Raw genomic sequence first — 54,814 nt, 5'->3', positions numbered from 1 at the left:
GGTGACCATATCCCCTTCGCTCAACCGGGGTACCCGCCGCCCTCATTTCGATCCTATCCCCTTCGATCAACCGAAGTACCTTCCGCTTCATTTTGATCCTATCCCCTTTGATCAGCGGCATCGGCCGGCGGAAGTCGGATTCGGTTGGAAGTGCGCCGCTTGTTCGACCGGATCGGTCCCGGAGTCCGGTGACCCGGCATCCGGCACAGGAAGCGGGGGTTGCTGAGCGAAGGGGATAGGATCCGAAAGGGACGGGAAGAGCCGTCCTGCTGAGCGAGGGGGATAGGATCAAAAAGCGAGGGAAAGGGCAGCACGATGGAGCGTCTGTTGTGACATGTCGGCTGTGATCTGGTCTTTTGACCGGAGAGCGGCGCCGGTGGTAAACTGCTGTATTGGAATCAAGCCCGGGAGGATCATGAAGCATGCCGAAGTTCAAACTGTTCAAGGAACGCAAAGGCAAAGCTGACCAGGCGCGCAGCAACAAATACATCAAGCTGGCGCGGGAAATCTATATGCATGCCCGCAAGGGCGGTCCGAATCCCGAAGCGAACCTCGCGCTCAAAAACGCGATCGCAAACGCCCGCGCGGAGCAGATGCCGATCGAGAACATCGAGCGGGCGATCCGGCGCGCGACGCAGACCACGGGCGGGGAAGATTACGAGGAAATCATCTATGAAGGATACGGTCCGGGCGGCGTCGCGATCATGGTCAAATGCCTGACCGACAACCGGAACCGGACGGCGGCCGACGTGCGGGCCATCTTCAACAAGCGCGGCGGCAACATGGGCGAGTCGGGCTGCGTCTCGTACCTGTTCGACGAGAAGGGATTGATCGTCGTGAGCAGGGAAAAGCACGACATCGGGGAGGACGCGATGCTCGAAGCGGCGCTCGAGGCCGGGGCGGAGGATGTGATCGTGAACGAGGACGTGTACGAGATCCTGACGGCTCCCGCCGACTTCCACAAGGTGAAGCAGGCGCTCGAAGACCGGGGCCTCACGTTCGAAAGCGCCGGTGTCCGCTGGCTGCCCAAGACGACGGTCAAGGTCGAAGGCGAGAACGCCGAGAAACTGATGAAAATGCTCGACGCCTTCGAGGAAAACGACGACGTGCAGGACGTGTACGCCAACTACGAAATCGACGACGAGGAGCTGGCCAGGCTGGGCGGATGACCGGGCGGCAGGCCCGAGGCAGGACGTGGAGTCCGGGGGAATCGCCATGACCATGGAGGCGGAAGAGGACCGTCATATCGGCGCATGACCATGGAGGCGGCAGGGATCAAGGCGAATCGGCGCATGACCGAAAATTGCCGGAGTTCGGGTGGATCGGCGCATGGCCCGCGGAAGCGGCGGAGGCCCGAAACACGACAGGCTGCCCACCCGTCCTCCGGGGGACAGCCTGTGCGGTTCCGGGCGGCCGGAACGCGATGCGCGGCGCGCCCGGATCGCCGGTCAGGAGATGATCGTCAGAATCTCGTCAATCTCCTTGCGCGGCAGCCGGCCCGGCGATTCGGCCGGGTGGCCGAGGGCGATGACCATGTTGATCTGCCGCGAGTCGTCGATGTTCAGGAATGCCTTGAGCTGCGGTTCCGCGAGCAGCACCGGCCCGGTCATCGGGCAGGTGGCGAGCCCCATGGCGTGGGCGGCGAGCATCAGGTTCATCGCGGCGAGGCAGCTGCTCTTGATGCCCTCTTCGCGCCACACCTCATCCGGCACCAGTCCGATGGGATCGAAAATGCGCTCGCGAAACTTCGATTGATACGGCGTGGCGAGCACGACGACGAGCGCCGGCGCATCCGCGAAGGCGGTCGCGTACGGGCCGAACGATTTCACGAGCAGCCGGGCTTCCCTCGCGAGACCCCGCGCCTCGGCTTCCCGCGCCCGCGCGTGAAGCTGCTCCCAGGTCATCTCCTCGATGGCGCGGATTTTCTCGCGGTTTGTGATGACGATAAATTCCCACGTCTGCGAGTTCGTGTCGCTTGGCGCGTGGCGGGCGCAGTCGATCAACTCGCGGATCTGCTCCGTCTCCAGGGGACGGTCCTCGAACTTGCGCACGCTGCGCCGGCTCAGCAGGATTTCCTTGAAGGTCGCGTAGTCCATTGGGCTGATCCATCCTTTCTTTATCCGTTTACCTATTATAGGCGATACGGTCCTCTGCGCCAACGGTCTCCATTCGCACGCTGGAATTATGCCTGTCGGCATGGTACATTATTGGATGGAGGTTCACCATGGGGGATCACTGGTTCGTCTACGATGAACGTCTCGGAATCGAGGTTCCCGAGCTGGAGCGGGACTGGGAATCGTATCCCGTCGAAGTGAGAAGCGCAATTCTCGACAAGTGGGAGACGATCCGCGGCCGCATCCCCGACCGGATCCGGGAACTGGAGCAGCAAATCCTCGAATTGCAGCGGAAGCTGGACGAGGAAGAGGATTTCGAGACATCCTGCCGCCTCAACGCGGACATCGCCGAGCAGGCGAGCCGGATCAACGATTTGAACATCTGGTACCGCATCAATCAGACGATTGATCGCGGCGCCTGAGCTGAGGGATGGAGGCGCCGCCGTTGAACGGGATCGGATGGAAGCGCAGCAGCATGCCGGCCGGGCCGCTCAGGCTCATGTACCGGATGTACCGGCATGTGCTGCCTGCGGTATACGAGGAACTGGGTCGCTGGCGCGCGCGGGCGGAGGCGATTCCGGACCCCGAACTCCGCTTGCAGGCGCTCGCCAGCATATCGAGCAAGCAGTTTCATTGCGAGGGAGGGGCGGTCTTCGCGGCGGCGGCCGGAGACCGCCGCGGCGATCTCGTGGCGCTGATCGTCGCGCTGCAGACGATCAGCGACTATCTGGACAACCTGTGCGACCGCAGCACTTCGCTCGACCCGGACGATTTCCGGCTGTTGCATCGCGCGATGCTTGACGCGGTCGATCCGGAAGCGGAGACGACCGATTATTACGCGCATCGCGCCGAACGGGAGGACGGTGGCTATCTCGCGGCGCTTGTCGCCGCTTGCCAGTCGGTCGTCCGCCGGCTGCCCGGATATGCCGTCGTGCGGCCGCATGTCGCCCGGCTCGCCGGGCTGTACGCCGATCTTCAGGTGTACAAGCATATCCGGCGGGAAGAGCGGCTGGAGAGTCTTCAGCGATGGTGGGCCCACCATCGTGCGGACCACCCCGAACTCATGTGGAACGAGTTCGCCGCCGCGACCGGTTCGACGCTCGGCCTATTCGCGCTGTTCGTCGTGGCGTGCCGGCCGGACGCGACGGAGCGGGATGCGGAGCGCACGGTGAAGGCCTATTTTCCGTATCTGTGCGGCCTGCACATCCTGCTCGACTATCTGATCGACCAGGAAGAGGACCGGATCGGCGGCGACCTGAATTTCTGCAGCTATTACGCAAGCGACGCGGAAATGCTCGGGCGGATCCGTTGGATCGCGGACGAGGCGCGCCGGGCGGCGAACCGGCTTCCGTGCGCGAAGTTCCACCGGATGGTCATCGAGGGGCTGCTGGCGGTCTATTTGTCCGACCCGAAGACAGCGCGGCAGCCCGTCGTGCACCGCGTCGCGCGCGAGCTGATGCGGGACAGCCCGATGACGCGGCTCTTCTTCTGGCTGAACGCGCTGTGGATCCGGCGGCGCGGGGCGCCGAAGCGCTGAAGCGGCCGCCCGCGGGCGGGAAGTCACACCAATCGAACGACGGGAGGAATACGATGTCGGCAGTCAAACGCATTGCGGTATTGACGAGCGGGGGAGACTCGCAGGGGATGAACGCAGCGGTCCGCGCGGTGGTCCGCAGCGCGCTGTACCACGGGATCGAGGTTTACGGCGTGCAGCGCGGCTTTCAGGGCCTGCTGAAGGACGATCTGTTCCCGATGGATCTGCGCAGCGTGGGCGACATCATCCAGCGCGGGGGCACGATCCTGCAGACCGCGAGATGCAAGGAATTCATGACGCCCGAAGGGCAGCAGCGCGGCGCGGAGGTGCTGCGCAATCGCGGTATTGACGGCCTCGTCGTCATCGGCGGCGACGGTTCCTATCAGGGCGCGTACAAGCTGAGCAAGCTCGGCATCCGGACGATGGGACTTCCGGGCACGATCGACAACGACATTCCGTTCACCGACTTTACGATCGGCTTTGATACCGCGGTCAGCATCGTCGTCGATGCCGTGAACAAGCTGCGCGACACGATGACGTCGCACGAGCGGGCATCGGTCGTCGAGGTGATGGGCCGCCATTGCGGCTATATCGCGCTCTATGCGGGCCTCGCGAGCGGCGCGGAGACGATCATCGTTCCCGAAGTACCGCACGACATCGACGCGATCGCCCAGCGGATGTCCGACAACTTCAAGGCCGGAAAGCGGCACAGCATCGTCATCGTGGCGGAGGGCGCGGCGAGCGGCAACGAGATAGCGGAGCAGATTACCAGCCGCACCGGCATCGAGCCGCGGGTTACGGTGCTCGGCCATATCCAGCGCGGCGGCTCGCCGACGCACAATGACCGCATCCTCGCCAGCCGGCTCGGCGACTTCGCGGTCCGCAGACTGATGGAAGGCGACTCGGGCAAAGGCTGCGGCATCATCAACGGCGAACTGGTCGCGACCGATATCGAGACCATCGTCAACACGAAGAAACCGTTCGACCTGGAACTGTACAACCTGGCGCTGCGTCTGTCGCAATGACGGTTCCCTACGGGACGAAGTCAAAGAAATACGGGCCGTGACCGCACGCGGCCCCTGGAACGAAGAACGGGCTGCGTCCCCACCCGGGACGCAGCCCGTTGCCCGTTCAATCCAGCAGATCGTAACGCACGCCCGCGGTATACTTGTTGCCCGCGTTCCAGATCATGAACTCCTTGATGCCGGTATCGGCGAGCGCCTGAATTTGCGCCTCGACTTCGGCCTTGCCGTAGGGGATGTAGTGCCCCTTGCCGAGCCAGGTCGCCGTGAAATCCTGGATCCACGGACGGATGATCGGCTTGAGGTCGCCGAGCTGTTCCAGCTTTTCGTGCGTGTCCTCCATGGCTCCCCGAATCGTGGCGTACGGCTCCTTGTCCGGATCCTTCAGTCCGAACCAGCCGGTGCTGTAGTGGCTCGGATAGACCATCGGGCTGATGACGTCCACGTGCTCCGATATCCGGACGAAATCCTGCCCGATGCCCTCCGCCGCGGGAACCGACGCGGCGTAGCCGAAAATGTCCACCGACACCCGGACGCCCAGCGGCTCGAGCTCCTTCTTCGCGTATTCCACAAAGCCGCTCACGACGTCGATCCGGCTCTCTTCGGTCCGGTCATACAGCAGCTCGTCGGCCCGCTTCTCGAACCCTTCGGGGAAGCGCACGTAGTCGAACTGGATTTCCTTGAATCCGAGCTTCGCCGCCTCTCTGGCGACCGCGACGTTGTATTCCCACACTTCGCGGCGGTACGGGTTGACGAAGCTTTCGCCGCGACCGTTCTTCCATACGGTGCCGTCGGCTTTCCGGAACGACAGGTCGGGGCGCTTGCCGGCGAGGACGGAGTCCTTGAACACGACGATCCGCGCGATCGGATAGACGTTTTCTTCCCTGAGCCGGTTCAGCAACGCTTCCATGTCCCGGATGATCTTCTTCGTCGTGCCGAGTTCGGCGAGTTCCGGGTTGTCCGCCGGCCAGGTGATGTATCCCCAGTCGTCCTTCACGTCGATGACCATCGCGTTCAGATCGGTGCTGCGGACGAGCTCGAGCAGTTCCTCCATGCGCGAGCCGCCGGCGCTGTGGGCGGTGACATAGATGCCCTTGACCTTCGGCGCGTCGGGCTGCGGATCGATCTTGACGCGGGTCGTGCCGCCGCGCGGATCCGCAGCGGGGTCTGACGAGCCCGCTCCGGCTTCCGGGGCCTCCGGGCCGGAACCCGGCGCAGACGTGCCGGGAGCATCCGCGACCGCATTCCCGCCGCCTCCCCGCGGCGACGCGTCCGTCAAGCCGTCGTATGGGTCCGCACCGGACAGCATCCCGTGCAGAAGCAGCAGGATCACAAGTAGGATGTCCATGGTTTCTCCGCTCCCCGCAAGCTCTCTCAACGAATCAATACATATTATACTTGAGGCCATGATTCGCAGACAGAGGAATTTTGCAGGATTTTGCGGAATGCCGCCGTATCCCGTCGAAACAAAAAAACGGGAACGGCGCGCCGTTCCCGCCTCCGGGTCCGCCCGGACGTTTCCATCCCCTCCGCTTCAGGCACGTCCGCGCGGCGTCACACCTTGCGGAAATCGCCCATGACGCTGACGGTTTCCACGATGTTGACGAACGCCTTCGGATCCGTCTCGCGGATCAACGCGCGCAGGGCTGACAGCTCGTAACGGGTCGTGACGGTCATGAGCATCACCTTGTCTTCGCCGGTGTATCCGCCCCGGATCGGCACGACCGAAACGCCGCGCGGCAGGCGGCGGAGCCTGGCCAGCAGTTCCTGCGGCTTGCTGCTGATGATGAACGCGGTCACCTTGAGCTGCCGAATGTGGACCGTGTCGATTACCTTGCCGCTCACATACATCGACAGCATCGAGTACATGGCGCCTTGCCAGTTCCCGGACCCGATCGCCTGGAGCAGGACGATCGCCATGTTCATCGCCAGGATCAGCATGCCGATCGGCACTTCCCGGCGCCTCGTCACGATCGAGGCGACGATGTCGAGGCCGCCCGAAGAGCCGCCCCAGCGAAGGGCGAGACCGGTGCCGAGTCCGACGGCGACGCCGCCGAAGACGGCCGCCAGGATCGGATCGGCCGCCAGGGAGTGGACCGGGGCGAACCGGAGCAGCAGCGAGGTGGCCGCGACGTTGTAGATGCTCCGGTAAATGAAGGCGTGGCCGAGCGCGTACCAGCCCCATATGAGGATCGGCAAATTCAGCGCAAAATACAGGATGCCGGCGTCGAGCCCCGTCGCGTAGCTGAGCAGCATCGACACGCCGGACACGCCGCCGCTGAGCAGCCGGTGCGGGATGAGGAGAAAATTGAAGCCGAAGGCGATCAGGGCTGCGGCGCAGGTCATGACGAAAGCCGTCCGGACCCCAAGGCGATCGCTCCTTTCCCGTTCCGGTGAAGGGAAGTGAACACCGCCTAGTATCGCCGGCTTCCGTTCGCTGGTATTCGCATGGCGGGCTGTGCTATAATGAACAGGATATTCTTTCAAAAAGGCAAAGAGAACAAAGGAGATTGAGCACGTTTGAAAACTTTCGCAGAATTCGGCCTGGAGCCCGAAGTGCTGAAGGCCGTTACCGAGATGGGTTTCGAGGAAGCAACGCCGATTCAGGAAAAGGCCATTCCGGTCGCGATGAACGGGTCCGATCTGATCGGGCAGGCGCAGACGGGCACCGGGAAGACGGCCGCCTTCGGGATTCCGCTCATCCAGAAGATTCCGGCGAGCGAAGAGCGGATCGTCGCCCTCGTCCTGACGCCGACCCGCGAGCTCGCGATTCAGGTGGCCGACGAGCTCGGCAAGCTCGCCCGTTACAAAGGCATCCGCACGCTGCCGATCTACGGGGGACAGGACATCGGCCGGCAGATCCGGGCGCTCAGGCAGAAGCCCCAGATCATCATCGGCACGCCCGGCCGACTGCTCGATCATATCAACCGGAAGACGATCCGGCTGGACGACGTCCGGACGGTCGTGCTCGATGAAGCCGACGAGATGCTGGACATGGGCTTCATGGACGATATTGTGACGATCCTCGGCCTCGTGCCGAAAGATCGCCAGACGATGCTGTTCTCGGCGACGATGCCGCCCAACATCCGGAAGCTCGCGGAGCGGTTCCTGCGCGATCCCGTGCACGTGTCGGTCGTTCCGAAGAACATTACGGCACCGCGCATCGAGCAGACGTACATCGAAGTGAACGAGCGCGAAAAGTTCGAGGCGCTCAGCCGGCTGCTCGACATGGAATCGCCGGAGCTCGCGATCGTATTCGGCCGCACGAAGCGGCGCGTCGACGAGCTGAGCGATGCGCTGCAGAAGCGCGGCTATTCGGCGGACGGCCTGCACGGCGACCTGTCGCAGGCCCAGCGCGACGCCGTCATGCGCAAGTTCCGTGAAGGCAGCATCGACGTCCTCGTCGCGACGGACGTCGCGGCGCGCGGCCTGGACGTCTCCGGCGTCACGCACGTCATCAACTTCGACCTGCCGCAGGATCCGGAAAGCTATGTGCACCGGATCGGCCGCACCGGCCGCGCAGGCAAGGCAGGCGTTGCCTGCACGTTCGTCACGCCGCGCGAGATCGACCATCTGCATTTCATCGAGCGGGTGACGCGCCAGCGCATCGTGCGCCGGCCGCTGCCGAGCCTCGCCGAAGCGATCGAAGGCAAGCAGCGGGTGACGGCCGAGAAGCTGATCGAGATCATCCAGCGGGAAGATTTCCAGGAATTCAAGGGAATCGCGATCCAACTGCTCGAGCAATACGACTCCGTGCATCTCGTCGCGGCGGCGATGAAGCTGCTGGCCGGCGAGAAGAAGGACGTCGAGATCGTGCTGACGCCCGAGGATCCGATCCGCGTGAAGAAGCGCAGGACGGATGTCCGTTCGGGCGGCCGACGGAACGGCGGAGCGCCGGGAGTCTACGGCGGCCGGAACTCCCGCGGAGGCTACGGCGCCAGGAGCGGCTACGGCGACGCGGACGGCGGCCGGCAGGAAGGCGGCCGGGTGCGCGCCGGCCGGGGCGGCTACGCCGGAGTCCGCGGGTCGCGCGGCTGGTCGAAGGAATAGCGGGTCAGCGCATGCACCGGAGCACCGGAAGGGCGCGATTGCTGCGCCTTCTTCGGGCTCCGGCCGTGCACCGGCGCGGCGAAGACAATCCGCGCGCCCGCATGGGTTGACTGGGGGCGGGCGGAGATGTCCGTCCGCGGCAGGATCGCGAACGGGAGTCGGATCAACGGAGGGGATTCACCGATGGAAATGCGGGGCATGATGGGCGGCTTCTACAAACTGTCGGAATGGATCATGCGGCTGTCGGTCACAAACCTGCTGTGGGTGCTCATGACGCTGCCGTTCTGGTTCCTGTTCTATACCTTTTTCCTCGTGCCGTCCGCGAATGTCGAGGACACCGAACAATTGATGAGCCAGTTGTATTTCGGCCTCGTCGTCTGCGCCGCGCTGCTGCCGTTCGTGGTGTTTCCTGCGACGGCCGCGATGTTCACGACGGTTCGCAAATGGGTGATGGGCGACGTCGACGTGCCGCTGATCAAGACGTTTTTCCGCGGCTATCGGGAAAACTACAAGTCCGCGATGTTCGGCGGCCTCCTGTATACGCTCATGTTCGTGATCATCATCCTCGACATCCGCTTCTACCTGCGGGGCGCGCCCGGAATCGAACTGATTTCCTACATTTTCATGGGGATTGCGGCGCTGCTCTTCGTCTCGCTCTTCAATTTCTTTTCCATGATCGTCCATTACCACATGAAGACGATCGATCTGCTGAAGAACGCCGTCTTCATCACGATCGGCCGGCCGATCCGTTCGCTGTCTTCGGCCATCGCCGCCGGCGGCGTCTTCTGGATCAGCACGAAGTTCACGTTCCTGTTCCCGTTCTTCACCTTCGTGATCATCGCGTATCTGTCCTTCCTGAATTTTTATCAAATCTATCTGAAGCTGAAGGAGCAGCACGAGCGGCAGGAACTGGAGAGGCAGGAAGAGGAGCGGCGGGAACAGCAGGAACCCGGGGCCGGTGAGAAACGGCACGACGGAGAGGATCGGCCGGAACCGGCGGAACAGCCCGGACCGGAACGGACGGAGCCGGAAACGGCCGGCGGGGCGGAAGAGAAGGCGGAAGAAGCGAAGAAGTGAGCCCGGCCCGGTTTGCTTTTTTGCCGGAGCGGGGATATAATACGAGTACATCCTGCGGTGTGCGTTACGGCCTTCGTCGTTGTTTCGAACCAACACCCACAACAAGGGAGACCTACATCGGAGCGCGGCTGAAATGCCCCCGAAAGGGGATTTCAAAAACGTTCCTGCGGTCACCCACCTGCCGAGAGCGGGTTCGGAAACATCGGGCCGGACGGCATTTGCGGGGGATTCCTTCAGAATGCATCGGCGGGCCGTTTGCGCCCGCCCGCCAGGCCTCCGGCTGCGCCGTGCCGCGCGGCCGGAGGTTCTTGCATGCAGCCGAGCCAGCGGGGACGGTTTTCTGCGCCGGTTTTTCATGGTATGATAGGGAAAGCTGGATAGAGTCCGGAGGGGAGACATTTTGCTGAAGCGCACGTTGATCGGGCTGATCAAGAGCTTCGAACAGACCGGTGACCGGGCGAAGGACCCGCTGCTGAAGTCCCGATATTACAAGCTGTCCAAGGAGAAGGCCTGGGAAGAGATCGTTTCGACCCTGAAGAAAATGCCGGGCTACAAGGTGCTGCATGCGGTGGAATCGGTCGGCGAGATCGTGATGGAGAAGCGGACCGCATTCGGCAGGACGATGGACATCACCGTGCACGTCATTCCGACGGGGCTGGTCACTTCGGCGGTCGACATCTATTCCGCATCCCGCGGCTCGCTCGGCGACCTGGGGTCCAACTACCGGGTCATTCTCGACATTTTCCGTACGCTGGACAAGAAGCTGGCCGCGTACAAGATCGATTCGCCGTAACAGAAGACGTGTTCGCGATGCTGTCCGGTTGATGATGCGGGCGGCATTTTGTTTTATGGGCGGCTGATGTCCGCGCACGGCACCGAGGCGGAAGGAAGAACCGCCGGCCCTTCGGGTCCGGCGGTTCCGGGACAGGCGATTACAGCAGTTCGCGGACGGCGGCGAGCGCCGCGTCGTAATTCGGATGTTCGGTCATCTCGCGCACGTATTCGACGTAGCGGATCGTGTCGTTCTCGTCAATCACGAAGACGGCGCGGTAATCGAGGGCGAATTCCTTGATCAGCACGCCGTAGGCTTTGCCGAAGTTGTTGTCCCTGTAGTCCGACAGCATGACGACGCGGTCGACGCCCGCGGCGCCGCACCAGCGGGCCTGGGCGAAGGGCAGGTCGACGCTGACGGTCAGCACGACGACCTTGTCGCCGAGCTTCGCCGCCTCCTCGTTGAAGCGGCGCGTCTGCGCGTCGCATACGCCCGTGTCGATCGACGGCACGACGCTGATCAGCTTGATTTTGCCGGCGAAGTCCTTCAGCGAGACGGTTTCAAGCAGCGATTTGTTCAGCGTAAAGTCGGGTGCCTTGTCGCCGGGTTTCAGCTCGGGCCCGATCAGCGTGATCGGATTGCCCTTGAACAGGGCGGCGCCTGCGCGTTCCTGGGCCATTTTCGAAACAACCTCCTTGCGAAAGTCGACGTTCAGCCTCCATTATAATCGCAGGCGGCGGCCGTTGTCCAATCCGTGGAAGCGGGGTTGAAGCCATGATCTTTCTGCGCTACGAGAGTTTCCGTGAATATTTGCGTTTCTATCCCGTCACGTCGGCCATCCTGGCGGCGATTCTCCTGGTGTTCCTTGCGGATCTGGTGCTGGACGGCCGGCTGTTTGCCGCGGGCGCCTTCATCCAGCATCCGCTGTTCGACCGCTACGGCCTGGCGGAGCCGTGGCGTTATCTGACGAGCATCTTCCTCCACGCCGGCTGGGATCATCTGCTGTTCAACGCGTTCGCGATCCTCGTGTTTGCGCCGCCGCTCGAGCGGCTGATCGGACCTGTCCGGTACACGGCGTTCTACCTGCTCGCGGGAATTCTGGCGAACGCGTTCAGCGCCGCGGTGCATGCCGGCGCCGGGACCCGGATCGCGGTCGGCGCTTCCGGCGCGGTATACGGCATCTTCGGCGCCTATCTGTACATCGCCCTGTACCGGAAGCGGGCGATGGACGAGTCGTCGCGCCGGACCGTCTACTGGATTCTCCTCCTCGGATTGCTTTATTCGCTCATCTTCCGTAGAATTGATATCTGGGCTCACGTCGGCGGCTGCCTGGCCGGCTTCCTCATGCTGGGCATGCTGGCGCGGCGCCGCGGCGGCTGAAGTGGAAGGGCCCGAGATACGGGCGGGAGCAGGGATCGGATGGAACTCAGGCAGCTGTATTATTTCGTGAAAGTCGCGAACCGCGAGCATGTGACGCGGGCGGCCGAGGAGCTGCACGTGGCGCAGTCCGCTGTCAGCCGCCAGATTCATCTGCTGGAGGAGGAGCTGGGCGTCAAGCTGTTCATCCCGAAGGGGCGCAACCTGCAGCTTACGCACGCGGGCAAATTGTTCCTGAAGCGCGCCGAAGCGATCCTCGCCGATCTGGACCGCGCGATTGCCGAAATCCACGAATTGACCGATCCGGAGCACGGCGAAGTCCGGCTCGGGTTCCCGCACAGCCTCGGCACGCATCTCGTGCCGACGGTGATCGCGAAGTTCAAGAAGCACCATCCGGGCGTCCGGTTTCATTTCCGGCAGGGGATGTATGCGTCGTTGATCCGGGACGTGCTGTCGGGCGAGCTCGATCTCGCGTTCATCTCGCCGCTGCCGGAGCAGGAAGATCAGCTTTGCGGCCACGCGGTGCTGAAGGAAAATCTCCTGGCCATCGTGCCGCCCCAGCATCCGCTGGCCGGCGAAGAGACCATCGATCTGGCGCAGCTCAAGGACGAGCCGTTCGTGCTGTTCCGCGAAGGCTATTCGCTGCGGCCGATCGTCTGGGAAGCGTGCCTCAGGGCCGGCTTCACGCCGAAGATCGCGTTTGAGGGCGAGGAGACGGATACGATCCGCGGGCTCGTCGCGGCCGGCATGGGCGTCAGCCTCCTGCCGGAAATGGCGCTCGAACAGACCGGTCCGCTCATGCCGGCGAAGATCGGGCTCAAGGATGCCGTCACGCGGACGATCGGCATCATCCACCGGGCGGGCGAACCGCTTCCGCTCGTCGCAAGGGTGTTCCATCAATATCTGCTCGATTATTTTCACAAGGAATACGGTCCCGCGACCTGAAGCAAAACGGGCTGCAGGCGTCGTTTGACGCTTGCAGCCCGCATGGTTTCCGCCGGCGTTCCGGCGCGTCATTCTTCCCGCGCCGACGTGAAGATCAGGATGTACTTGATGAGCTCGAGCATCGCGATCAGCGCGGCCGCAACGTACGTCCAGGCCGCAGCGTTCAGCACCTTCGCGACCCCGCGCTCTTCCTCGTGCGAGATGAACCCTTCCGCGATCATCAGATCCCGTGCCCGGCTGCTGGCGTTGAACTCGACCGGCAGCGTCACGAGCTGGAAGGCGACGGCCGCGGAGAAGAAGATGATCCCGAGCCCGATCAGGTTAAGCGCGCTGAACATGAAGCCCGCGATCAGCAGGAGCGGCGCGATGCCGGAAGCGAACCGGACCACCGGGAACATGCGGTGGCGGAGCACCAGCATCGGATAGTGCTGCGCGTGCTGGATCGCGTGTCCGACTTCGTGGCAGGCGACGGCGATGGCCGAGATCGACCGCTCGTAATAGACCGGTTCGGACAGCCGCACGACGCGGTGGATCGGGTCGTAGTGGTCGGTCAGCACGCCGCGCACCGGTTCGATCGGGACGTCGTGCAGACCCTGCGAGTCGAGCATCCGCCGCGCCGCTTCATACCCGGTGAGCCCGCGCATGTTCGGCACTTCCGCCCAGCGGTTGAACGTTCCCTTGACGCGGAACTGGGCCCACAGCGAGATGCCGAACGCAATGAAAATCAGGAAATCCATCGGGTGGAATAAGATCAAGTGTATCCCTCCGTTTCGATGTGCAAAACCTTGATGCGCGATTACAAAATCGAGGCCTTGTCAATGAACAACAGCAGCGCTTCGACGCAGGCGGCGGTTTGCGGCACGAGACGCTTGTAGACGTTCCGGGCCTGATGAGGCTTCAGCCGGCTGAGCACCGGTTCCAGCTCCTTCATCTCGCGCTGCAGCCTGCCCAGGGTAAGCTGCAGGTCCGTCAGCTTGCGGTTGATCTGCTCTTCGGAGGAAATCCGTTTCCATCCGTCGAGCATCTCCTTGATCTCCTCAAGCGTATATTTTTCCTTCTTCAATTCTTCAATACGTTTCAGGCGTTCGAGCGTTTCGGGACCGTACAGCCGGTAATTGGCTGTGGTCCGCTTCACGGGGCGGATCAGGCCGATCGTCGTGTAGAAATCGATGGTGCGCGGACTGACGTTGGCCTTCGCGGCGAGCTCTCCAATCCGGAACAAGGTCTGGTCCAAAGCACTCACCACCCTTCCGTCGTAGAACGCTCCTCTAGAAGCATATGATAACCAATCGCCGGGCATACAGTCAAACGTGATGGTTGGACGTTCGGAAAGTCCGTCATGATGTCAGATAATCATACATATATTATGGCGTATTGGTCATATAGTCCCGGGGGAACCCGGGAGGCAGAAACGAAGATTCGGGAACGGAACACCGTAAAATGCCTGCGGAACACGTCAAAAAACTTAACGTTGAAGCGCTCAATATAGACGAACGTTAGATTTTTTTGCACTTTTCAACCAAAACCTCAAAATGCATTATTGTCAAACTGCAACGTTCTGACTATAATGACATTAAGTCTTTCCCAATGTGTAAGAAATAATTACACGGGAGTGGTCAACATGGTGAAAAAGCTGACACTGGCACTGGGCGTGCTGCTCTGCCTGTTCCCGGCCGCGGCGTTTGCGTCACCGTCGACGGCGATGCTGGATATGGGCATCAACACGCTCTGGGTGCTCCTCGCCGGCATCCTCGTCCTGCTCATGCAGGGAGGATTCATCCTGCTCGAAACCGGTTCGACGCGGATGAAGAACGCCGGCCACGTCGCGGGCAAAACGATCTTCACCGTCGGCCTCGCGTCGATCGTCTACTGGGCGATCGGTTACGGCATCGCGTTCGGCGAGGGCAACCTGTTCATCGGTCTGAGCGATTTCTTCTACTATCCGCCCCTCGCCGGAGCCGAAGGCGAAGACTACGCGAACGCCGCATACTTCGTCTTCCAGCTCGCGTTCGTCTGCGTCTCGCTTTCCATCGCATGGGGCGGGTTCGCGGAGCGCGCGAAACTTTCTTCCTATTTAATATTTACGCTGTTCTTCGCGAGCTTTATCTATCCGATCATCGCGCACTGGATCTGGGGCGACGGCTGGCTGGCCGAAGACGGCGCACAGGACTTCGCGGGCTCGACGGTCGTCCACCTGACCGGCGCGATCGGCGCCTTCGCGGCGACGGTGCTGCTGAAACCGCGGATCGGCAAGTACAACAAGGACGGTACGGTCAACCAGATTCCGGGCCACAACCAGGTGTACACGGCGCTTGCGGTGCTGCTGCTCTGGGTCGGCTGGTTCGGATTCAACGCCGGTTCCACGGTCGCGGTCGACGACGGCTTCTTCGGCTACGTCGCGTTCAACACGCAGCTCGGCGCCGCCGCCGGCGCGGTCGCGGCGCTCCTGATCACCTGGATCGTGAACGGCAAGGCCGACGTCACGACGATGCTGAACGGCGCTTTGGCCGGTCTCGTGGCGATCACGGCGTCCTGCGCGTTCGTCGAGCCGTGGGCGGCCGTCGTGATCGGTCTCATCGCGGGCATCCTCGTGTTCTACAGCGCGAAGATGTTTGACAAGCTGCGCATCGACGACCCGATTTACGCCCTCTCGGTGCACGGCGTTGCCGGCATCTGGGGCACGCTGGCGAACGGTCTCTTCGCAACGGAAGAACTGGCCGAGAAGGTCGGCGTCGGCCAGGGGGGCCTCTTCTACACGGGCGATTGGTACCAGCTGTGGGTGCAATTCGAATCGGTCGTCGTCTGCGGCGCCTTCGTCCTCGTCGCCTGCTTCCTCGTCCTGGGCGTCATGAAGGCCCTGATCGGCTTCCGCGTCTCGGAAGAGCAGGAGATCATGGGTCTCGACCTGAGCGAACACGGCGTATACGGCTATCCGGAACAAATGAAGAAGGCGCAGGATGCGCTGAACGGCTGATTCGGATTACAATGGAATCAGCATGATGCCGGAACGCCGGCCGCTGGGGGTGGCGCGCATGATCGACCCGACGGTGGAGTGGCTGATGGAGCGTATCGATTCGGCCGAAAGCGCGGACGAACTGCGCGATCTCCGGGACCGGCTCCATCGCCGGATGGAGGCGCTGCTCCCCGACGGGCCGGACGTTTCGGTCGAACGGTTCAACGCCATATTGAACGGGATGCACGATGCGCTGATCCGGCGCGCCGTCTTCCTGTCCGAGGAAGCGATGGCACGGGCGGGGAAAGGCACTCCCCCCGTGCCTTACGCCTATCTGTTGTTCGGCAGCGGCGGCCGGCGCGAGCAGACGCTCTCGAGCGACCAGGACAGCGGGCTCTTGTACGAAGATCCCGGACCCGGCCCCGATCCGGAAGCGGTGCGCGCCTGGTTCCGCGAGATGGCCCGCCTGATCGTCAGGACGCTGGAGCGGGCGGGCTATCCGCCCTGCGACGGCAACGTGATCAGCGCGAACGAGGCGTGGTGCGACGGGTTTTCCGGCTGGACCGCGAAGGTGGACGGCTGGTTCGACGATCCGATCTGGGAGCATGTGCGCTATCTGCTGATCCTGTCGGACGGCCGGGCCGTCAGCGGCGACGAACGGCTGGCCGGAAGGCTCAGGGACCATTTCTTCCGGCGCGTCCGGTCGCATCCGGGCATCGCCGAGCGGATGCTGCAGAACACGATGCGCTACAAACCGCTGATCGGGTTGTTCGGCCAGCTGCTGCCCGAGCGGTACGGCGAAGACACCGGCACCATCGACATCAAGTACGGCGCCTATATTCCGCTCGTCAGCGCCGTCCGGCTGCTTGCGATCATCTCGGGCGTCCGGGAGACGTCGACCCTGTCGCGGCTCCGCCGGCTGCGCGAGCTGGGCAGGCTCCCGCCGCAGGACGCGGAAGCGTTGGAGGCCGCGTGGGCCTTTTTCCTGAGACTCCGCCTGCTGGCCGCGTCGCGGAACAGGGGCGGGCTGTACGCGAACAACGGCAAGGTGGCGGTGACGCTTCTCACGAAGCCGATGAGGCGCGAGCTGCGGCTTCATCTGGGCACGGTGCAGCGGCTCAGGCACAGCCTGCAGCGGCAGATTTCGGGGAGGTTCCGGCCGGGAAATGATGGTGGTGATCCGACATGAAGGACGGCGGGCGCGGTGTCGGGCGAGCCTGGACTCTTTACAAGATGGGAGGACTCACGCCGGCCATCGCGTCCATGTTCGGCGCACCCGGCGCCCAGCAGATGGCGTTCATCCGCCAGGCGGTGAGGGAGCAGCGGAAACGGTCCGCGCTGGACCAGCCGCTGATGGAGCTGGAGACGGTCGTCTTCGATCTCGAGACGACCGGCTTCCATGCGGAGCACGGCGACGAAATTCTGTCCATCGGCGCCGTCAGGATGCGCGGGCCGGAGCTGTTCGAGTCTCAGCCATTTTACCGGATCGTCAATCCGCGCCGGCGGATTCCCCGCCACATCGTCGAGCTGACCGGCATCACGAACGAGATGGCGGAGCAGGGCGCGGATCTCGTGCAGGCGCTGAGCGATTTTCTGGCGTTCGTCGGCAGGCGGGTGCTGATCGCGCATGCCTCCGGACACGACAAGCAGTTCCTCAATGCCGCGCTGTGGCGTACGTCGAAGGTGAGGCTCACCCACCGCGTGCTCGACACGATGATGGTTGCAAAATGGCTCGAGCCGGACCGGGACAGCTACGGCCTCGACGAGCTGCTGGAATCGAACGGGGTGCCGGTCACGAGGCGCCACCACGCGCTGGAGGACGCGATCATGACGGCAAAGCTGTGGCAGCGGTATCTACAGCGAATCGCCGCGCGCAACATCGAGACGCTCGGCGATCTGTACGCGTATCTCAGCCGGCACTGACGGCGCGCCCGGACCGGCGCTCCGCAGGCGCCAGGCGGACACCGCCGGACGTACCGCGTCCGACAGCGAAACAATCCAATACGTCAGCTCCGGACTTCCCGCGCGCCGCCAGGCGTCCAGATCGGCGGCGGACGGCGCCGCGGGAGATGCGGGATGGGAGTGATAGAAGCCGGCGATCCGTCGCCGGCTTCGCCGCGCTTCCGCCCAGGCCCGCACCCAGTCTTCCGGATCGAACCGGAAGGCGCGGTCGGGCTGCGGATGCGCGTTGCGCACGGGGCGGATCCAATCGATCACGTCCGATGGTCCCCCGGGGGCGAGCAAAAGGCCGCAGGCCTCGAGGGGATGGGCGGCTTTGCAGGCTTCGATGAGCCGTTCGTACGCTTCGCGGGCGATGACGATCATGGCTTCCTCCCGCCTTCGCTTGTCAGCCCCAGTATAGCGCACGGGCCCGGCGGCCGTCACCGTCCGGATGCCGTCACCGGACGTCTCCCGCCGCTTCCGGCGGCTTGACGAGGAAGAAGACGAGGGCGAGGGCGGCGGCGGCCAGACCCGTCACGGCGCCGAACAGGACGGCGCGCGAGTAGCCGGCCAGCCAGCCGAAGGCCGGCGGCCCGAGCGCGACGCCGAAGAAGCGCAGGCTGCTGTAGAGCGACGTGATCATGCCGCGGTGGCTGCGGTCGACGGCGCCGGTGATGAGCGTGTTGAGGCACGGGAGCAGGAGTCCGGTGCCGACGCCGCTTGCGGTCATCAGGGCGACCAGCGCCGGCGTGCTGCCGCTGAGCGGAACGGCCGTCGCGAACGCCGCGGCGGACAACATGAGCCCGACGTTCATCAGGAGGCGCATCCGCCGTCCGTTGTTCCGGATGGCGCGCCCGGTGGCCCAGGACGTGACGACGAGGCCGAACAGCGGGATCGCCAGCACGCCGCCTCTCGCCACGCCGCTTAAGCCGAGCGGCGGCTTCTCGAGCGCATCGGAGAGAAAGAACAGCGCGCCGAAGAGGTTGAAGAGGCCGATCGCGCCGGCGAGAAAGGCGGGGATGAGCCAGCGGCCCTTCGAATGGAAGATTTCCTTGATATATCGGAGATAGACCGGGGGCTTCGGCTGCCGGGTGGATTCCGGCTCGCGGATCCACAGCGCCATGGCCGCAAGCGCCACGGCGCAGAAGGCGGGAAAGGCGAAGAAGGGAGCCTGCCAGGCGATGAGCGCGAGCAGCGTGCCGAGAATCGGGCTCAGCACCTTGCCCGTGCCGTTCGACGCCTCGACGAGCCCGAGCGCTTCGCTCTCGGTTCCGTCGCGGTACATGTCGCCGATCAACGCCATCGTGATCGGCGCGGTGCCCGCCGCTCCGAGCCCTTGCAGCGCCCGGGCGGCAATCAGCAGCGGGAAACTGTCCCATACGACCGCGAAGCCCGCCAGCAGGCCCGCCGCGCCGAAGACGGCGAGGGAGGGCAGGATGACCGCCTTCCGTGTGAAGCGGTCCGAGAGGTAGCCGGCGACCGGGATGAACAGTCCCGCCGCCAGCGAGAACAGCGTGATGACGAGGCTGGACTGGAGGCCGGTGATCTTCATCTCCCGCTCCAGGTCGGGCAGGATCGGCACGATCATCGAATTGCCCAACACCATGACGAGGGGGACGGAAGCAAGCGCCGCGTACTCGGCCCATTTCGGCTTCCTGCCCGCCCCGGACCGGGAGCCGCCGCGCGCTTCCGTGCGCCGGACGGGCGGAATCCGGCGGTCTCGCGCCGCGGCGCCGCTTCCCGCGGTCAGCCAGCCGGGCTTCGCCTTCTCCATCGCTGATTCCTCCATGCTGCCGAACATTTCCTCCACGCGACTAATGTGCCCTCCTGCTGCGGCCGCTATTCCGCGCGGACTTGAACGGAAAAAACGGGCATGATAAGATGGGAACAATTCGGCGGGAGTTGAAGCGAAGCATGGTGCGTGCAAGATCCATGGTCATCCTGATCGCGATCCTGACCCTGCTGGCCGTCTACCAGAACCGGACGGGGGAGGCGGGGCCGGCGGCGTCGATGGAGGAGAAGCCGAAGGTCGGCTTTTTGGCTCCGGCGTTCGAGCTGCCGGATCTGGAAGATCGCCCGGTGCGGGCGGGGGGAGCTTCGGACAAACTGACGATGATCAACTTCTGGGCTTCCTGGTGCGGGCCGTGCGATCTCGAAGCGCCGGATTTGCAGAAACTGCACGAGCGGCACGGGGGCAAGCTGCGGATCATAGGCGTGAACAGCACGAAGTACGACCGGGAACGGGAGGCCCGGGCGTTCGTCGACGGGCACGGCCTGACCTTCACGATCCTGATGGACCGGACGGGAGAAGTCACCGAACTGTACAAGGTGTCGCAGTTTCCGACGACGCTGCTCGTCGACCGGAACGGCGTCATCCGCGAGCGGATCATCGGCGTGCTCTCGAGAGCACAATGGGAAGCGCTGATCGACAAATGGAGTTGACCGGCGCTTCCCATTTTTGTCCCGTTATCCGGCTGTGGTTCAATGGTTGACGATGCCGAGCTGTTCGCGCTGCTCTTCCTTCGCGGGAACTTTTTTCGCCGAGTTCAGCAGCGCGTAACGGAAACTGTCGACCAGCGCTTCCCAGCTCGCTTCGATCACGTTGCTGGAGACGCCGACGGTGCTCCAGCTGTTCTTGAAGTCGGATGTCTCGATCAGCACGCGCACCTTCGCGGCGGTGGCGTCCTTCTCGTCGAGGACCCGCACCTTGTAGTCGGTCAGCACGATGTTCGCGATCTCGGGGTAATACTGGAGCAGCGCCTTGCGGAGCGCGTTGTCCAGCGCGTTGACCGGCCCGTTGCCCTCCGCGGCGGTATAGACGATGTCCCCGTCCACGTCGAGCTTGACGATCGCTTCGGACACCAGCCGGTCGCCCGCCTTCTCGACGAGAATCTTGAACGATTCGAGCCTGAAAATCTGCGTCTCCTCGCCGAGCGCGTCACGCAGCATCAGCTCGAGCGAGGCGTCGGCGCCTTCGAACGAATAGCCCTCGTGCTCGAGCGCCTTGATGCGGTCGATGACCGTCCGCGCCCGTTCGCTGGCCGCGTTGAGGTCGAGGCCCAGCTCCTGCGCCTTGTGGATGATGTTGCTCTGTCCGGCCAGTTCGGAGACGAGAATCCGCCGCTTGTTGCCGACGAGTTCGGGCGGAATGTGCTCGTACGTCTTCGGGTCCTTCAGGATCGCGGAGGCGTGGATGCCGCCCTTGTGCGCGAAGGCGGCGTTGCCGACGTACGGCTGTCCCACCGGCATGACCGCGTTCGCGATCTCGCTGACGTAGCGCGCGATGCTCGTGAGCTGCGCGAGCTGCTCGTCGGAGATGCAGCGCAGCCCCATCTTGAGCTGCAGATTCGGGATGATCGAGCACAGGTTGGCGTTGCCGCACCGCTCGCCGTAGCCGTTGATCGTGCCCTGCACCTGGCGCGCGCCGGCCTGGACGGCCGCGAGCGTGTTCGCGACAGCGAGCTCGCAGTCGTTGTGCGTGTGGATGCCGATCGGCCTGTCGATCTCCTGCACGACGCGCGATACGATCTCGTAGATCTCGTTCGGGAGCGATCCGCCGTTCGTGTCGCACAGCACGATCCAGTCCGCGCCGGCTTCGGCCGCCGTCCGGATTGCCGAAAGCGCATACTCCGGATTGTGCTTGTAGCCGTCGAAAAAGTGCTCGGCGTCGAAGATGGTTTCAATCTCCTTGCGCTTCAGGAACGCGATCGACTCGCGGATCATGGCCAGATTCTCTTCGAGCGTCGTCTGAAGGGCGGTCGTCACATGGAAGTCCCACGATTTGCCGACGAGGGTCGCCGCCCGGACGCCGGATTCGACGATGCGCACGAGGCTCGTGTCCTGATCGGCGCGGCTGTTCTTCCGGCGCGTGCTGCCGAAGGCGGTGATCTTCGCGTTCAGCTTCATGTCCCGCATCCGGCGGAAAAATTCGATATCCTTGCTGTTGCTGCCCGGGTTGCCGCCTTCAATGTAGTGGACGCCCAGCTGATCCAGTTTCAGGGCGATCTTCACCTTGTCTTCCGCCGACAGGGTGATTCCTTCACCCTGCGTCCCGTCGCGCAGCGTCGTGTCGAACACGGAGATATCGAATTGCATTCCGAGAGCGCCTCCCTGTGAGTCCACTCGACTTCAATCATAATTTTCTATTATAACATCGAAATGTTGAACGGGAAACCCTTTCCGGCCGCGATTTCCTTGCCCGGCCGTACCGATTGGATCAGATCCCCTTTGTACGATTTGCCCGCGGGGATTGAAAACCGATTATAATGGCAATAGGAGAGAAAAGGGTTTGCGGAGGATTCGCATCATGACGCGACGGGGGGTGCCGGCGATCCTCGGGAGGAGGGATGGGACATGCCGTCGCAGGAACGCGGCCCGGCGGGAAACGGGGGACGCGGACGGGTCATCCTGCACATCGACATGAACGCCTTCTACTGTTCGGTGCACGAGGCGGAGGAGCCGGAGCGCTACGCCGGCAAGCCGATCGCCGTCGCCGGCAGCGTCGAGGAGCGGCGCGGCGTCATCGTCACGTCGTCCTACGCGGCGCGGGCGAGGGGCGTGCGCACCGGCATGACGGTGCGGCAGGGGCTCAAGGCGTGTCCGGAGCTGATCATCATTCAGCCGGATTTCGGGCTCTACCGCAAATATTCCCGCGGATTCCTGTCGATCGTCCGCCAGTACACGCCGCTGGTCGAAGTCGTCTCGATCGACGAATGCTATCTGGATGTGACGGGCTCGGGACGGTTCGGGACGCCGCTTGGGATCGCGGAGGAGATCCAGCGCCGGATCCGGAACGAATGGTCGCTGCCGTGCTCGATCGGCATCGGGCCGAACAAGCTGCTCGCGAAGATGGCATCGGACATGAAGAAGCCGAACGGCATCACCGTGCTCCGCATCCGCGACGTGCCGGAGAAGCTGTGGCCTCTTCCGTGCGATGCGCTGCACGGCGTGGGAAAGAAGACGGCCGCGAAGCTCGCGCGGATGAACATCCGCACGATCGGCGAGCTTGCCGCCTGCGACGAACGGACGCTGATCCGGGCGTTCGGCGCATACGGCGCCTGGATGAAGCGGGCCGCGAACGGCATCGATACGTCCGAAGTGAATCCCGAGCGCGGGCCTAACAAATCGATCGGCCATTCGACGACGCTGCCCCGGGACGTGACCGACCCCGAAGAGGCGGGCCGCGTGTTCCTCAGCCTCGCGGACCGGACGGCGCGGCGGCTCAGGCGGCAGGGGCTCGTCGCATCGACCGTGCAGATCGCGATCCGCACGCCCGACATGCGGACCCGCACGCGGGCGGAAACGCTGGAGCGCCCGACCGACGATCCGGTTGAGATCCACCGCGTCGCGTGCCGGCTGTTCCAGCGGCACCATCGGCCCGGCGAGCCGGTCAGGCTGCTCGGCATCACGCTCGCGAACCTGTCCCCGAAGCGCGAGACTGCCGTACAGCTCGATCTGTTCGATTTGGATCGTCAGCCGAAGCGCGAGGCGCTCATCCGGACGATGGACGAACTCAGGGACCGGTTCGGCGAGGAGGCGGTGCTGACCGCGGGCATGCTGCTCGGCGAACCGGCCGCGCTGTCACGAAATCGACGAATTCACAGCACATCCTTGCAAACGGAGGATGAATTATTATATAGTGATGAGTGATGAAGGCTGCAGCAGGGTATGGCGATTGATTCCAAGGAGGTAACGATTCATGGCGAAGTACACCTGGGTGGATAAAGAGACCTGCATCGCGTGCGGTGCTTGCGGCGCTTCAGCTCCCGACATCTTCGACTACGACGACGAAGGGCTGGCGGGAGTCATCTACGGCGGCGACAACAACACCGGCACGACCGAAATTCCGGAAGAACTCTACGACGATCTCCAGGATGCGCTTGACGGATGCCCGACCGATTCGATCAAGGTGTCGGACCAGCCGTTCAACAAATAAAATTCTGCATCTGTACTTGATTCCCCCGTTTCCGCCCGTACGGCGGAAGCGGGGGAATTCTGTTTTTTCGACAATCCCATGTTGTCAATTGTCGAATGTGGCACTAGAATGGATATAGCAAGCTGAACATTTTTTTACATGGATATTACATGAATGTTCCACAGAGGGGAACGGGGAATGCATGACCATTCCGGGATGGTTTCGCACGGCCGCGGCTTGGCTGGTCATTTCGGCGTTCTGGACGCTGCTCGCGAGCCTCGGCACGGGCGGCACGCTCCATTTCGTGGAATCGACGTTCCGCGACCTCGCAACGCAGAAAACGGTCGAAGAGCGGCGACCGCTGGGCGATATCAAAATCATCAAGATCGATGAGGAATCGCTCGACGTGCTCGGCGCGTTCCCGTGGGACCGCGCCAATTATGCGCAGCTGATCGAGATGCTCGCGGAGTCGGGGGCCAGGGCGATCTTCCTCGATGTGCACATGGCCTCTCCCGGGCCGAACCCCGAGAGCGACGCGTACATGGCCGAGGTGATGAGCCGTTACGACAACGTGTACCTCCCGGTCGTGTTCATCTTCAAGTCGCAGCAGGAAAACGCGACGGCGCTCGAGGTGAATGCGATCGAATATCCCGCGGAGACGATCGGCGCCCGCAAGGAACAGGTCGGCCACATCAACGTCATGTGGGACAAGGACCGGGTCGTCCGGAAGCTGACCGTCGGCCTGCCGGACGGGGAAGGCGACATGATCCCGGCGATGAGCGTCCGCCTTGCAAACGCGGTGCTGCCGGAGGAAGAGCAGATCCGCTGGGACGAGGAGACCCGCGCCTGGTTTCGGGGCGACAAGCGTATCCCGGTGAACGCCCGGTATCAGGTCACGACGGATTTCTTCACGAAGCCGCAGCAGGACATCACGGCCGATACCGGTTACGACGCGATCCCGTTCCACCAGGTGCTCACCGGCGAGGTCGACCCGGAATTTTTTCCGCGACAGCCTCGTGCTGATCGGACCGTACGCGCCGGGGTTCGGCGACGAGTACGCGGTTCCGAACTCGAACCTGAAAATGTACGGGGTCGAAATCCATGCGAACATGACCCAGTCGCTCATCATCGGGAAGTTCTACACGGAAGCGCCGGAGTGGACGGGCGTCCTGCTGATCGCGGCGCTGACGTTGATCTCGCTGCTCCTGTACGAGCGATACCCGGGCCTGAAGTCGGTGTTCATCTGCATCGGGCTTTCCGTCGCCTACGTGCTGGCGTTCCTGTCGGCTTACACGTTCGGATCGGTCTTCATCCCGTTCACCTATCCGTTCCTGGCTCTGTTCACCGCGCTCGTCTGGGCGGTCGTCAGCCACTACATGAACGAGCGCCGGGAGCGCAACCGGGTGACGAACCTCTTCGGGCGGTTCGTGCCGAAGACGGTCGTCGACGAGCTGCTCGCCTCGAGGGAAGCGATCAAGGTCGGCGGCCAGCGCCGGGACATCAGCGTGATGTTCGTGGACATCCGCGGCTTCACCCCGATGTCCGAGCGGCTTCAGCCGGAAGAGGTCATCGGCGTGCTGAACGAATATCTGGACATCTGCACGAAGGCCGTCTTCCTCAACAACGGCACGCTGGACAAGTTCATCGGCGACGGCGTCATGGCATTGTTCGGCGCGCCGATCCATTATCCAAACCACCCGGAACTCGCTGTCCGGGCCGCGCTGGAAATCCGGAAACACGCGAACCGGCTGGAAGAGGAATGCATCCGGAAATGGGGCGTCGGCGTCAAGTTCGGCATCGGCATCAACTGCGGCCCCGCCGTCGTCGGCAACATCGGCTCGGAAATGCTGCGGCTCGACTACACCGCGATCGGCGATACCGTCAACCTGGCGGCACGGCTGGAGTCGAACGCCAAGCCGGGCCAGATCCTGATCAGCGAGGAAGTGTACCATCGGGTCGGACGTCTGTTCAAGCTGGAAGACATCGGCGAGATCAAGGTGAAGGGCAAGGAAAAACCGGTTCGCGTATTCGCCGTGCTCGGGACGGCGGAGGACGACGGGCAGACCGGTGCCATGGGAAGGAGAGAGGGAGCATGAGGAGACGGTGGTTCCGAACCGTCTGCGCGGCCGCATGCCTCGCGGTGCTGGTCGGTACGACCGGATGGTTCACGGGGCTCAGGGAAGCGGCGGCCGCCGTGACGCGCGTGGCGGTCGTGAAAAGCCTGAAGGGCACCGTTCAGGTGAAGAAGGCGGGCGGTTCGCAACGCAGTCGTCCGCCGTCGGAGCGGGTCCGCAACATGTCTTGCACGTCTATCCGGGGCAGCAAGCGGACGTTGACCGGGATCTGCAGACGGAAGACCCGCGCGCGATCGTTGACACGGCCGATCCGGAGACGTTCGTGCTGACCCTTCCGCCGGAGATCATGGAAGCCATGGTCAACAACATGGCGGACATCCGGCAGGAGAACGAGGAACTGTCCCGTCAGCTTGCCGAAATCGTCGGACAGGGCGAATCGGCACCGGACCCGAACGCAAACCTCCTTTTCCCGGATGTCGAGGATCTGAATGCCTATGCGGAAATCGTGAATACGCTCGTCGTTGCCATTCTCGCGGAGGCGGTCCATCTGGGCGTGCTGACGCAGGAGGAGGCGCAAAGCCTCGTCGAACAGCTCAACGAGGCCATCGAGGATTCGGGGCGGCGCTACAGTCTGGAGGACGTGCCGGAAATCCGCCGGGACATCGGCATCGATCCGGCCCTGCGGGAAGAAAAAGAGAGGGCACGTCAGCAGCAGCAGGAACGGGAACGGGAGAAGGAAGAGCGGCGCCGGCAGCTGCTCGGGCTAAACCGGGAGAAGGTCGACCAGATTCTCCGGGACCGGCAGCAGCAGGAACAGGCGAACCGGGAGGCGCTGGACCGGAAGGACCAGCAGGCGGTCGGGAATCATCTCAACTCGCTGAGCGGGCAGGAACGGGCCGCGCTGGAGCGGCGCATCCGGGAACGGCAGCAGGAGCTGCAGGAACAGCAGGGGCAGACCGGCGGCAACACCGGCACCGGCGGTTCCGGAGATTCCGGCGGCGGTCAGCCCGGAGGAACGCCCGGTGCTTCCGTAGAGGCGGCGTTCGAATCAAACGGGAATGGGCATGTCCTCAACATCCTGCTTTCCAACATTGAGAACCTGTTCGCCGTGCAACTGGAGGTCGAGTATCAAGATGAAAATCAGGTGGAAGGCACGTTCAGATTCCATGAATCTGCTTTCCTGAACTACGGCAATGGGTTGAACGCATACCGCAACATTCCCGGAAGCCCGATCCGGGTCGATTTGGCCGAGGATTGGGAACCGCCGGCCGGTTACGAGCCGAACGCCGTCGATCATGTCGAATCCCTGGATGGGAAGGTCCGTTACGCCCTCATGATGTTCGATGCGCAGGACAAGCCCGTTCCGGATGTGGACATCGGTTCGGGCGGCCTGTTGATCGTCCGGATGCCGTTCCATCTTGAACTTCCTCCGGGGCAGACCCGCAAACTGTCGTTTACGGTCAAGGCGAAGGTCGTGACGCTCGGACCGAACAGCGAGATCCGGACGATTGACAATCTGTCAACGGAAATCCGGGTTGAACCGTCCGTCACGGAGTAAGCCGACGGACAAATCCGCTTAAAGGAGTTCTGCCATGAACGGTCATATGCGCCCATTGATCGTCATCCTGCTGGTCGTCCTGCTGGCGATGCCCGCCGCCCTCGCCGGAGCGGCGGAACGGCAGGATGCCGTGCTGGACAATCTTCCCCTGTATGAGCTCGGGACCTACGCGGGGACGGGCGAGTACGGCGAGTCGGACGGAAGCCGCAGAACCGCGGATTTCCGGATGCCGACCGGCGTCACGATCGACTCCGCCGGCCGGATCATCGTCGCGGACACCGGGAATCAGACGATCCGGACGATCGCGGAAGGTGACGTCGCGACGATCGCCGGCATCTTCCTCGGCTTCGACGATTACGGCTTCCCGGCCCCGGGCTACGCCGACGGACCGGCTTCCGAATCGGCCTTCGCATCGCCGTCGGGCATCGCGGCGGACAACCGGGGACGGATCATCGTCGCCGACGCCGGCAATCACGCGATCCGCGCGATCTCGCCGGACGGCCGGGTGTCGACCGTCGCGGGCACCGGCATCCTCGGCCTGACGGACGGCATCGCCGCCACCGCGCAGTTCCATCAGCCGCTTGACGTCGCGGTGTCCCGCTCGGGCGTCATTTACGTGGCCGATACGCTCAACCACGTCATCCGCAAGATCGAAAACGGCCGCGTTACGACGCTGAACAAGCCGTCCGAGCGCACGGTCGAGATCTTTCCCGGCGTCGTCGTCCCGTCGGGCGATTTCCGCGACGGCGTCCTGTCGGAAGCGCTGTTCAACGAGCCGAGCGGCATCGCGATCGACGCGAAGGGCAACCTGTACGTCGCGGATACCGGCAATCAGCGCATCCGCTACATCGATCTGCAGGCGGGCACCGTCACGACTGTCGCCGGAGGCGGCAAACCGGCCGGCGATGCGCTGTACGTCGAGGGCGGCTTTGCCGACGGCAGGGCCGGGGACGCGCGGTTCAACGCGCCGCGCGGCATCGAGGTGACGCCGGACGGCGGCCTGCTGATCGCCGATTCGCTGAACCATGTGATCCGCTATCTGAAGGACGGCATCGTGCGAACGGTCGCCGGGGTGCCGGGCGAATCGGGCAAATGGGACGGCGTGTCGCGCACCGCGCTCCTGAGCCTGCCGACCGATGTCAAGTACGTCGGAAACGGCGCGTTCGTCATCGCGGACAGCGGCAACAACCGCATCCGCATCGTCCGTCCGTACGACGTCCCGCCCGGACTCGAAGGCGACGCGATCGAGATCGTGTACAACCGCACGGTGCTCGATTCGGACGCGGAGCCCGTCATTGTCGGCGGCACGACGTTCGTGCCCGTGCGGATCATCAGCGAGGAGCTCGGCTATACCGTGGATTATGAGGGCGAAGGCGTCGCGAGGCTGTCGCTAGGCGACGCCTGGTACCGGATTCGCACGGGAAGCACCGTCGTCGAGTCCTCCTTCGGCAATCGGGAACTGCCGCAGGCGCCGTTCATCCGGGGCGGCCGGCTGTTCCTGCCGGTGCGGTTCTTCGCGGAGCGGATGGACCTCCATGTGCACTGGCTGAACGATGTCCGCGCCGTGCTGATCCGCGACAAGCAGACGGATCTGACCTATTGAATCGAGAGGCGAACGCAGGGCCGCCCGGTCAAACCGGGCGGCCTTGTTCGCCTCGAACGGCCAACTCCCGCGCGCGGTTCGGCGCAGCGGGAGTTTGGTCGTTGTTGCTCCTGTTTCCGGCAAAGCGCGCGATCGGAAAAGTAAAATAATTAGTAAAAAATATATTGATGAAAAGGCGTTCATTTAGTAAAATTTTTACCCGAGAAGGTAAGCGCCTTCAATATCATGATCGTGTGGGGGTAACGGCATGTCGAAGTCCTGGAAACTGTTCGTATGGCTGTTGGCGGCGGTGCTGGTGTTGTCAGCGTGCGGAGGCGGCGGCAAGTCGTCGTCTTCGGGTGCCTCCGGCGGTTCTTCGTCTTCCTCTTCGTCATCGTCTTCTTCTTCCGGTGATGCGCAGGACCCCGTCGAACTGACCGCCTGGGCGTGGAACGTCAACGTCGGCGCGCTGAACGAAGCGATCGCGATGTACCAGAAGGACCATCCCCATGTCTCCCTGAAGGTGGAAGACATCGGGCGGCTGGACGTATACGACAAGCTGTCCACCGGCCTCGCCGCCGGCGGCGCCGGTCTGCCGGACATCGTCCTCGTGGAAGACGACCGGATTCACGGTTATCTGGACGCCTTCCCGAACGGCTTCGCCAACCTGTCGGAACTCGGGTTTGACCAATACGCCGACCTGTTCCCCGATTTCAAGAAAAACCTGACGTCGCTGGACGGCGTGTTCTACGCGATGCCGTTCGACTCCGGCCCGACCGGCATGTTCTACCGGCGGGACATCTTCGAGCAGGCCGGCGTGAATCCCGATTCGATCGAAACGTGGGACGACTTTTTCAACGCCGCGCTGGAAATCAAGAACAAGACGGGCGTCTACGCGTTCCCGGCCGACAAGTTCAAGGACGACGCCAATTTCCGGATGATGATGAACCAACTGGGCGTCTACTACTTCGACAAGGACGGCAACATCGACTTCAAGAACCCGAAGGTCATCCAGGCGATGAACAACATGAAGCGGTTCGGCGACGCCGACCTGGTCAAGGACGTCAACGGCTGGGACGGCACGGTCTCGGCGACCGTCGACGGCTCGGTGGCGACGATTCCGTTCGGCGCCTGGTACTACGGCACCATCATCGACCAGGCGAAGGAGACGGAAGGCAAATGGGGCGTCTTCCTGCTGCCCGCCTTCGAGAAGGGCGGCAACCGGGCGGCGAACCTGGGCGGCAGCAGCTGGATGATTCCCGCTTCGTCCAAACACAAGGAGGAAGCTTACCAATTCATGGCCTTCTTCAGCACGACGCCCGAAGTGCAGATCATGGCCATGGAAAAATACGGCCTGTTCCCGTCGCTGCTCACGGCTTATGACAGCCCGCTGTTCACGAGCGAAGTTTCCTTCTTCGGCGGACAGAAGATTTGGCAGCTGTTCAGCGAAGAAATGCCCGATATCCCGACGCCGTACTATACGAAGGACTATGCCATCGCCTTCGACGAAGCGGTCAAGGCGCAGGCGGACGTCTTCAACGGCAAGGATCCGGCCCAGGCGCTGGCGGAAGCCGCGGAACGGCTGGCCAGCCGGACGGGACGCGCGGTCAACGAGTATTGAGGAAGGGCAAGCGGGGAGTCCGGGCGCCCGCACCGGGCTCCCCGCCATTGTTCCAAAGACTGGCGAGGGGTCACGGAGATGAGAACGAAAGCGCATGTGCCCTATCTGTTCCTGATGCCGGCGATCGTCTTGTTTTCGGTGTTCACCGTCTATCCGATCGTCTATTCTTTTTTGCTCAGCTTCCAGACGGGCGCCGGCGGAAACATGAAGTACGCGGGGCTGGCGAATTATCGCCGGCTGCTGGAGGACTCCATTTTCTGGAAGTCGCTCTCGAACACGTTCATCATTTTGGCCGTCCAGGTGCCCGTCATGCTCTTTCTGGCGCTGGTCCTGGCCTCGATGCTCCATTCGCTGGTACGGGGCAGGGCGTTTTTCCGCATTTCCTTCTTCATGCCGGCGGTGACGGCCCTCGTCTCGTATTCCATCATCTTTTCCCTCATGCTGGCGGGCGACGGGCTCGTGAACCAGTTGCTCGAGGCGGTCGGGCTCAAGGCGGTTCCCTGGCTGTCGCATCCGGTGTGGGCGAAGGCGGCCATCATCCTGGCGCTCACCTGGCGGTGGACCGGGTACAACATGATGATTTACCTGGCGGGCATGCAGAACATTCCGGATTCTCTCTATGAAGCGGCCAGCATCGACGGCGCGGGGAAAATCCGCCAGTTTTTCACCATCACGATCCCGCAGCTTCGGCCGATCATCCTGCTGACCGCCATCCTGTCCACCATCGGCACGCTGCAGCTGTTCGACGAACCGTACACGCTCACCCGGGGCGGTCCGAGCGACGCCACGCTGACGATCGGGATGTATCTGTACCAGACCGGTTTCCGGTATTTCGACTTCGGATACGCCTCCACGCTGGCCTATGTCATCGTCGTGCTGATCGCCGTGCTGTCGTTCGTCCAATTCCGGATCACGGGGGGGAAGGATTGAGATGTCGCCCAAATCCGCCATGTATCGGCTTGTCTCCCGCCTGATCCTCGTCGCCGGCGCCTTCGTGTCGCTGTTTCCGTTCTACTGGACGGCGGTCGCCGCGACGAATCCGAGCGGCAAGGTGTTCGCGAAGCCGCCGCAGCTTGTGCCCGGCAGCATGTTCCTGGAAAATCTCTTCAATCTGAACGCATCCATCGGCATTTTCCGCGTGCTGTTCAATTCGACCTTCGTCACGTGCGTGTATACGCTGTTCAGCCTGACCGTCTGCACGATGGCGGGATACGCGTTCGCCAAGTTCCGCTTTCCGGGGCGGAACGCGCTCTTTTCCGTCTTTCTCGTATCCCTGATGGTGCCGTATCACGCCACGCTCATTCCGCTGTTCAAGATGATGGCGTCCTGGGAGTGGATCAACACGTACCTGGCGCTCATTTTTCCCAACGTCGCGTACCCGTTCGCCATTTTCCTGATGCGGCAGAATCTGCTGGCGATGCCGGACGCCGTCATGGAGGCGGCGCGCATCGACGGGGTGGGCGAATGGCGGCTCTTCGTCTCCATCGTCCTGCCGTCCATGCGTCCGGCGCTGGCGGCGGCGGCGATCTATCTGTTCGTCTACCAGTGGAACAACTTCCTGTGGCCGCTCGTGGCGACATCGACCAAGGAAATGTACACGCTGCCCGTGGCGCTGTCCAGTCTGATCGGCCTGTCGCGGATCGACTACGGACAGGTGATGACCGGCGTGACGATCGCCACCGGACCGATCGTGGCGTTTTTCCTGATTCTGCAGCGGCAATTCATCTCCGGCATTCTCGGGGGCGCGATCAAGGAATAGGGGGAGAGGACCTTGTATCTGGGAGTCGACTATTATCCGGACTACTGGCCCGAGCAACTGATGGACGAGGATCTGGACGGAATTGTCGGTCTTGGAGCCAACATCGTGCGGATCGGCGAGTTCGCCTGGCACCGGATGGAACCCCGGGAAGGGCAGTATGATTTTTCCTTCTTCGACCGCGTGCTCGAGAAGGTGAAAAGCCGGGGACTCAAGGTCATGTTCGGCGTGCCGACCGCGACGTTTCCGGCCTGGCTGGCCGCGAAGCACCCCTCGATCCTGTCCCGGGACGAGACCGGCGCGGTGCGCGCCTTCGGCGGGAGAAGACAATACTGCTACAATTCGCCGGAATACCGCGAATACGCGCTGCGGCTGACGCGCCGCCTGGTGGAGCATTACCGGGACGAACCGGCCATCGTGGCCTGGCAGGTGGACAACGAGTTCGGCCACGAAGGCAGCGACATGTGCTGGTGCCCGAACTGCCATGCCGCCTTCCAGCGGTTTCTCGAGGAAAAATACGGATCGATCGACAGGCTGAACGAGACGTACGGCACGATCTTCTGGGGCCAGACGTACAACGATTTCTCGGAAATCCCGATGCCGCTGCCGACCATCACGACGCACAATCCGTCGCTCCGGCTGGACTGGGCGCGGTTCCGCTCCCGCTCCCTGAACGGATTCGCGGAAGCGCTCGTGCGCACGGTCCGCGAATGCAAGGGCGATCATCAATCGGTGACGACCAACCTGGCCGGCGGCTTTTTCCATAAATGGTTCGACCATGCCGAACATGCGCGCCTGTACGATTTCATTTCCTACGACCACTATCCGGTATGGGGAGGCCTGCGCGAACCGCTGTCTCCGGGCGAGCTCGGGATGAACCTCGACTTCGTCCGCGGGCTCACCGGGAAGCCGTTCTGGATCGCGGAGCAGCTCATCGGCGCGCAGGGGCACGACCTGATCGGCTATCTGCCCCGTCCGAACCAGGCGCGGATGTGGTCGTTCCAGGCGTTCGCCCGCGGCTGTTCGAACATGCTGTATTTCGTCTGGCGCGCGATGGACCGCGGCGCGGAGCAGTTCTGCACCGGCATCGTGGACCAGGACAACGCGCGCGGCCGGAAATACGAAGAAGTCCGCTCCGTGTTCCGGGACATCGCGCCCCATGCGGAGCTCGTCGAAAGCGACATCGAGGCGGAGACGGCGGTGCTGTACGACCACGACAACATCTGGTCGTGGCGCTTCCAGCCGCAGAGCGAAGCGTTCGATTTCACGAGGGAGATGCTGCGCCTCTATGATCCGTTCCACCGGTTGAATTGCCTGACGGACGTCATTCCGGCGGACCGGGACTTTGCGCGCTACAAGGTGCTCCTCGTGCCCGTCATGCAGATCATGGAACGGACGCTGGCGGACCGGATCCGCGCGTTCGCCGAAGCGGGGGGAACGGTCGTGTTCTCGTTCCGCACCGGCATCAAGGACAAGGCGAACAACCTGCACTTCGGCATGCCGCAGCCGGGACACGTCGCCGACCTGTGCGGCATCCGGATCCGGGCGTACGAGGCGCTGCCGAAGGGCGAGCGGGTGCGCCTTGCGGCCGCGCCGGACGCGGGCGGGGAGGATTTGCCCCGCGAAGCGCATGCCGAGGTGTGGCGGGATTTGATCGAACCCGTGTCCGCCGAGACGCTGTACCGGTACGACGATCCGTTCTTTCCGCACGCGGCGGTGACGCGGCGCCGCCTCGAAGGCGGCGGAACCGTCTATTATGTCGGCTGCGGGCTCGACGACCGGGCGATGCGGGCCATCGCCCGCATCATTGTCAGGGAGCGGAAAATCTGCTATATAGATAGTGACCCTGGGGTGGAAGTGGTCGAACGAAGGGTTCGCGGCCGCCGCTATCGGTTCGTGATGAACCACAACGGCCGGGAAGCGTCATTCCAGGGACGACGGCTGAATCCGTACGACAGTTTCATCGTGCCGGTGGATGAAGCATGACACCAGCGCTCGCGTACAAGGGCGTGAAAGGAGAGCCCCATGGCCACGATCAAGGACATCGCGAAGATGGCAGGCGTATCCATCACCACCGTGTCACGGATCCTGAACTATGATCCGACCCTGTCCGTATCGGAGGAGACGCGGAGGCGCGTCATCGAGCTCGCCCAGCAGCTCAATTACAAAACGCTGCGGGAACGCGGCATGGGCGCGGGCGGCGAACGGATTCGCATCGGTCTCGTAAGCTGGTACACCGAGAGGGAAGAGACGCTGGACCCCTATTATCTGGCCATCCGCCTCGGCGTGGAACGCGAATGCCATCAGCGGCAGTACGAATGCGTCAAGCTCTTTCTGCCGGAGTCCGGGGAGCTGGTCCCGAACGGGGAACCGCTGGACGGCATCATCGCCATCGGACGCTTCGAGCGGGAGGACCTCGCCCGGTTTCCGGCCAACGTGAAACACATGATCTTCGTCGATTCTTCGCCGGCGGACAACCATTTCGATTCGGTCGTGCTCGACTTCCGCAAATCGGTGGCGGAGGTGCTGGACTATCTGACGGGCCTCGGCCACCGCAGGATCGGCTACATCGGCAGCCGGAACTGGATGCACAAGCGGCCGGTGAAGGACGAGCGGGAAGACGTGTTCCGGGAATGGATGGAACGGCGCGATCTCTATGACCCGGGTCTCGTGCACATCGGGGACAATCTCTATCCGGAAGACGGCTATGCGCTCATGAAGCGGGCGGTCGAGCAAGGAAATTTGCCCACCGCCTTTTTCATCGAGAACGATTCGATGGCCATCGGGGCCCTCCGCGCCTTGCACGAAGCCGGCATCGAAGTGCCCCGGGACGTCTCCATCGTCGGGTTCAACGACATCGCCGTATCCGCGTACCTGCAGCCGCCGCTGACGACCGTCAAGGTATACATGGAGTTCATGGGGGAGACGGCGGTGGAGCTGCTGGACGAACGCTTCACGTCGAAGCGGCAAATCCCGAAAAAAATCGTGGTTCCGACCTCGCTTGTCGTGCGCGAGAGCTGCGCGCCGCCGGCTGGCGGCGCATGACGCGCCCGGCGCCGGCGGGGCGGGCGATCCGCGGAGCCAAGACGCGACCGACGGACCAGACGCGGCCGATCGCGTCTTTTTGTTTTGCCTGCCGAAGGGTTGCAGGTCGACGGGTTACAGGTTCCGCCTGAAAAAGTCCATGATGTAACCGTGCAGCTCCCAGCTCCAGAACGTCCCTTCATGCGGGCCGTTCTCCACGCACACCATTTCCGCCCTGTGTCCGGCCTTGACCAGCGCTTCGTACATCCGGAGCGACTGTTCGAACGGCACGAGGGCGTCCGCGTCGCCGTGGATCAGCAGGAAGGGCGGATACGGCTTTCCGGTTTGGACGCGGAAGAGGGGGCTCATGGCGCGCAGGATGTCCGGATTTTCGGAGCCGCCCATCAGACCGAGGAAAATGTCGAGGAACCCCTGGTCTCCCGTCTGCCGGACGGCTTCGTACAGCACCGTCATGTCGGTCGGGCCGAAACAGTCGACCACGCATCGGACTTCGTCCGGATAGCCGGCGTGTTCCCCGGTGCCGAATGCCGGATCGCCGGCCGTCATTCCGACGAGCAGCGCCGTGTTGCCGCCCGACGAAGTGCCCCATATGCCGACGCGTTCCGGGTCGATGCCGTATTCGTCCGCATGCTTGCGCAGGAACCGGATCGCCGTCTTGACGTCCTGCAGATAGGCCGGAAACGGATGGCCTTCCAGACAGTTCCGGTGCGTGACCGTCGCGACCACGTACCCTTCCCGGGCGTAGCGGGAAAGCTGCGGCAGTTCGTAATGGATGTTGGGGAACGTGAAGGCGCTTCCCTGGACGAAGACGATCAGGGGCCGCTTCGGGGGCGCGGATTCTTTCTCCCGGTCCCGCCAGGGAGCGATCAACGTCAGTTTCAGTTCCTGTCCGGTTTCCGTGGAATAGACGATATCCGGCAGCACCTCGGCGAGACCTTCCATCGTCGGATTGTACGGGAATCGGGTGACGGGAAGCTGCATGCGGCATCCTCCTTTTGAACGGTTCCTGTCGGTATTATAGCATGTTTCCGCGCCTGTCCTTCCCGAACGCACCGCCACCTCCGGTTCGAGAGGGCCGCTGCCGGCCGCCGCGAACCCGGAGGACCGGACCTTCCGGTCAAAACGGACGGCCAAGTTGCCGAAATAGTAATTGGCGGTTGCAAGGAGCAGGCGGCCGGAGAGGGGGATGCGCATGGACGAGCCCAGGGAAGGGCAGGCGGACATCGACTATCTGAAGCAATATGTCCGGCTCCATCCCGACAACCGGATGGCCTGGTATCTCCTCGGCAGGGAATATCTCAAGCAGGGCAAGGCGGGGAAGGCGAACTACTGCTTCCTGCAGGCGGGCGACATCTACGAGGCGTACGAACGGAAGCGCCATCCGCTGGCGGACGCCGCACCCCGGCAGGCGCTCGAGCAGTGGAACCGGCTGGAGCGGCGGCGCCTCTTCCGGCGCGCCGTCCTGCTGGCCGCGATGCTGATCGGCCTCGCCGTTGTGGCTCCCCCCGCGCCGGTCGGGGAGCGGGGCGCGGAGCGCACGGCGGCGGAAGCGCCGCGGGAAGCGGCGGGCGGATCGGAGCATGCCGCGGTGCCGGACGAAGCGGACGGGCGGACCGACCGATCCGCCGGGCGGGGCGAAGCCGGCCCGCGGCCGGCCGAACTCCCTGCGGTGGACGGGAAACGCCCGGTCGCCGCGCGCGTGGTCGATCCGGCCGCCGGATCGCCGGTCGGCGAGGCGCTGGAGGCGCTGCTCGGCATGCGGCCGCCGGCGCGGGGCTTCGCCGTGAGCCTCGCGCAGAGCCGCGGCTGGCGGCTGTGGAACAGCGCGGCGGACGGCCTGCTGCTCGAGGTGGAGCGCGCGGATTCGGAGGCCGGCGAAGCGGTCGTGCGCCTGTTCGACCCGGAGGCCTGCGTCTGCGTGCCGGCGGACGCGGCGGGCGCGCTCGGGCTGCTCGAGGCTTGGAGCGGGCGGCGGGAGACCTGGTGGTTGCTGCGCAGCGCGATCCGGCGCTATGCGGAGGCGACGGGCGAATGGCCGGCCTCCCTCGACGATCTCGTGCGGCCGTATCCCGACAACTGGCTGGCCGGGAAATCGCCGGCGCTCGCGGAGCTGTTCGCGCCGGCCGTGGAAGCCGAGCGGCGGGCGCAGCCCGCATCCGCGCCGGAGCCGGCGGACGCGGGCGGATGGATGGCCTGGAACGCGGGCGTCCCGGACGGTCTGCCTGCGGCGCCGCTCGAGATCATCGTGGACAAGGCGAACCGCCGTCTCGCGCTCGTCAGCGGCAACGTGATCCTGCGCAATTACGAGGTCGGACTGGGCGGAGACCGGACGCCGGAGGGGACGTTCGTCATCACGGAGAAGGTCCGGAATCCGAACGGCCGGGAGGACGGGGAATTCGGCAGCCGCGGCATGACGCTGTCGGATACCGACTACGCGATCCACGGCACGAACGATCCGGACAGCATCGGGAGGGACGAGTCGCTCGGGTGCATCCGGATGGCGAAGGAGGACCTGGAGGAGCTGTATGACCTGACGCCGCTCGGCACGCGCGTCACGATCACGTCGGGCGTGCTGCCGGACGACCTCTCGGTGCCGGCGGAGCGCTTCCGGCTCGAGCCGGCGCAGGACGAGACGAATCCCGGCAAGGTGTACCGGTGGCTGAAATGACGACGGCTGAGACCGCCCGGGTCTCAGCCGTTTACGATGATCAGCACCGACAGGATGATGACGACGGCGGCGAATGCGCCGGCAACCCACAGGATCGCTTTCCTGTTGATTTCGTCCTGCTGTCTTTTCAGAGCTGGCGGTTTCCTGCGAACTGCGCCCATCGGAAATCGACCCTCTCTTCTTGACGGTTTCAATCCCATTGTAACCGTTTCACGAGGAATCCCGCAACCGTTCATTGATGGCAACAATGTGACGGTTGCCGCGCTTTCTTTTTCTTCCCGGACAAGATAAACTGTTCGTGGGAAGCATACAGTTGCAAGAACGGAGTGGGAACGCATGCTGTATCGCAAGGTGGCCAAGCCGATCCTGTTCCGGATGGATCCGGAGCAGGCGCACCGGCTGACCGTCCACGGGCTCGGAAAGGCCGTCCGGGTGCCCGGGGTGCTGCCGCTGATGCGGAGCTTCTGGGATGTGAAGGACGACCCCCGGCTCGAGACGGAGCTGTTCGGCATCCGGTTCCGCCATCCGGTCGGGCTCGCGGCCGGACTGGACAAGGATGCCGTCGCGGTGGAAGGTTTTGCAAGCATGGGATTTTCGTTCCTCGAAGTCGGCACGGTCACGCCGGTCGGCCAGCCCGGCAACGACCGGCCGCGACTGTTCCGGCTGCCCGAGGACGAGGCGCTCATCAACCGGATGGGGTTCAACAACGAGGGCGCGGAGGCGATGGCCGGGCGGCTCGCGCGGCTCCAAACGCGCCGCGCGCCGATCGCCGTCAACATCGGCAAGAACAAGGCGACGCCGAACGAGAAGGCCGCGGACGACTACCGGGCCTGCCTGCGCGCGCTGTATCCGCACGGCGATTTCTTCGTCGTCAACATCAGCTCGCCCAACACGCCGGGTCTCCGGCAGCTCCAGCACGGCGAGGAGCTGAAGGCCCTGCTGCGGGCGGTCCGGGAAGAGATCGCGGAGCAGGCCTTGAAGGCGGGCGGGCGTCCGAAGCCGATCGTCGTCAAAATCGCGCCGGACATGACGGAAGCCGAGATCGAGCAGACGGTCGGGGTGCTGGCGGAAGGCGGCGCGGACGGGATCATCGCGACGAACACGACGCTGTCGCGGGACGGGCTCCGGTCGCCGAACCGCACGCAGGAGGGGGGCCTCAGCGGCCGGCCGCTCGCGGCGCGATCGACGGAGGTGATCCGCGCGATCTGGCGCCTGACCGGCGGGAAGCTGCCAATCATCGGCTCCGGCGGCATTTTCGACGGACGGGATGCATACGATAAGATTCGTGCCGGCGCGTCGCTCGTCGAAATTTATACCTCGCTCATCTACCGGGGCCCCGGCGTCGTCCGCCGAATCGTCGCCGAGCTGTCCGAACTGATGGCCCGCGACGGCTTCCGCCGGATCGGCGACGCGGTCGGAGCGGACCATCGCTGACTTCTTGCGGGAGGAGGAGAGCGCATGGACGGACGGGACTGGAACCTGTTCCTGCTCCCCTACGAGCAGGCGGTCGAGGAGCTGAAGGTCAAGTTCAGGACGCTTCGCAGCGAGCTGAAGACGCGGCAATCGTACGCGCCGATCGAATTCGTGACCGGCCGGGTGAAGCGGATCTCGAGCATCCTCGAGAAGGCGAAGCGGCTGAACGTGCCGATGGACAAACTCGAGGAAGGCATCGAGGACATCGCGGGCATCCGGATCATGTGCCAGTTCGTCGAGGACATCTACATCGTCGCGGATTCGATCCGGCAGCGCAAGGACATGTCCGTCGTCTACGAGAAGGACTACGTCGCCAACCACAAGGAAAGCGGCTACCGCAGCTACCACATCATCGTGGAATATCCGGTTCAGACGGCGCTCGGCCTCAAGAAGGTGCTCGCGGAGGTGCAGATCCGCACGCTCGCGATGAATTTCTGGGCGACGATCGAGCACTCGCTCAATTACAAATACAAGGAGCAGCTTCCGGAACACGTGAAGGAGCGGCTGCGCAAGGCGGCGGAAGCCGCGTTCCGGCTGGACGAGGAGATGTCGAGCATCCGCAAGGAGATTCTGGAGGCGCAGCGGGCGTTCGAGGACAGCTCGAACCTCGTATCGAACGTGCTTTCCGGCATCCAGGAGCTGTATTTCTACCACCGGGTCCGGGAGGCGGCGCGGTTCCAGCTCCGTTTCAACGAGCTGTGGGAACACGAAGATGTCATCGGGCTGAAGATGCTGGCGGAGGAGATCCGGCAGTCGGTCGAGCGGGCCAAGGGAGAGGCTGCGTTTGGCGGCCGGTCCTGATTTCGATCCGAAGTACGTACGGTTCCTTGTGCTCTTCAACCGCGACCGGGACTATTACGGCTGTCATGATGTGATGGAGGAGCTGTGGCTCGAGGAGGGACGCGGCCGGTTCTGGCAGGGATTGCTGCAGGTCGCCGTCGGGCTGCATCATTGGGGAAACGAAAACCGCGCCGGCGCCGCCAAACTGCTGCGCGCCGCGCTCGCAAAGCTGGACGGGTGCGCGGACCTGGAAGCGGGGATCGACGTGAAGCGGCTGCGGGAAGATGCGGCGGCGGCGCTCCGGCTGCTGGACAGCTGGCTTGGGGAAGCCGGCGCGGTTCCGCACGCCGCGGAAGCCGGTCCGCGTGCCGGAAGCGGAGCGGATCACGGATCCGCGCGCAGGCCCCCGGAACCCGTGACGATCGACATCCGCATCGTCGACCGGCGGCTGGCCGAACGGGTCGCCGCCGAAATGAAGCGTCCGCCCGGGGACGAATCCCGGGCGGACGGCGAATAGCCCCAAGGGCCGGCGGACGTTCCGGATGCGGCATCACAGGTCCGCCGGCGCGTATTTGGCGTCGATGAGCCCGCGGATCTCGTCCGCGGATTTGCCCTGCTTCGCGAACGCGACCGCGTCCTGAAGCTCCATCAGGCAGATGCCGCAGTTCGCGCCGTGATCGGTCCACGTGATGGAGCCGTCGTCCTGGACGTCGACGAGGAAGCAGCGTAGCAGCGAATCGTGCGGGTCGTTCGCGTCCATGCAGCCGCAATAGCAGTTCAGCTGCCGCAGAATGTCCATGTGTTCGTAGACGACGGCGTACAGGTCGACGGTGCGGTCCGCATAACGGAGCAGGAAGGACGGCAGTTCGTCCGGACCGGACGTCGTCTCGTGCCATTCGCCTTCGGTCGTCATGACGCCGTGTTCGTGTCCGTCTCCGCCGGCGGATTCCCCGCCGGAACAGCCGGATACGGCCATGAATCCGGCGAGCAGCAGGATGACGCCGCCGAGCAGCCAGTCCCGCGCGCTTCTCATGACGCCGCTCCCTTCGGGTTCCGGAGGAACTCCCGGTAGTCGTCGGCCGAATGTCCGCCCGCGCCGATGCCGCCCTCGATGCGGGAGACTTCCTTCCCGCCTTCGAAATAGGCGAGCGTCGGCGTGAAGACGATGTTGTATTTCCTATAGTAATCCTTGAACTCGACGAGGTTGAACTGCGGCAGGTCGACGCCGAGCTCCTCCGCGATCGGCATCAGGACAGGCGTCGTTTCGCGGCAGAAACCGCAATCCGAGGAGAAGAAATAGACGAACGTCGGTTCGCCGCTTTCGATCCGCCGGTCGAGCTCGTCGGGCAGGATGATGTTCTGGTAATGCGGATCTTTGAGCAGCTGCCGCGTCGCCGGTTGGAGATCCGAGACCGGCTTGCCGTACAATTCGCTCACGTTCAGATACTTCAGAAAATAAAGGGATGAAAACAGGACGATGACGACGGCCGCGTAGACGAGCGGCATCAGGCTTCTCTTCTTCCGCATGGGTTGACGCAGAACCTCCGGTAAACCGATAATGGATGGCATAATGGCTGAACCTATTATACATGATAGCATCTGTACTAACAAATTTGATGTTACAATATTGAAGAAAGTGAGGAATTTTTATGACCGTCCGGCTGCCGGAGCCGTTCACCCGGCGCATGCGGGAACTGCTCGGCGGCGAATTCGGCGAATTTCTCGCGTCGTTCGGGGAGCCACGCCGGCACGGGCTGCGCGTGAACACGCTGAAGATTGACGGCGAATCGTACCGGCAGCGCTCGCCGTTCCGCGCCGCGCTGAGGCCGGTGCCGTGGGCGGAGGCCGGCTATTATTGCGGAGACGAAGATCGTCCCGGCAAGCATCCGCACTATCACGCCGGGCTTTACTATATCCAGGAACCGAGCGCGATGGCGCCCGTCGAGCTTTTGGACGTGCGGCCGGGCCACCGCGTGCTCGACCTGTGCGCGGCGCCGGGCGGCAAGTCGACCCAGATCGCCGCAAAGCTGAAGGGACAGGGGCTGCTCGTCGCGAACGACCTTGCGCGCGAGCGCACGAAGGCGCTCGCCCGCAACCTGGAACTGGCCGGCGTCCGGAACGCGGTCGTGCTGAACGAGGAGCCGGAGCGCCTCGTGCCGGTGTTCCAAGGGTTCTTCGACCGCGTGCTGGTCGACGCGCCCTGTTCGGGCGAAGGGATGTTCCGCAAGGACGAATCGATGGTCGCCGCCTGGATGCGGCATCCGGTGACGCGCTGGACGGAGGTGCAGCGGAAGCTCCTCCGCCTTGCGGCCGAGATGCTGAGGCCGGGCGGCCTGCTCGTCTACTCCACCTGCACGTTCTCGCCGGAGGAAAATGAAGAGCGGATCGCGGAGCTGCTCGCGGAGCGTCCGGATTTCGAGGTGGTGCCGGTGCCGCTCCGTTACGGCTGGGCGCCGGGCCGGCCGGATTGGGTCGGCCTCGGCGGCATCGACCGCCGCCATGTCGAGGCGGTCGCCGGCACGGTGCGGATTTGGCCGCACCGCGCGGAGGGCGAGGGTCACTACGCGGCCGTGTTGCGCCGCACAAGCGCCGGCGGATCCGGGACGGCCGGTGAACCGGACGGCGGGCCGCCGGACGGGCCGCGGGCCGCGGCCGGGCAGGCGGAAGCCGGCCGGGCGGCCCGGCGCGGGAAGGGGCGCGAGGGCGGCGGGGGCGCGGATCCGATCGCGGCGTGGCGGGCGTTCCGCGACGAGGCGCTGCCCGGCTTCGAGCCGCCGGGCCGGCTCGTCGCGGTCGGGGATCACGTGTACGCGCAGCCGGAGGATGTGCCGGATCTCGGCGGGCTTCGCGTCGTGCGCCACGGCTGGCTGCTGGGCGAGGCGCGGCGCGGCCGGTTCGCCCCGTCCCAGGCGCTCGCGATGGGGCTCGAGGCGCGCGACGCGGCGCGCCGCCTCGATTACGGCGCGGACGAACCGGAAGCGGTGAAATATCTGAAGGGCGAGACGCTGCCGCTGGAGCCGCACAGGCTCTCGCCGGGGTCCGGCGAGGGCGGAAGAACGCCCGAAGCGGCGGGTTACGCCCTTGTCTGCATCGACGGCTATCCCGTCGGCTGGGCGAAGCTGAGGGACGGCCTCGTCATCAACGAGCGGGCGCCCGGATGGAGGTGGAGGTGATGGCGCGCATGCGGCTGGACAAGCTGCTCGCCCATGCGGGCTGCGGCACGCGCAGCGAGATCAAGCGGGCGGTCCGGCTCGGACGGGTCGAAGTGAACGGCCTTGCGGTCCGGGATCCGGGCATGGCCGTCGACCCCGAAGCGGACCGGGTCTTCTGGGACGGCGAACCGGTCCGATACCGGGAATACGTCTATTTCATGCTGAACAAGCCGCCCGGCGTCATCTCGGCGACGGAAGACCCCCGGGAGCGGACCGTGATCGATCTTTTGAAACCGGAGGACCGGGTGCGGGATCCCTTTCCCGTCGGTCGGCTCGACAAGGATACGGAGGGGCTGCTGCTCATCACGAACGACGGGCGGCTCGCGCACGAGCTGCTGTCGCCCCGGAAGCACGTGGACAAGGTGTACGAGGCGGTGGTGGCGGGCGCGGTCGACGACGCCGACGTCCGCGCCTTCGCGTCGGGCGTGACGCTGGACGACGGGTACCGGACGATGCCGGCGGATCTGGTCGTCCGGGATGTGCGGGACGGGGAGGACGGACCGCTGTCCGATGTCACCGTCACGCTCCGGGAAGGGAAGTTCCATCAGGTGAAGCGCATGTTCGAGGCGGTCGGGAAGCGGGTCGTCCGGCTGCGGAGGGTCGCGATGGGGCCGCTCCGGCTCGATCCTTCGCTTCCGCCCGGCGATTACCGCGAGCTGACGGAGGAAGAGATGCGGGCGCTGGACGCGGCCGTCTCCGGCGCGGGTCCGGCGCGTGAGTCGAACGCAGGGAGAGGAGAGAAACGGTAGCAGATGGGAAGACATTTCGACCTGATTGCGATCGACGTGGACGGCACGCTGCTGGATGACAGCCACCGGCTCAGGCCGGCGGTGATCGACGCGGTGCGGGAAGCGGCGGCTTCCGGCGCCGAGATCGTGCTCGCGACCGGCCGCGGGCCGAGCAACTCGATTCCGCTGCTGGAGGAAATGGGCCTCAAGGGCACGCTCATCACGCACAACGGCGCGGCCACGGTGGAATCGGAAGGCCGCCGGGTGCTGCACAGCTTTGCCATCCCGGCCGACGCGGTCGGGCGATATATCGAATGGTGCCGCGGGCACGGCGTGCATTTCGACCTGAATACGGCCTTCGATCTGTACGTCGAATCGGTGACGCCCGAGGCGGAGGAGATGTACGGCCATTACCGGATCGAGCCGATCTACCGGAAGCCGGATGATCCGCTGCCTCCGGACCTCGTGAAGTTCACGGCGTTCGGATCCAAAGAACTGATGGACCGCGTGCAGCGCGAATGGGAGACGTGGGACAGCCCGCTCAAGCGCATCCGGAGCGGCGACTGGTTCATCGACGTGCAGCACGCCGACGTGAGCAAGGGAGCGGCGCTGCGGCAGCTTGCGGCGCTCCGGGGCGTCGACCGGAGCCGCATCCTCGCGATCGGGAATTATTACAACGACATCGACATGCTCCGCTTCGCCGGTCTCGGCGTCGCGATGGGCAATTCGCCGGATGAGGTGAAGGCGGCCGCAGACGCCGTGACGCGCCCGAACGGCGAGGACGGCGTCGCCCACGCGATCCGCCGCTACGTGCTCGGAAAGGGTTCGGAGCTCTGAAAATGGGAAATCCGCCGGATGGCCGGCGGATTTCGACGCTATGAGGAAGCGATCGGATTCAGTACAGAATGCCGCGGGACACGATAACCAGCAGGATGAAGAGAACCAGGATCACACCCGTGGACGTGAACGCACCTGCCACACCGGACATGGAACACCCTCCCTGAACGCATATTCCGGCTGCGGGCTTCGCTTGATCCCCGCGTCATCCGGTCTATCGTATAGTATGGCGAAGCGCAGGGAACGATTGGACGGATGACCCGTGGCAAACGATTTTGGGCAGGCGCGGACCAGGGCGGATTACGGGCGGCGAAGCCCTTTGGGCAGCCGGTTGTTGATGCGGCCGTCGACCGCCTTGCCCCAGCCGAGCGGCAGGCCGTCGACGGCCATCAGCACCCAGCCGGTGAGGGAGGCGTCCGCCGTCAGCGTCTCGCCGCGCAGGTAGGCGGCGACCTCCGGCGCGTCCGCCGCGAAGTCCAGGATATGCCGGGCCGACGAAGCGCGGACGCGGAGCGCGAGCGCGTGGGACGGCACGAACCCGGTCCTCGGCAGTTCGCCGAGGCAGAGGCCCGGCCGGATCGCGCGCAGCCCGTCCAGCAGGTGCGGACCGAGGCGGCCGCCGCCGTCCGGCAGCCAGAAGAGCTGCCCGCCGGACACGAGCGGACCGCCTTCCGGCAGGTCCTCCTCCGGCGAGAACCCGGGCAGCGCTTCTTGCGCGAAGGACCGGAAGCGGGCGAACGCCTGCGGATCCGGCGCGCGCGAGAATCCGCCTCCGCGGCCGCGCGCCGGTCGTGCACCCGCCGGCCGCCCGGTTCCCGCGTCCGAATAGATGGCATGCGCGTCCCGCCGGCGGACGAGCAGCGCCGCGAAATGACCTTCGCCGCGCTCCCGGTGCGGCCACAGGCGCAGCGACCGCCGGAGCTCGAAGTCGGGCCGCCGTTCCAGGAACCGGGCGATCGTCTCCTCGTTCTCCTCGCGGTTGAACGTGCAGGTCGAATAGACGAGCCGGCCGCCCGGCCGGACCATCTTCGCGGCCTCGTCGAGGATGTCCGCCTGGAGCGCGGCGCAATGCCGGACGACCGCTTCCGACCAGTGGCGGACGGCGTCCGGATTTTTGCGGAACATGCCTTCGCCGGAACACGGGGCGTCGAGCAAGACCGCGTCGAAGAAGGCCGGAAAGCGCATAGCCAGCCGGCCGGGATGTTCGTTCAGGACGACCGCGTTCGCAAGGCCCATCCGCTCGATGTTTTCGACCAGCGCCCGCGCGCGGACGGGATTGACTTCGTTCGCGACGATCAGGCCCCGCCCGTCCAGCCGGGCCGCGATCTGCGTCGCCTTGCCGCCGGGCGCGGCCGCGAGATCGAGCACGATTTCGCCGGGCCGGACGTCCAGCAGTTCCGCCGGCAGCATGGCGGAAGGTTCCTGGATGTAATACAGGCCGGCCATATGGTACGGATGCGGGCCCGGACGGGTCTCCGGCGCGTAGTAGAAGCCGTCGGGACACCAGGGAACGGGTTCGAGGCGGAACCGTTCGCGAAGCCGTTCGCGCGGGATCCGGATATCGTCCAGCTTGCGCCCGTTCAGCCGCAGGCCGTATGCCCGGGGCTCGCGGTAGGCGCGCAGGAACGCTTCGGCTTCGTCGCCGAGCATCGCTTCCATCCGGCGGACATACGCGTTCGGCAGGGGCGGACGGTCCGCTCCCGCCTGATCCCCTTCCCCGTCCGCCGTCTCGTCCCAATCGGCGTCCGGAACGCCGGGGGCTGCGGCCGGTTCCGCATCCGCGGCCGAAGCCGCTCCGGATTTTCGCTTTTTCTTTCTGCTCACTGGCCTCAGTCCATTCCCTCGGGATTCGGATCGATCGAACGCATTATACCACAGCGCGTCCGACGTCCGCATCCGCCGGTCCGTCCCCGGCGGGCGGGGATCTTTGTGATGGAAGCGGGCGGGCCGGACCATCACCATCTTCCGGAAAGGAGCTGGCGTCGTTGACCAAAGTCGGACTCGTCATGCGCAAAATCCAGTTCACCGAGGCCCAGGGGCCGCGCGTTTACGCGGAACGGCTCCGGGCGATCGCCGCGGACGAGGGGATCGAGATCGTGTTCGTCCAGCCGGAACGCCATGTGAGCGGTTACGACCAGGCGCCGGGCTACGAATACGAGAAGGGCGATCTCGTCAACTACGACATCGTGCTCGATCAGCTCTACCGGCACAACATCCGCCACGTCATCTACACGGTGTCCGGGTTCACGTTCCTGAAGCTGTTCATCGACAAATGCGTGCTGTTTCCGCATTCGTACCCGCATCCTTCGCTCACCGGTTACGAGATGATGCGGCCGTTCTACTCGATCGTCGACAAGGCGATCGTCCATACGGAATATCTGAAGCGGCGGTTCGCGGAGGATTTCGGCGTCACCGACGTCGACGTCATCCCGATCGGCTTCGAGGAGGATCTGGCGCTGAAGTATTACGATCCGTCCGCCGTCGTGAAGAACCGCGTGCTCTGGATCGGGCGGGACGAGCCGAACCGGCGGCCGGAGATCCCGATCGCGTACGCCCGCGCCCGTCCGGACGTGGAGGTCGTCATGGTGTTCGGCGGCCTCCGGTACAGGGAGAGCGTGAAGCGGTACGACATCCCGCCGAACGTGAAGCTGATGTTCGCGCTCGGGCGGGACGACATTTTCCGGCTGATGAATTCGGCGAAGGTGTACTGGAGCACGTCGGTGTTCGACACGTTCGCGATGCCGCTCGCGGAGGCGATGGCGATGGGCAAGATCGTCGTGAAGCCCGATCATCCGTGCTACGGGCACATCTCGGGCCGGCACGCGTTCGGCGGCAACCCGGACAACTGGTTCGAGCTCGTCGACATGGCGCTCGCGTCGCCGGCCCTCGTGTCGGAGGACAACCGCGAGGTCGCGTTCGGGCGGTTCTCGGAGCGGGTCATGCGGGAAGGTTACCGGAATTTCTTCGCGAAGTGGATCGGCTGAGATCGGCGGAAAAAGCGAAGGGCGGCATTTGAACCGGGCGGCCGGATTCCGTAAGATGGAAATGGATGCGCATCCGGGGCGGACGGCCGCCGGGGCGCTCGGAAAGCGAAAGAATGGGCCGTCAAGGAGGGCCGTTTCAATGAAAATCCACATTCTCGGCGCGGAAATGCGCCGGACGGAGGACGGATACGTCGGCTCGGTGCGGTTCGAGGTGGAGGGCCACCGGCATCCCTACGAAGCCGCGCTGCACAGCAAGGACGGCAGGGACTGGGCGTACGGGCTGTTCTTCATGCGCGAATCCGGCAGCGAGCGCGACATCGACCGGGTGGAGGCGTACCTCGAGGAGAACGACGAAGCGTTCGAGATGCTCGTGGAGGCGGCTCGCAGCACGCTGAAGGAATGAGCGCCCGGGTTCGACCGCGGACCCGTCCCGGCCGCCGCCGGCTCAGGCGGACGCGAAGAAGCGGACAGCGGCGAGCGCGGCGAGGTGGGCCGGGTAGAACGAACGCCACAGCAGGCGGGGAACGGGAAGGCGGCGGTTCAGCGCGTCCAGCATGCCCGGCGCGCATCGGACGAGCAGCGTCGCGAGCAGGCTGAACATCTGTTCGGGCGGGAAACCGTACGCGATTCCGATCAGGTTCAGGAAGAAATGGAGCGCCAGCGCGGTCTGCCCCGACGAGAAGCGGTAGATCAGGACGAGCAGCAGCAGGTGGGAGCCGTAGTCGCAGGGCACGAGCTCGAGCAGCAGGCACCCGGCGGCCGCGATTCCCAGGGCGGCGATGAGGCGCCGGACCGCGTCCGCGCCGGCTGCCGGGACGGATTCCGCGCTTGAAAGCGCTGCGGACGGTGGAACGGCAGGAGATGGCCGGCCGGCGGAGACGGACGCCTCGGCCGCGGCTTTGCCGGCGGCCGCGGGCGAACGGCCGGCGGACGCCAGGACGACGTCGATCAGGCGCAGGACGATCAGCGACGCGAGCAGCGTGAAGACGACGTTGAGTTCGAACGGCTCGTCCGGTCCGAGCAGCGCGTATTGGTACGGCCATTGCGAGATCGCGGCGATTGCGGCGAGCCGCAGCGCGTAGCGGCGGAAATCGCGCATCCTGCCGAAGCCGACCACGAGCGCGTATGCGTAGAGCGGCATCGCGAGCCGGCCGACAAGGCGGAAATGCGGGTTGTCGGGATCAAGCACGATGCCGATATGGTCGATCAGCATCGTGAGCATGGCGAGGAGCTGCATCGCATCGTTCTCCCCGGAGATCGTTCGGGCCGGCGGCTCGGCGCGGTTCGGCTCCGTCGCCGGCCGCGGTCACGAAGTGCGGGATGCCGCGGCGGCCGGCGGGTGCCGGTGGACGGTCACCCTGTTTTTGCCCGTCGTCTTCGACACGTACATCGCTTCGTCCGCCCGGCGCACCGCTTCTTCGACCGACAGGCCTTCGGCGGCCGGACAGACGCCGACGCTCACGGTGACGTTCGTCTCCCGTTCGACGCGCCGGCGGAACGCCTCGGCGATCGCGGCCGGATCGGCGCCGGGCAGGGCGATCGCCGCGACCAGCTCCTCGCCGCCGTATCGTCCCGCGGCGCCGCAGCCCGCCACCTCCTCGGACAGGATCGCCGCGACCCGCTTCAGCGCTTCGTCCGCGGCTTGGTGGCCCTGCGTGTCGTTCAGGCGCTTGAAATTGTCGATGTCGCAGAACAGGATCGAGACGGGCAGGCCGTGGGCGGCATAGCGGTTCGTCTTCTTCAGGAAATGGCGGCGGTTGTAGAGTCCGGTCAGGCCGTCCCGGATCGACGAGATGTAGACGGACTGCATCCGCTCGAGCGAGCGCCGGAACAGGACGAAGAACAGCGCGTGGAACCAGGCCGTCATGAGCAGCAGCCCGGCCGCCGGCAGCCAGGAAGGAAGCGGCTCCGCGGCGACGGCTTCCGCGACGGCGGTCAGCCGGCCCAGCAGATAGAGCGCCTGCGCGGCCGCCACCTTCGCCTTCTGGCCGACGCGGGGGAACACATAGGCCGGCAGCATGCCGGAGACGACGAGGAGCAGCAGATCGACCGGGCGGAAGACGTCCGGCCATCCGGCGCCGATCCGGCCCGTGTCAAGCCCGGCCTGCACGGCGGCCGCACCGGCGGCGAGCGCGCACAGCGCGCCGAGCATCCACCGGTCGACGCGCCGGAAGGACGCATAGAGCGCCATCATGGCGAAATTCGCCAGCATGAACGAGACGAGGCCGGCGCCGGCCAGCGCCGCGTCCCACGCGTGGCCAAACGGCCCGATCCAGAGCGACGGCGCCAGCAGCATCGCCGCCATCATCATCCGGTTGGCCGGTTGGCGGCGGTTCAGTCTCCACTGGAGGAAGGACATGACGATCATCAGGCCGGCGACGGTCAGCGCCGAGGCGGCGCAGGCCGCGCGGCCGGCCGGGGACAGGATCCAGTCGAATATCGCGGTCATCGTATCCCTTCCAGGCGGTCGTAATGGCTTCCTTTACAGAAACATATGTTCTATTATATCATGGTTTTGGCAGTTGCGTAACCGACTGCCGTTAGGAGGAAGTCTGTATGAAGGTGTTGCAGGCGTTGTTCTTCCCCCCGGAACAGCCGGGCGGCGTTTCCTCCATGGTGCCGTACATCCATGAGCGTTTCCTCAAGATGGGATGGGACACGGAGCTGTTCTCCATCCCGAAGCGGGTGCGCGGCAAAGGCAGCGAAGATATCGAATTCCTGACGTTCGATCCCGGCGAATTTCGGGGTTATCCCGTCGTCGACAAGTACCTGCAGACGATCCGCGACTATCTGTGGTGGACGCGGTTGCGCATCAACAAAACCTACGATCTCATTCACGCCCATCATCCGATTCCCGCCCTGGTCATGAAGAAACTGTTCCCCGACACGCCCGTCGTCATGACGATCCACTCCAGTTACGAGCGCGAATTGGCGCTGAACGGACGCATTCAACCCGGAGGCCCCGAGCACCGGTTCCTGACCTCCCTGTACGGGGAGCTGGAGGCGAGGGTCGACCGGCTGCTGACCGTGTCCTACTCCTTCCGCGACTATCTGGCGCAGTACGTGAAGGATCCGGCCGGCATCACGGTCATCCCGAACGGATTTGACGAGAAAAGATTCCGACCCGTCGCCCACGAAAACGCGATCCCGCAGCTCATCACCGTATGCCGGCTCGTCCCCGCGAAGGGGCTGGACATCCTGCTCAAGGCGTGCGCGCTGCTGAAGCGGCGGGGATACACCTTCGTCCTCCATATCATCGGCGACGGCCCGATCCGGCAGGATCTGGAGAAGATGGCGGCCGAGCTGGGCATTTACGACGACACGATATTTTACGGATACATGCTGCATCCGGAAGAATTCATGCCGTTCTTCGACATCTTCGTGCTGCCGTCGCGGGCGGAGGCGTTCGGCTCCGTGTTCGCCGAGGCGGCGCTCTGCCTGCTCGCGCTCGTCGGCACGAACGTCGGCGGCATCGCGGAGCAGATCGAGCACGGCGTCAACGGCCTGCTCGTGCCGCCGGACGATCCGGAGGCGCTCGCCGACGCCCTCGAGAAGGTCGTCTCCGATCCGAAATACCGTTACAATCTGGCGCGCGCGGCCTGGGAGAAGGCAAAGCGGGACTATTCGCTGCAGCGGGTCATCACGCAGCTCCGCGAAGTCTATCTCGACGTCGCGCAGCAGGCGGGCGTCGGAGCGGCCGCGCGGGCGCTGGCGGAAGAAGGCGGAGCGGACGCGGCGCGGGAAGCCGCGCAGGAAGTGGAAAACAGCGTTGCCGGCGGTTCGGCCGGGGACGGGGAAGCGACGTGAATCCGTTCCGGTTCATCCATGCGGCGGACCTGCATCTGGGAAGCCCGTTCAAGGGGCTCGCGGACGCGCCGGAGCACGTCCGCCGCGGCCTGGCGGAGGCGGAATACGCCGCCCTGCGGCGGCTGACCGAAGCGGCGCTCGAGCTCGGCGCCGATTTCGCCGTCTTCTCCGGCGATCTGTTTGATTCGGCGGACCGGTCGCTGCGCGCCCGCGCGGCGCTCCATCGCGCGTGGAGCCGCCTCGCGGGCGCCGGCGTCCGGGTGTTCGCGATCCACGGCAATCACGATCCGCTCGGCGGCGGACCGGCGATGTTCGAATGGCCGGAAGGCGTGCACGTGTTCGGCGCGGACGACCGGGCGGAGCATCGGCCGGCCTGCCGGCGCGACGGCAAGCCGGCCGCTTTCGTTTACGGCATTTCGTATGACCGCCGCGCGGTCACGGAAAACCTCGTCCCCCGCTACCGGCCGGCCGAAGGGGCCGATTTCCACATCGCGCTGCTGCACGCGAACGTGGACGGCGATCCGGACCACGACGCCTATGCGCCGTGCCGGCTGTCCGAGCTGACCGGGGCAGGGTTCCAGTATTGGGCGCTCGGCCATGTCCACGGCCGGCGGGTGCTGCACGAATATCCCCATGTCGTCTATCCGGGCAACCTCCAGGGCCGCCATCCGGGCGAGACCGGGGCGAAGGGCTGCTATCTCGTGGAGGTCGACGCGTCGGGCGGCGTGCGTTTGACGTTTCTGCCGCTGGACGGCGTGCGGTGGCTGTCGTGCCGCGTCTCCATCGACGGGCTGGAGGACGAGGAGCGGCTGCTCGAGCGGATGGAGGAATGCGCGGTCCGGACGGCGTCGTCGGCGGACGGGCGGCCGGTCATGCTGGAAGTGGTGCTGGAGGGGCGCGGCCCGCTGCACCGGCGGCTGGAGGATCGCGCGGACGAACTGCTCGCGGCGCTGCGCGATCGGCTGGACGGGCTGGCGGCCGGGGGCGGTTGGAGCGGCGTGCCCGCGTTCGACGGCGACGACGTCGGCCGCAACGGCGGATCGGGCGGTGAACGCGAGGGCGAAAGCGACGGGAATGGCGCCCGGGGCGCAGACGGCGTTTTCGGTGCAGACGGCCCGTCGGGCGCGGACGGCGGACGCGGCGGCGAAAGCGACGGGTATGGCGCTCGGGATGGAGACGGCGTTTTCGGCGCAGGCGGCCCGTCGGGGGCGTACGGCGGCTGGATCTGGGTGCACCGGCTCACGATCCGGACGGCGCCCGGGCTCGATCTTGACCGGCTCGCGGAGGAGGACAGCTTCGCGGGCGAGGTGCTGCGCCTGGCGCGCAGGCTGGCGGCCGACCCCGAAGGACGGGAGGCGCTGCTTCGCGAGGCGCTCGGCCCGATGCTCCGCAATCCGCGGCTCCGGCGGCTGATCGAAAGCCGCGGCCTGCTGTCCGCGGACGGCCTGCTCGAGCGGGCGGCGACGCGGCTCGCGGGGATGCTGGAGCGCGGGGAAGGCTGAACAGACGGAAGCCCGAACGCTTCCCGCGCGGAATGATTCGTTTGGATCTGCAATATCTGCACCAACGTTGCACGGTTGACGGCATCGGGGCCCGACAAGTGCGAATCTGCACCAAGATGGACCGGTAAAGCGGCATCGGGCTGATGCTGACGCACGGATGCGCCAGGACAAGCCGGGTATCGGAAATCGGAATGTTGGGGTGCCTGGTTGCACCAGTTCGCGGGGACAGCGGCGTCCGGGCAAGCCTAGGTGCGCGCATGCACCGGGATCGTCCGGGGAGCGGAGGAGCACGGAGGGAGAAGCGTGCGGATTCGGTCGGTGACCATAGACGGATTCGGCAAGCTGAGCGGCGTCACGCTGGATTTCGACGCGGATGCGGTCATCCTCGAGGGGCCGAACGAGGCGGGCAAGAGCACGGTGCTCGGCTTCGTGCGCGCGATGTTCTACGGCTTCGCCACCCGCGCGAACATGCCGGAGCGGCAGGAACCGGTGTACGGAGGGCGGCACGGCGGCCGGCTTGCGCTCGCATCCGAGCGGTTCGGGGAGCTCGTGCTGGAGCGCCATTCGGGCAGTCACGGCGGCAGGGCGGTGCTGCGCGGCAGGCGCGGGGACGAGCCCGAGGTGCTGGATCAGCGGGAGCTCGAGCGGCTGCTGTTCGGCGGGCTGACCGGCAAGGCGTACCGCCAGTTGTTCGCGGTGGGCCTCACGGAGCTGCGCGACCTCGGCGCCGTGCGGGGGGAAGAACTGGGCCGATACCTCTATCACGCGGGGATGGCGGACGGCAGGCTGCTCGCGGAGGCGGAGCGGGCGGTCCGCGAGGCGATGGACAAGCTGTACAGGCCGCGCGGGTCGACGCTGCCGGTCAACGTCCGGCTGGCCGAGCTCGAGCGGATCGAGCGCGAGCTGGTGTCGCTGCCCGACCCGATTCAAAGGTACGACGAGACGGCCAGGGAGCTCGGGCAGGTCGAAGAGCGGCTTCGCGCACTGGAGGCGCGACTGCCGGAACTGGCCCGGAACCGGGACGAGGCGGCGCGCGCCCTGAAGATGCGGGAGAAATGGCTGCGCCTGCGCGAACTGGACGCCCGCCGCGCCGCGCTGCCCGATCCCGGACGGCTGCCGGCCGACGCCGAGGCGAAATGGCGGATGTGGACGGCCGAGCGGGACCGGCTGGAGCGCGAGCGGCTGCGCCTGGAGGCGGCGCTGCGCGAAGCGCGGGCGGAGAGGGAACGGCTGGCCGTGCGGGAAGATCTGCTCGGTCTTGAGCCCGGGCTGGAGAGGCTGCTCAAGTCCGCGGAAGCGATGCGGGAGCTGGAGCAGGCGTGCGCCGAATGGCGGGCGGAGCGGCGCCACGAGGAAGAGCGGGTGAACGCGCTGCTCGCCTCCGTCGGGCCGGAGTGGACGGCGGAGCGGCTGCGCGGCTTCGCCGCCGGCGTGGCGGAACGCGACCGGATCCGCGCGTTCCGCGACGGCCTGGAAGAGGCGGAGCG

Annotated in this window: 51 protein-coding genes, 1 other RNA gene and 3 pseudogenes; 37 read left to right on the top strand and 18 right to left on the bottom strand. The window is 64.9% G+C overall.

Annotated elements, in window-relative coordinates; translation table 11 throughout:
* Positions 1-422 precede the first annotated feature (422 nt).
* Positions 423-1,169, top strand: a complete 747-nt coding sequence (locus A9Z00_RS13000; RefSeq protein ID WP_296978193.1) for a YebC/PmpR family DNA-binding transcriptional regulator — start codon at positions 423-425, stop codon at positions 1,167-1,169.
* A 279-nt stretch (positions 1,170-1,448) separates the two neighbouring features.
* On the opposite strand, the gene A9Z00_RS12995 is transcribed toward A9Z00_RS13000, so the two are convergent.
* Positions 1,449-2,096 carry a nitroreductase family protein gene (locus A9Z00_RS12995; RefSeq protein WP_296978187.1) on the bottom strand — a complete coding sequence of 216 codons (648 nt, stop codon included), beginning with the start codon at positions 2,094-2,096 and terminating at the stop codon, positions 1,449-1,451.
* A 128-nt stretch (positions 2,097-2,224) separates the two neighbouring features.
* Between A9Z00_RS12995 and A9Z00_RS12990 the strand changes: the two genes are divergently transcribed.
* From A9Z00_RS12990 to pfkA, 3 genes are read left to right on the top strand one after another with little or no spacing between them, the layout of a single operon-like run.
* The gene (locus A9Z00_RS12990) at positions 2,225-2,536 is read left to right on the top strand and encodes a MerR family transcriptional regulator (RefSeq protein WP_296978184.1); all 312 of its coding nucleotides are present in this window, start codon (positions 2,225-2,227) and stop codon (positions 2,534-2,536) included.
* An 8-nt stretch (positions 2,537-2,544) separates the two neighbouring features.
* Positions 2,545-3,651 carry a tetraprenyl-beta-curcumene synthase family protein gene (locus A9Z00_RS12985; RefSeq protein WP_483316308.1) on the top strand — a complete coding sequence of 369 codons (1,107 nt, stop codon included), beginning with the start codon at positions 2,545-2,547 and terminating at the stop codon, positions 3,649-3,651.
* Between the two features lie 53 nt (positions 3,652-3,704).
* On the top strand, positions 3,705-4,673 hold the full coding sequence (gene pfkA / locus A9Z00_RS12980; protein ID WP_296978181.1) for a 6-phosphofructokinase: 969 nt from the start codon (positions 3,705-3,707) through the stop codon (positions 4,671-4,673).
* Between the two features lie 106 nt (positions 4,674-4,779).
* On the opposite strand, the gene A9Z00_RS12975 is transcribed toward pfkA, so the two are convergent.
* The gene (locus A9Z00_RS12975) at positions 4,780-6,018 is read right to left on the bottom strand and encodes a putative glycoside hydrolase (protein WP_296978178.1); all 1,239 of its coding nucleotides are present in this window, start codon (positions 6,016-6,018) and stop codon (positions 4,780-4,782) included.
* Between the two features lie 206 nt (positions 6,019-6,224).
* Positions 6,225-7,016: a YitT family protein gene (locus A9Z00_RS12970; protein WP_296978176.1), complete on the bottom strand. Its 792-nt coding sequence runs from the start codon at positions 7,014-7,016 to the stop codon at positions 6,225-6,227.
* Between the two features lie 174 nt (positions 7,017-7,190).
* Between A9Z00_RS12970 and cshA the strand changes: the two genes are divergently transcribed.
* The 4 genes and pseudogenes from cshA to A9Z00_RS12950 form a co-directional block, all read left to right on the top strand.
* Positions 7,191-8,720, top strand: coding sequence for a degradosome RNA helicase CshA (gene cshA, locus A9Z00_RS12965; RefSeq protein WP_296978174.1), 1,530 nt, complete (start codon positions 7,191-7,193; stop codon positions 8,718-8,720).
* A gap of 183 nt (positions 8,721-8,903) precedes the next feature.
* Entirely contained in the window at positions 8,904-9,797 is an 894-nt protein-coding gene (locus A9Z00_RS12960) for a YesL family protein (RefSeq protein ID WP_296978171.1), read from the top strand.
* Between the two features lie 46 nt (positions 9,798-9,843).
* Positions 9,844-10,028, top strand: a non-coding RNA gene (ssrS, locus tag A9Z00_RS12955) — 6S RNA.
* Positions 10,029-10,197: 169 nt separating this feature from the next.
* Positions 10,198-10,488 (top strand): annotated as a pseudogene (locus tag A9Z00_RS12950) (DUF1499 domain-containing protein); the annotation flags it as partial.
* Positions 10,489-10,517: 29 nt separating this feature from the next.
* On the opposite strand, the pseudogene A9Z00_RS15890 reads toward A9Z00_RS12950, so the two are convergent.
* Both A9Z00_RS15890 and tpx read right to left on the bottom strand, forming a co-directional pair.
* A pseudogene (locus tag A9Z00_RS15890) lies at positions 10,518-10,556 on the bottom strand (hypothetical protein).
* Between the two features lie 173 nt (positions 10,557-10,729).
* Positions 10,730-11,248, bottom strand: coding sequence for a thiol peroxidase (tpx, locus tag A9Z00_RS12945; RefSeq protein WP_296978166.1), 519 nt, complete (start codon positions 11,246-11,248; stop codon positions 10,730-10,732).
* Positions 11,249-11,343: 95 nt separating this feature from the next.
* On the opposite strand from tpx, the gene A9Z00_RS12940 reads away from it, so the two are divergent.
* Together A9Z00_RS12940 and gltC are read left to right on the top strand one after the other, a co-directional pair.
* A complete protein-coding gene (locus A9Z00_RS12940) occupies positions 11,344-11,949 on the top strand; it encodes a rhomboid family intramembrane serine protease (RefSeq protein ID WP_296978165.1) in 606 nt (201 codons plus the stop codon).
* A 39-nt stretch (positions 11,950-11,988) separates the two neighbouring features.
* Positions 11,989-12,891: a glutamate biosynthesis transcriptional regulator GltC gene (gene gltC / locus A9Z00_RS12935; RefSeq protein ID WP_296978163.1), complete on the top strand. Its 903-nt coding sequence runs from the start codon at positions 11,989-11,991 to the stop codon at positions 12,889-12,891.
* 68 nt (positions 12,892-12,959) lie between these two features.
* Here gltC and A9Z00_RS12930 read toward each other — a convergent pair whose 3' ends face one another.
* Both A9Z00_RS12930 and A9Z00_RS12925 read right to left on the bottom strand, forming a co-directional pair.
* Positions 12,960-13,628 (bottom strand): zinc metallopeptidase, encoded by a 669-nt coding sequence (locus A9Z00_RS12930; protein ID WP_296978201.1) that lies wholly within the window; start codon positions 13,626-13,628, stop codon positions 12,960-12,962.
* Between the two features lie 59 nt (positions 13,629-13,687).
* Positions 13,688-14,125: a MerR family transcriptional regulator gene (locus A9Z00_RS12925; protein ID WP_296978161.1), complete on the bottom strand. Its 438-nt coding sequence runs from the start codon at positions 14,123-14,125 to the stop codon at positions 13,688-13,690.
* A gap of 387 nt (positions 14,126-14,512) precedes the next feature.
* Here A9Z00_RS12925 and A9Z00_RS12920 point away from each other — a divergent pair, with 387 nt between their 5' ends.
* Genes A9Z00_RS12920 through A9Z00_RS12910 form a run of 3 tightly spaced genes read left to right on the top strand, consistent with a single transcriptional unit; the run spans position 14,513 to position 17,767 of the window.
* The gene (locus tag A9Z00_RS12920) at positions 14,513-15,865 is read left to right on the top strand and encodes an ammonium transporter (RefSeq protein WP_296978157.1); all 1,353 of its coding nucleotides are present in this window, start codon (positions 14,513-14,515) and stop codon (positions 15,863-15,865) included.
* 58 nt (positions 15,866-15,923) lie between these two features.
* Positions 15,924-17,033, top strand: coding sequence for a DUF294 nucleotidyltransferase-like domain-containing protein (locus tag A9Z00_RS12915; RefSeq protein WP_296978155.1), 1,110 nt, complete (start codon positions 15,924-15,926; stop codon positions 17,031-17,033).
* Positions 17,030-17,767, top strand: a complete 738-nt coding sequence (locus tag A9Z00_RS12910) for an exonuclease domain-containing protein (RefSeq protein WP_296978152.1) — start codon at positions 17,030-17,032, stop codon at positions 17,765-17,767. Before A9Z00_RS12915 ends, A9Z00_RS12910 begins: the two co-directional genes overlap by 4 nt.
* Here the strand turns inward: A9Z00_RS12910 and A9Z00_RS12905 are convergent.
* Entirely contained in the window at positions 17,699-18,169 is a 471-nt protein-coding gene (locus tag A9Z00_RS12905; RefSeq protein ID WP_296978148.1) for a M67 family metallopeptidase, read from the bottom strand. The two genes, A9Z00_RS12910 and A9Z00_RS12905, sit on opposite strands and share 69 nt — an antisense overlap.
* 73 nt (positions 18,170-18,242) lie before the next feature.
* Positions 18,243-19,559, bottom strand: a complete 1,317-nt coding sequence (locus A9Z00_RS12900; protein WP_483316309.1) for an MFS transporter — start codon at positions 19,557-19,559, stop codon at positions 18,243-18,245.
* 140 nt (positions 19,560-19,699) lie between these two features.
* On the opposite strand from A9Z00_RS12900, the gene A9Z00_RS12895 reads away from it, so the two are divergent.
* Positions 19,700-20,227, top strand: coding sequence for a TlpA family protein disulfide reductase (locus tag A9Z00_RS12895; protein WP_296978145.1), 528 nt, complete (start codon positions 19,700-19,702; stop codon positions 20,225-20,227).
* A gap of 39 nt (positions 20,228-20,266) precedes the next feature.
* On the opposite strand, the gene cimA is transcribed toward A9Z00_RS12895, so the two are convergent.
* Positions 20,267-21,880, bottom strand: a complete 1,614-nt coding sequence (gene cimA, locus A9Z00_RS12890) for a citramalate synthase (protein ID WP_296978141.1) — start codon at positions 21,878-21,880, stop codon at positions 20,267-20,269.
* Between the two features lie 258 nt (positions 21,881-22,138).
* Between cimA and A9Z00_RS12885 the strand changes: the two genes are divergently transcribed.
* From A9Z00_RS12885 to A9Z00_RS12835, 11 genes and pseudogenes are all read left to right on the top strand, one after another.
* Complete coding sequence (locus A9Z00_RS12885) at positions 22,139-23,434, top strand: DNA polymerase IV (RefSeq protein WP_296978138.1); 1,296 nt, start codon at positions 22,139-22,141, stop codon at positions 23,432-23,434.
* 49 nt (positions 23,435-23,483) lie between these two features.
* Complete coding sequence (locus tag A9Z00_RS12880) at positions 23,484-23,720, top strand: ferredoxin (protein ID WP_296978135.1); 237 nt, start codon at positions 23,484-23,486, stop codon at positions 23,718-23,720.
* 181 nt (positions 23,721-23,901) lie between these two features.
* A pseudogene (locus A9Z00_RS15855) lies at positions 23,902-24,841 on the top strand (CHASE2 domain-containing protein); the annotation flags it as partial.
* Between the two features lie 234 nt (positions 24,842-25,075).
* The gene (locus tag A9Z00_RS12870) at positions 25,076-25,795 is read left to right on the top strand and encodes an adenylate/guanylate cyclase domain-containing protein (RefSeq protein ID WP_367189540.1); all 720 of its coding nucleotides are present in this window, start codon (positions 25,076-25,078) and stop codon (positions 25,793-25,795) included.
* 205 nt (positions 25,796-26,000) lie between these two features.
* Entirely contained in the window at positions 26,001-27,332 is a 1,332-nt protein-coding gene (locus A9Z00_RS12865; RefSeq protein WP_296978132.1) for a hypothetical protein, read from the top strand.
* A gap of 34 nt (positions 27,333-27,366) precedes the next feature.
* Entirely contained in the window at positions 27,367-28,935 is a 1,569-nt protein-coding gene (locus A9Z00_RS12860; protein WP_296978129.1) for a stalk domain-containing protein, read from the top strand.
* Positions 28,936-29,182: 247 nt separating this feature from the next.
* Positions 29,183-30,535, top strand: a complete 1,353-nt coding sequence (locus A9Z00_RS12855; RefSeq protein WP_296978125.1) for an ABC transporter substrate-binding protein — start codon at positions 29,183-29,185, stop codon at positions 30,533-30,535.
* A 78-nt stretch (positions 30,536-30,613) separates the two neighbouring features.
* Entirely contained in the window at positions 30,614-31,465 is an 852-nt protein-coding gene (locus tag A9Z00_RS12850) for a carbohydrate ABC transporter permease (protein ID WP_296978122.1), read from the top strand.
* A gap of 1 nt (position 31,466) precedes the next feature.
* A complete protein-coding gene (locus A9Z00_RS12845) occupies positions 31,467-32,294 on the top strand; it encodes a carbohydrate ABC transporter permease (protein ID WP_367189536.1) in 828 nt (275 codons plus the stop codon).
* Positions 32,295-32,306: 12 nt separating this feature from the next.
* Positions 32,307-34,277 carry a beta-galactosidase gene (locus tag A9Z00_RS12840; protein ID WP_296978120.1) on the top strand — a complete coding sequence of 657 codons (1,971 nt, stop codon included), beginning with the start codon at positions 32,307-32,309 and terminating at the stop codon, positions 34,275-34,277.
* 39 nt (positions 34,278-34,316) lie between these two features.
* Positions 34,317-35,336: a LacI family DNA-binding transcriptional regulator gene (locus A9Z00_RS12835; RefSeq protein ID WP_296978117.1), complete on the top strand. Its 1,020-nt coding sequence runs from the start codon at positions 34,317-34,319 to the stop codon at positions 35,334-35,336.
* Between the two features lie 114 nt (positions 35,337-35,450).
* Here A9Z00_RS12835 and A9Z00_RS12830 read toward each other — a convergent pair whose 3' ends face one another.
* Positions 35,451-36,317, bottom strand: a complete 867-nt coding sequence (locus A9Z00_RS12830; protein WP_296978114.1) for an alpha/beta hydrolase — start codon at positions 36,315-36,317, stop codon at positions 35,451-35,453.
* 211 nt (positions 36,318-36,528) lie between these two features.
* On the opposite strand from A9Z00_RS12830, the gene A9Z00_RS12825 reads away from it, so the two are divergent.
* The gene (locus A9Z00_RS12825) at positions 36,529-38,004 is read left to right on the top strand and encodes a L,D-transpeptidase family protein (protein ID WP_296978111.1); all 1,476 of its coding nucleotides are present in this window, start codon (positions 36,529-36,531) and stop codon (positions 38,002-38,004) included.
* Between the two features lie 23 nt (positions 38,005-38,027).
* Here the strand turns inward: A9Z00_RS12825 and A9Z00_RS12820 are convergent, their stop codons facing one another.
* Positions 38,028-38,165 carry a hypothetical protein gene (locus tag A9Z00_RS12820; RefSeq protein WP_296978108.1) on the bottom strand — a complete coding sequence of 46 codons (138 nt, stop codon included), beginning with the start codon at positions 38,163-38,165 and terminating at the stop codon, positions 38,028-38,030.
* Positions 38,166-38,340: 175 nt separating this feature from the next.
* Here A9Z00_RS12820 and A9Z00_RS12815 point away from each other — a divergent pair, with 175 nt between their 5' ends.
* Genes A9Z00_RS12815 through A9Z00_RS12805 form a run of 3 tightly spaced genes read left to right on the top strand, consistent with a single transcriptional unit; the run spans position 38,341 to position 40,774 of the window.
* Positions 38,341-39,438 carry a quinone-dependent dihydroorotate dehydrogenase gene (locus tag A9Z00_RS12815; protein ID WP_296978103.1) on the top strand — a complete coding sequence of 366 codons (1,098 nt, stop codon included), beginning with the start codon at positions 38,341-38,343 and terminating at the stop codon, positions 39,436-39,438.
* A gap of 24 nt (positions 39,439-39,462) precedes the next feature.
* Positions 39,463-40,278 carry a GTP diphosphokinase gene (gene yjbM, locus A9Z00_RS12810; protein ID WP_296978099.1) on the top strand — a complete coding sequence of 272 codons (816 nt, stop codon included), beginning with the start codon at positions 39,463-39,465 and terminating at the stop codon, positions 40,276-40,278.
* Positions 40,262-40,774 carry a DUF309 domain-containing protein gene (locus tag A9Z00_RS12805; protein ID WP_296978096.1) on the top strand — a complete coding sequence of 171 codons (513 nt, stop codon included), beginning with the start codon at positions 40,262-40,264 and terminating at the stop codon, positions 40,772-40,774. Before yjbM ends, A9Z00_RS12805 begins: the two co-directional genes overlap by 17 nt.
* Positions 40,775-40,807: 33 nt before the next feature.
* Here A9Z00_RS12805 and A9Z00_RS12800 read toward each other — a convergent pair whose 3' ends face one another.
* Together A9Z00_RS12800 and A9Z00_RS12795 are read right to left on the bottom strand one after the other, a co-directional pair.
* A complete protein-coding gene (locus tag A9Z00_RS12800; RefSeq protein ID WP_296978093.1) occupies positions 40,808-41,290 on the bottom strand; it encodes a PCYCGC motif-containing (lipo)protein in 483 nt (160 codons plus the stop codon).
* Positions 41,287-41,784, bottom strand: coding sequence for a thioredoxin family protein (locus tag A9Z00_RS12795; protein ID WP_296978091.1), 498 nt, complete (start codon positions 41,782-41,784; stop codon positions 41,287-41,289). Before A9Z00_RS12795 ends, A9Z00_RS12800 begins: the two co-directional genes overlap by 4 nt.
* A 122-nt stretch (positions 41,785-41,906) precedes the next feature.
* Here A9Z00_RS12795 and A9Z00_RS12790 point away from each other — a divergent pair, with 122 nt between their 5' ends.
* From A9Z00_RS12790 to A9Z00_RS12780, 3 genes are read left to right on the top strand one after another with little or no spacing between them, the layout of a single operon-like run.
* Positions 41,907-43,430 (top strand): RsmB/NOP family class I SAM-dependent RNA methyltransferase, encoded by a 1,524-nt coding sequence (locus tag A9Z00_RS12790; RefSeq protein WP_296978088.1) that lies wholly within the window; start codon positions 41,907-41,909, stop codon positions 43,428-43,430.
* Positions 43,430-44,218: a pseudouridine synthase gene (locus A9Z00_RS12785; RefSeq protein ID WP_296978085.1), complete on the top strand. Its 789-nt coding sequence runs from the start codon at positions 43,430-43,432 to the stop codon at positions 44,216-44,218. The genes A9Z00_RS12790 and A9Z00_RS12785 overlap by 1 nt, the downstream gene beginning before the upstream one ends.
* Before the next feature lie 3 nt (positions 44,219-44,221).
* Positions 44,222-45,034 carry a Cof-type HAD-IIB family hydrolase gene (locus tag A9Z00_RS12780; protein WP_296978083.1) on the top strand — a complete coding sequence of 271 codons (813 nt, stop codon included), beginning with the start codon at positions 44,222-44,224 and terminating at the stop codon, positions 45,032-45,034.
* 58 nt (positions 45,035-45,092) lie between these two features.
* On the opposite strand, the gene A9Z00_RS12775 is transcribed toward A9Z00_RS12780, so the two are convergent.
* On the bottom strand, positions 45,093-45,185 hold the full coding sequence (locus A9Z00_RS12775; protein WP_296978081.1) for a YjcZ family sporulation protein: 93 nt from the start codon (positions 45,183-45,185) through the stop codon (positions 45,093-45,095).
* A 149-nt stretch (positions 45,186-45,334) separates the two neighbouring features.
* Complete coding sequence (locus tag A9Z00_RS12770; protein WP_296978078.1) at positions 45,335-46,858, bottom strand: RsmF rRNA methyltransferase first C-terminal domain-containing protein; 1,524 nt, start codon at positions 46,856-46,858, stop codon at positions 45,335-45,337.
* A gap of 161 nt (positions 46,859-47,019) precedes the next feature.
* Between A9Z00_RS12770 and A9Z00_RS12765 the strand changes: the two genes are divergently transcribed.
* Together A9Z00_RS12765 and A9Z00_RS12760 are read left to right on the top strand one after the other, a co-directional pair.
* The gene (locus A9Z00_RS12765; protein WP_296978075.1) at positions 47,020-48,018 is read left to right on the top strand and encodes a glycosyltransferase; all 999 of its coding nucleotides are present in this window, start codon (positions 47,020-47,022) and stop codon (positions 48,016-48,018) included.
* Positions 48,019-48,157: 139 nt separating this feature from the next.
* Positions 48,158-48,421: a hypothetical protein gene (locus tag A9Z00_RS12760; protein WP_296978071.1), complete on the top strand. Its 264-nt coding sequence runs from the start codon at positions 48,158-48,160 to the stop codon at positions 48,419-48,421.
* Positions 48,422-48,463: 42 nt separating this feature from the next.
* Here A9Z00_RS12760 and A9Z00_RS12755 read toward each other — a convergent pair whose 3' ends face one another.
* Entirely contained in the window at positions 48,464-49,255 is a 792-nt protein-coding gene (locus A9Z00_RS12755; RefSeq protein WP_296978068.1) for a TraX family protein, read from the bottom strand.
* Between the two features lie 69 nt (positions 49,256-49,324).
* Positions 49,325-50,467 (bottom strand): GGDEF domain-containing protein, encoded by a 1,143-nt coding sequence (locus A9Z00_RS12750; RefSeq protein ID WP_296978065.1) that lies wholly within the window; start codon positions 50,465-50,467, stop codon positions 49,325-49,327.
* Positions 50,468-50,574: 107 nt separating this feature from the next.
* On the opposite strand from A9Z00_RS12750, the gene A9Z00_RS12745 reads away from it, so the two are divergent.
* From A9Z00_RS12745 to A9Z00_RS12735, 3 genes are all read left to right on the top strand, one after another.
* Positions 50,575-51,825, top strand: coding sequence for a glycosyltransferase family 4 protein (locus tag A9Z00_RS12745; RefSeq protein WP_296978062.1), 1,251 nt, complete (start codon positions 50,575-50,577; stop codon positions 51,823-51,825).
* A complete protein-coding gene (locus A9Z00_RS12740; protein WP_296978059.1) occupies positions 51,822-53,327 on the top strand; it encodes a DNA repair exonuclease in 1,506 nt (501 codons plus the stop codon). The genes A9Z00_RS12745 and A9Z00_RS12740 overlap by 4 nt, the downstream gene beginning before the upstream one ends.
* Positions 53,328-53,630: 303 nt before the next feature.
* The coding region (locus A9Z00_RS12735) for an AAA family ATPase (protein ID WP_296978056.1) at positions 53,631-54,814 on the top strand (1,184 nt) is incomplete at its 3' end.

The organism is Thermobacillus sp. ZCTH02-B1 (genome assembly GCF_002159085.1).
Taxonomy (GTDB): Bacteria; Bacillota; Bacilli; order Paenibacillales; family Paenibacillaceae; genus Thermobacillus.
The sequence above is the reverse complement of the archived record's forward strand: the minus strand, read 5'-3'. Positions and strand labels throughout refer to the sequence as shown.

What these genes read in the sequence shown, in the direction of transcription:
- A9Z00_RS13000 (WP_296978193.1), top strand. Translation starts at nt 423, where the DNA reads ATGCCGAAGTTCAAACTGTTCAAGGAACGCAAAGGCAAAGCTGACCAG.
- A9Z00_RS12970 (WP_296978176.1), bottom strand. Translation starts at nt 7,016, where the DNA reads ATGACCTGCGCCGCAGCCCTGATCGCCTTCGGCTTCAATTTTCTCCTC.
- A9Z00_RS12795 (WP_296978091.1), bottom strand. Translation starts at nt 41,784, where the DNA reads ATGCGGAAGAAGAGAAGCCTGATGCCGCTCGTCTACGCGGCCGTCGTC.
- A9Z00_RS12885 (WP_296978138.1), top strand. Translation starts at nt 22,139, where the DNA reads ATGCCGTCGCAGGAACGCGGCCCGGCGGGAAACGGGGGACGCGGACGG.
- A9Z00_RS12920 (WP_296978157.1), top strand. Translation starts at nt 14,513, where the DNA reads ATGGTGAAAAAGCTGACACTGGCACTGGGCGTGCTGCTCTGCCTGTTC.
- A9Z00_RS12985 (WP_483316308.1), top strand. Translation starts at nt 2,545, where the DNA reads ATGGAGGCGCCGCCGTTGAACGGGATCGGATGGAAGCGCAGCAGCATG.
- A9Z00_RS12785 (WP_296978085.1), top strand. Translation starts at nt 43,430, where the DNA reads ATGGCGCGCATGCGGCTGGACAAGCTGCTCGCCCATGCGGGCTGCGGC.
- A9Z00_RS12910 (WP_296978152.1), top strand. Translation starts at nt 17,030, where the DNA reads ATGAAGGACGGCGGGCGCGGTGTCGGGCGAGCCTGGACTCTTTACAAG.
- A9Z00_RS12815 (WP_296978103.1), top strand. Translation starts at nt 38,341, where the DNA reads ATGCTGTATCGCAAGGTGGCCAAGCCGATCCTGTTCCGGATGGATCCG.
- A9Z00_RS12835 (WP_296978117.1), top strand. Translation starts at nt 34,317, where the DNA reads ATGGCCACGATCAAGGACATCGCGAAGATGGCAGGCGTATCCATCACC.
- A9Z00_RS12790 (WP_296978088.1), top strand. Translation starts at nt 41,907, where the DNA reads ATGACCGTCCGGCTGCCGGAGCCGTTCACCCGGCGCATGCGGGAACTG.
- A9Z00_RS12800 (WP_296978093.1), bottom strand. Translation starts at nt 41,290, where the DNA reads ATGAGAAGCGCGCGGGACTGGCTGCTCGGCGGCGTCATCCTGCTGCTC.
- A9Z00_RS12990 (WP_296978184.1), top strand. Translation starts at nt 2,225, where the DNA reads ATGGGGGATCACTGGTTCGTCTACGATGAACGTCTCGGAATCGAGGTT.
- A9Z00_RS12820 (WP_296978108.1), bottom strand. Translation starts at nt 38,165, where the DNA reads ATGGGCGCAGTTCGCAGGAAACCGCCAGCTCTGAAAAGACAGCAGGAC.
- A9Z00_RS12775 (WP_296978081.1), bottom strand. Translation starts at nt 45,185, where the DNA reads ATGTCCGGTGTGGCAGGTGCGTTCACGTCCACGGGTGTGATCCTGGTT.
- A9Z00_RS12845 (WP_367189536.1), top strand. Translation starts at nt 31,467, where the DNA reads ATGTCGCCCAAATCCGCCATGTATCGGCTTGTCTCCCGCCTGATCCTC.
- A9Z00_RS12940 (WP_296978165.1), top strand. Translation starts at nt 11,344, where the DNA reads ATGATCTTTCTGCGCTACGAGAGTTTCCGTGAATATTTGCGTTTCTAT.
- A9Z00_RS12760 (WP_296978071.1), top strand. Translation starts at nt 48,158, where the DNA reads ATGAAAATCCACATTCTCGGCGCGGAAATGCGCCGGACGGAGGACGGA.
- A9Z00_RS12745 (WP_296978062.1), top strand. Translation starts at nt 50,575, where the DNA reads ATGAAGGTGTTGCAGGCGTTGTTCTTCCCCCCGGAACAGCCGGGCGGC.
- A9Z00_RS12895 (WP_296978145.1), top strand. Translation starts at nt 19,700, where the DNA reads ATGGTGCGTGCAAGATCCATGGTCATCCTGATCGCGATCCTGACCCTG.
- A9Z00_RS12905 (WP_296978148.1), bottom strand. Translation starts at nt 18,169, where the DNA reads ATGATCGTCATCGCCCGCGAAGCGTACGAACGGCTCATCGAAGCCTGC.
- tpx (WP_296978166.1), bottom strand. Translation starts at nt 11,248, where the DNA reads ATGGCCCAGGAACGCGCAGGCGCCGCCCTGTTCAAGGGCAATCCGATC.
- A9Z00_RS12995 (WP_296978187.1), bottom strand. Translation starts at nt 2,096, where the DNA reads ATGGACTACGCGACCTTCAAGGAAATCCTGCTGAGCCGGCGCAGCGTG.
- A9Z00_RS12850 (WP_296978122.1), top strand. Translation starts at nt 30,614, where the DNA reads ATGAGAACGAAAGCGCATGTGCCCTATCTGTTCCTGATGCCGGCGATC.
- A9Z00_RS12750 (WP_296978065.1), bottom strand. Translation starts at nt 50,467, where the DNA reads ATGACCGCGATATTCGACTGGATCCTGTCCCCGGCCGGCCGCGCGGCC.
- gltC (WP_296978163.1), top strand. Translation starts at nt 11,989, where the DNA reads ATGGAACTCAGGCAGCTGTATTATTTCGTGAAAGTCGCGAACCGCGAG.
- A9Z00_RS12855 (WP_296978125.1), top strand. Translation starts at nt 29,183, where the DNA reads ATGTCGAAGTCCTGGAAACTGTTCGTATGGCTGTTGGCGGCGGTGCTG.
- A9Z00_RS12960 (WP_296978171.1), top strand. Translation starts at nt 8,904, where the DNA reads ATGGAAATGCGGGGCATGATGGGCGGCTTCTACAAACTGTCGGAATGG.
- cimA (WP_296978141.1), bottom strand. Translation starts at nt 21,880, where the DNA reads ATGCAATTCGATATCTCCGTGTTCGACACGACGCTGCGCGACGGGACG.
- A9Z00_RS12825 (WP_296978111.1), top strand. Translation starts at nt 36,529, where the DNA reads ATGGACGAGCCCAGGGAAGGGCAGGCGGACATCGACTATCTGAAGCAA.
- A9Z00_RS12930 (WP_296978201.1), bottom strand. Translation starts at nt 13,628, where the DNA reads ATGGATTTCCTGATTTTCATTGCGTTCGGCATCTCGCTGTGGGCCCAG.
- A9Z00_RS12830 (WP_296978114.1), bottom strand. Translation starts at nt 36,317, where the DNA reads ATGCAGCTTCCCGTCACCCGATTCCCGTACAATCCGACGATGGAAGGT.
- A9Z00_RS12900 (WP_483316309.1), bottom strand. Translation starts at nt 19,559, where the DNA reads ATGGAGAAGGCGAAGCCCGGCTGGCTGACCGCGGGAAGCGGCGCCGCG.
- A9Z00_RS12780 (WP_296978083.1), top strand. Translation starts at nt 44,222, where the DNA reads ATGGGAAGACATTTCGACCTGATTGCGATCGACGTGGACGGCACGCTG.
- A9Z00_RS12880 (WP_296978135.1), top strand. Translation starts at nt 23,484, where the DNA reads ATGGCGAAGTACACCTGGGTGGATAAAGAGACCTGCATCGCGTGCGGT.
- A9Z00_RS12870 (WP_367189540.1), top strand. Translation starts at nt 25,076, where the DNA reads ATGAACGAGCGCCGGGAGCGCAACCGGGTGACGAACCTCTTCGGGCGG.
- A9Z00_RS12975 (WP_296978178.1), bottom strand. Translation starts at nt 6,018, where the DNA reads ATGGACATCCTACTTGTGATCCTGCTGCTTCTGCACGGGATGCTGTCC.
- pfkA (WP_296978181.1), top strand. Translation starts at nt 3,705, where the DNA reads ATGTCGGCAGTCAAACGCATTGCGGTATTGACGAGCGGGGGAGACTCG.
- A9Z00_RS12755 (WP_296978068.1), bottom strand. Translation starts at nt 49,255, where the DNA reads ATGCAGCTCCTCGCCATGCTCACGATGCTGATCGACCATATCGGCATC.
- yjbM (WP_296978099.1), top strand. Translation starts at nt 39,463, where the DNA reads ATGGACGGACGGGACTGGAACCTGTTCCTGCTCCCCTACGAGCAGGCG.
- A9Z00_RS12915 (WP_296978155.1), top strand. Translation starts at nt 15,924, where the DNA reads ATGATCGACCCGACGGTGGAGTGGCTGATGGAGCGTATCGATTCGGCC.
- A9Z00_RS12860 (WP_296978129.1), top strand. Translation starts at nt 27,367, where the DNA reads ATGAACGGTCATATGCGCCCATTGATCGTCATCCTGCTGGTCGTCCTG.